Origin of the sequence: Muricoccus harenae, from assembly GCF_009848505.1 — a bacterium.
Classification (GTDB): domain Bacteria; phylum Pseudomonadota; class Alphaproteobacteria; order Acetobacterales; family Acetobacteraceae; genus Roseomonas; species Roseomonas harenae.
In genome coordinates this window covers 1-50,291 of sequence record NZ_WWDL01000037.1, presented here as the reverse complement: position 1 = coordinate 50,291, position 50,291 = coordinate 1, and the positions used below count along the sequence as shown (strand labels likewise).

Annotated in this window: 41 protein-coding genes; 28 read left to right on the top strand and 13 right to left on the bottom strand. The window is 64.5% G+C overall.

Going from position 1 to position 50,291, the window contains the following annotated elements:
- The first annotated feature begins 134 nt into the window (after positions 1-134).
- Positions 135-761 (top strand): winged helix-turn-helix domain-containing protein, encoded by a 627-nt coding sequence (locus GSE44_RS21580; protein ID WP_268893682.1) that lies wholly within the window; start codon positions 135-137, stop codon positions 759-761.
- 354 nt (positions 762-1,115) lie between these two features.
- Here GSE44_RS21580 and solA read toward each other — a convergent pair whose 3' ends face one another.
- The gene (gene solA / locus GSE44_RS21575) at positions 1,116-2,294 is read right to left on the bottom strand and encodes an N-methyl-L-tryptophan oxidase (protein WP_159350909.1); all 1,179 of its coding nucleotides are present in this window, start codon (positions 2,292-2,294) and stop codon (positions 1,116-1,118) included.
- Positions 2,295-2,411: 117 nt separating this feature from the next.
- The gene (locus GSE44_RS21570) at positions 2,412-3,173 is read right to left on the bottom strand and encodes an MBL fold metallo-hydrolase (protein WP_159350905.1); all 762 of its coding nucleotides are present in this window, start codon (positions 3,171-3,173) and stop codon (positions 2,412-2,414) included.
- A 783-nt stretch (positions 3,174-3,956) separates the two neighbouring features.
- Between GSE44_RS21570 and GSE44_RS21565 the strand changes: the two genes are divergently transcribed.
- From GSE44_RS21565 to GSE44_RS21550, 4 genes are all read left to right on the top strand, one after another.
- Entirely contained in the window at positions 3,957-4,997 is a 1,041-nt protein-coding gene (locus tag GSE44_RS21565) for an Ldh family oxidoreductase (protein ID WP_159350904.1), read from the top strand.
- Between the two features lie 65 nt (positions 4,998-5,062).
- Positions 5,063-6,055, top strand: a complete 993-nt coding sequence (locus GSE44_RS21560) for a Bug family tripartite tricarboxylate transporter substrate binding protein (protein ID WP_159350903.1) — start codon at positions 5,063-5,065, stop codon at positions 6,053-6,055.
- Complete coding sequence (locus GSE44_RS21555; protein WP_235925043.1) at positions 6,048-6,905, top strand: NAD-dependent epimerase/dehydratase family protein; 858 nt, start codon at positions 6,048-6,050, stop codon at positions 6,903-6,905. The genes GSE44_RS21560 and GSE44_RS21555 overlap by 8 nt, the downstream gene beginning before the upstream one ends.
- Before the next feature lie 180 nt (positions 6,906-7,085).
- Entirely contained in the window at positions 7,086-8,048 is a 963-nt protein-coding gene (locus tag GSE44_RS21550) for a Bug family tripartite tricarboxylate transporter substrate binding protein (RefSeq protein ID WP_159350902.1), read from the top strand.
- Positions 8,049-8,167: 119 nt separating this feature from the next.
- On the opposite strand, the gene GSE44_RS21545 is transcribed toward GSE44_RS21550, so the two are convergent.
- From GSE44_RS21545 to GSE44_RS21530, 4 genes are all read right to left on the bottom strand, one after another.
- Positions 8,168-9,148 (bottom strand): Bug family tripartite tricarboxylate transporter substrate binding protein, encoded by a 981-nt coding sequence (locus GSE44_RS21545; RefSeq protein ID WP_159350901.1) that lies wholly within the window; start codon positions 9,146-9,148, stop codon positions 8,168-8,170.
- A gap of 11 nt (positions 9,149-9,159) precedes the next feature.
- A complete protein-coding gene (locus GSE44_RS21540) occupies positions 9,160-10,158 on the bottom strand; it encodes a Bug family tripartite tricarboxylate transporter substrate binding protein (RefSeq protein WP_159350900.1) in 999 nt (332 codons plus the stop codon).
- A 68-nt stretch (positions 10,159-10,226) separates the two neighbouring features.
- A complete protein-coding gene (locus GSE44_RS21535) occupies positions 10,227-11,030 on the bottom strand; it encodes a class II aldolase/adducin family protein (protein ID WP_201306174.1) in 804 nt (267 codons plus the stop codon).
- Between the two features lie 43 nt (positions 11,031-11,073).
- Complete coding sequence (locus GSE44_RS21530) at positions 11,074-12,084, bottom strand: LysR family transcriptional regulator (RefSeq protein ID WP_159350898.1); 1,011 nt, start codon at positions 12,082-12,084, stop codon at positions 11,074-11,076.
- A 122-nt stretch (positions 12,085-12,206) separates the two neighbouring features.
- Between GSE44_RS21530 and GSE44_RS21525 the strand changes: the two genes are divergently transcribed.
- Both GSE44_RS21525 and GSE44_RS21520 read left to right on the top strand, forming a co-directional pair.
- The gene (locus GSE44_RS21525; RefSeq protein ID WP_159350897.1) at positions 12,207-13,094 is read left to right on the top strand and encodes an amidohydrolase family protein; all 888 of its coding nucleotides are present in this window, start codon (positions 12,207-12,209) and stop codon (positions 13,092-13,094) included.
- Positions 13,095-13,144: 50 nt separating this feature from the next.
- On the top strand, positions 13,145-14,332 hold the full coding sequence (locus GSE44_RS21520) for an amidohydrolase (RefSeq protein WP_159350896.1): 1,188 nt from the start codon (positions 13,145-13,147) through the stop codon (positions 14,330-14,332).
- 120 nt (positions 14,333-14,452) lie between these two features.
- Here the strand turns inward: GSE44_RS21520 and GSE44_RS21515 are convergent, their stop codons facing one another.
- From GSE44_RS21515 to GSE44_RS21495, 5 genes are all read right to left on the bottom strand, one after another.
- Positions 14,453-15,382: a beta-keto acid cleavage family enzyme gene (locus GSE44_RS21515; RefSeq protein WP_159350895.1), complete on the bottom strand. Its 930-nt coding sequence runs from the start codon at positions 15,380-15,382 to the stop codon at positions 14,453-14,455.
- Complete coding sequence (locus GSE44_RS21510; RefSeq protein WP_201306173.1) at positions 15,382-16,377, bottom strand: 3-hydroxyacyl-CoA dehydrogenase; 996 nt, start codon at positions 16,375-16,377, stop codon at positions 15,382-15,384. The genes GSE44_RS21515 and GSE44_RS21510 overlap by 1 nt, the downstream gene beginning before the upstream one ends.
- Entirely contained in the window at positions 16,311-18,839 is a 2,529-nt protein-coding gene (locus tag GSE44_RS21505; RefSeq protein ID WP_201306172.1) for a branched-chain amino acid ABC transporter ATP-binding protein/permease, read from the bottom strand. The genes GSE44_RS21510 and GSE44_RS21505 overlap by 67 nt, the downstream gene beginning before the upstream one ends.
- Before the next feature lie 5 nt (positions 18,840-18,844).
- Positions 18,845-19,720 carry a branched-chain amino acid ABC transporter permease gene (locus tag GSE44_RS21500; protein ID WP_159350893.1) on the bottom strand — a complete coding sequence of 292 codons (876 nt, stop codon included), beginning with the start codon at positions 19,718-19,720 and terminating at the stop codon, positions 18,845-18,847.
- Between the two features lie 65 nt (positions 19,721-19,785).
- On the bottom strand, positions 19,786-21,021 hold the full coding sequence (locus GSE44_RS21495) for an ABC transporter substrate-binding protein (protein WP_159350892.1): 1,236 nt from the start codon (positions 21,019-21,021) through the stop codon (positions 19,786-19,788).
- A gap of 82 nt (positions 21,022-21,103) precedes the next feature.
- Here GSE44_RS21495 and GSE44_RS21490 point away from each other — a divergent pair, with 82 nt between their 5' ends.
- The 18 genes from GSE44_RS21490 (at position 21,104) to GSE44_RS21405 (ending at position 44,751) form a co-directional block, all read left to right on the top strand.
- Entirely contained in the window at positions 21,104-21,826 is a 723-nt protein-coding gene (locus tag GSE44_RS21490; protein WP_159350891.1) for a GntR family transcriptional regulator, read from the top strand.
- Positions 21,827-21,879: 53 nt separating this feature from the next.
- Positions 21,880-22,614 carry an SDR family oxidoreductase gene (locus tag GSE44_RS21485; protein WP_235925041.1) on the top strand — a complete coding sequence of 245 codons (735 nt, stop codon included), beginning with the start codon at positions 21,880-21,882 and terminating at the stop codon, positions 22,612-22,614.
- 988 nt (positions 22,615-23,602) lie between these two features.
- Positions 23,603-24,868, top strand: coding sequence for an ABC transporter substrate-binding protein (locus GSE44_RS21480; protein ID WP_159350889.1), 1,266 nt, complete (start codon positions 23,603-23,605; stop codon positions 24,866-24,868).
- A 63-nt stretch (positions 24,869-24,931) separates the two neighbouring features.
- Positions 24,932-25,834: a branched-chain amino acid ABC transporter permease gene (locus GSE44_RS21475; protein WP_159350888.1), complete on the top strand. Its 903-nt coding sequence runs from the start codon at positions 24,932-24,934 to the stop codon at positions 25,832-25,834.
- Positions 25,831-26,799 carry a branched-chain amino acid ABC transporter permease gene (locus GSE44_RS21470; RefSeq protein WP_159350887.1) on the top strand — a complete coding sequence of 323 codons (969 nt, stop codon included), beginning with the start codon at positions 25,831-25,833 and terminating at the stop codon, positions 26,797-26,799. The genes GSE44_RS21475 and GSE44_RS21470 overlap by 4 nt, the downstream gene beginning before the upstream one ends.
- Positions 26,796-27,611: an SDR family NAD(P)-dependent oxidoreductase gene (locus GSE44_RS21465; protein ID WP_159350886.1), complete on the top strand. Its 816-nt coding sequence runs from the start codon at positions 26,796-26,798 to the stop codon at positions 27,609-27,611. The genes GSE44_RS21470 and GSE44_RS21465 overlap by 4 nt, the downstream gene beginning before the upstream one ends.
- Positions 27,608-28,378 (top strand): ABC transporter ATP-binding protein, encoded by a 771-nt coding sequence (locus GSE44_RS21460; protein WP_159350885.1) that lies wholly within the window; start codon positions 27,608-27,610, stop codon positions 28,376-28,378. The genes GSE44_RS21465 and GSE44_RS21460 overlap by 4 nt, the downstream gene beginning before the upstream one ends.
- Positions 28,375-29,088 (top strand): ABC transporter ATP-binding protein, encoded by a 714-nt coding sequence (locus GSE44_RS21455; protein WP_159350884.1) that lies wholly within the window; start codon positions 28,375-28,377, stop codon positions 29,086-29,088. Before GSE44_RS21460 ends, GSE44_RS21455 begins: the two co-directional genes overlap by 4 nt.
- A 1,442-nt stretch (positions 29,089-30,530) precedes the next feature.
- On the top strand, positions 30,531-31,910 hold the full coding sequence (locus GSE44_RS21450; RefSeq protein ID WP_159350883.1) for an exopolysaccharide biosynthesis polyprenyl glycosylphosphotransferase: 1,380 nt from the start codon (positions 30,531-30,533) through the stop codon (positions 31,908-31,910).
- 221 nt (positions 31,911-32,131) lie between these two features.
- A complete protein-coding gene (locus GSE44_RS21445; protein WP_159350882.1) occupies positions 32,132-33,364 on the top strand; it encodes a glycosyltransferase in 1,233 nt (410 codons plus the stop codon).
- Between the two features lie 8 nt (positions 33,365-33,372).
- Complete coding sequence (locus tag GSE44_RS21440) at positions 33,373-34,611, top strand: glycosyltransferase family 4 protein (RefSeq protein WP_159350881.1); 1,239 nt, start codon at positions 33,373-33,375, stop codon at positions 34,609-34,611.
- A gap of 22 nt (positions 34,612-34,633) precedes the next feature.
- Complete coding sequence (locus GSE44_RS21435) at positions 34,634-36,811, top strand: GumC family protein (protein ID WP_159350880.1); 2,178 nt, start codon at positions 34,634-34,636, stop codon at positions 36,809-36,811.
- A gap of 3 nt (positions 36,812-36,814) precedes the next feature.
- Positions 36,815-38,260 (top strand): lipopolysaccharide biosynthesis protein, encoded by a 1,446-nt coding sequence (locus tag GSE44_RS21430; protein ID WP_328799097.1) that lies wholly within the window; start codon positions 36,815-36,817, stop codon positions 38,258-38,260.
- 28 nt (positions 38,261-38,288) lie between these two features.
- Complete coding sequence (locus GSE44_RS21425; RefSeq protein ID WP_159350878.1) at positions 38,289-39,785, top strand: hypothetical protein; 1,497 nt, start codon at positions 38,289-38,291, stop codon at positions 39,783-39,785.
- Positions 39,782-41,137 carry a glycosyltransferase gene (locus GSE44_RS21420; RefSeq protein WP_159350877.1) on the top strand — a complete coding sequence of 452 codons (1,356 nt, stop codon included), beginning with the start codon at positions 39,782-39,784 and terminating at the stop codon, positions 41,135-41,137. The genes GSE44_RS21425 and GSE44_RS21420 overlap by 4 nt, the downstream gene beginning before the upstream one ends.
- Entirely contained in the window at positions 41,134-42,345 is a 1,212-nt protein-coding gene (locus tag GSE44_RS21415; protein ID WP_159350876.1) for a glycosyltransferase family 4 protein, read from the top strand. The genes GSE44_RS21420 and GSE44_RS21415 overlap by 4 nt, the downstream gene beginning before the upstream one ends.
- Positions 42,342-43,463 carry an acyltransferase family protein gene (locus tag GSE44_RS21410; protein WP_159350875.1) on the top strand — a complete coding sequence of 374 codons (1,122 nt, stop codon included), beginning with the start codon at positions 42,342-42,344 and terminating at the stop codon, positions 43,461-43,463. The genes GSE44_RS21415 and GSE44_RS21410 overlap by 4 nt, the downstream gene beginning before the upstream one ends.
- Positions 43,450-44,751: a hypothetical protein gene (locus GSE44_RS21405; protein ID WP_159350874.1), complete on the top strand. Its 1,302-nt coding sequence runs from the start codon at positions 43,450-43,452 to the stop codon at positions 44,749-44,751. The genes GSE44_RS21410 and GSE44_RS21405 overlap by 14 nt, the downstream gene beginning before the upstream one ends.
- Before the next feature lie 302 nt (positions 44,752-45,053).
- On the opposite strand, the gene GSE44_RS21400 is transcribed toward GSE44_RS21405, so the two are convergent.
- Positions 45,054-46,271 (bottom strand): IS110 family RNA-guided transposase, encoded by a 1,218-nt coding sequence (locus GSE44_RS21400; protein ID WP_159350873.1) that lies wholly within the window; start codon positions 46,269-46,271, stop codon positions 45,054-45,056.
- A gap of 267 nt (positions 46,272-46,538) precedes the next feature.
- Between GSE44_RS21400 and GSE44_RS21395 the strand changes: the two genes are divergently transcribed.
- Together GSE44_RS21395 and GSE44_RS21390 are read left to right on the top strand one after the other, a co-directional pair.
- Positions 46,539-47,618 (top strand): polysaccharide pyruvyl transferase family protein, encoded by a 1,080-nt coding sequence (locus tag GSE44_RS21395; RefSeq protein WP_159350872.1) that lies wholly within the window; start codon positions 46,539-46,541, stop codon positions 47,616-47,618.
- 17 nt (positions 47,619-47,635) lie between these two features.
- Positions 47,636-48,634, top strand: a complete 999-nt coding sequence (locus GSE44_RS21390; RefSeq protein WP_268893680.1) for a glycosyltransferase family 2 protein — start codon at positions 47,636-47,638, stop codon at positions 48,632-48,634.
- Between the two features lie 237 nt (positions 48,635-48,871).
- Here GSE44_RS21390 and GSE44_RS21385 read toward each other — a convergent pair whose 3' ends face one another.
- Complete coding sequence (locus GSE44_RS21385; RefSeq protein ID WP_159350870.1) at positions 48,872-49,711, bottom strand: DUF707 domain-containing protein; 840 nt, start codon at positions 49,709-49,711, stop codon at positions 48,872-48,874.
- A 231-nt stretch (positions 49,712-49,942) separates the two neighbouring features.
- Here GSE44_RS21385 and GSE44_RS21380 point away from each other — a divergent pair, with 231 nt between their 5' ends.
- Positions 49,943-50,083, top strand: coding sequence for a hypothetical protein (locus GSE44_RS21380; RefSeq protein WP_159350869.1), 141 nt, complete (start codon positions 49,943-49,945; stop codon positions 50,081-50,083).
- Positions 50,084-50,291: the final 208 nt, after the last annotated feature.

The following is a 50,291-nucleotide window of genomic DNA, read 5'->3' as shown; positions in this document are numbered from 1 at the left end:
GCGCTCCTCCTCCGTCAGCACTACCGCTGCCGCTTTCGGGCCACATGACATGGGCGCCTCCCATCAGAGACGCCCGACCTTACACCCCGCCCAGCATGTCAGAACACTTCTAACTCAAACCACTAGGCCCTGCCCTGACAGCCTCCGGCTACGATCCCATGCGCGCGGAGAATGCCGTGGAGGGTCTGCGTTTGGCTGCCTCGCATTCTCCTGCGGCCATCCTCCTCGATCTCGGCTTGCCGGATATGGACGGCCAGCGGGTCATCCCACGGCTGCGTGCCTTCACCGCCAGCCCGATCATCGTGCTCTCGGCGCGTGACCGGGAGGATGGGAAGGTCGCCGCCCTCGATGCAGGGGCCGATGACTACGTCGAAAAGCCCTTCGCCTTGGGCGAGTTGCTGGCGCGGCTGCGGGCCGCCCTGCGTCGGGCGGCCGCGGCGGAAGGGCGCAGCTCCACTGAGGCGGTGGTCCGGACCGGTCCGCTCGAGATTGACCTCGCCAGACGGGTTGCGAGGCTGGATGGCTCGGCTCTCCGCCTGACGCCGCGGGAGTGGAACCTGCTGGCGGCGCTCGCCCGCGGGGGGACCGGCCGGGTGGTGACGCAGCGCCAGCTGCTCTCGGCCGTCTGGGGCCCTGGTCACGCCGAGGATGCGCAGTACCTGCGCGTGTATGTCGGGCACCTGCGGCAGAAGCTCGGTGAGGCCGCGGCGCTCATCCACACGGAGCCGGGCGTCGGCTACCGCCTCGGAAGTGCCGAGTGAGAACCGACCCCATATTGGAATCTCAGAGTCTGCCCGGCAACCCACATTGAGCCTTCACGTCTGCCTCGCCGGAGGTTCGGCCTAGACGAACCCATGCGAGCGATGATGGAGCGGGAGGAGGCGATCGCAATGAAGGCACCGGGTCGTTGCTACGTCGGGCTGATGGCCTGAGATGCCTCGGGAGACGGATTTGGACAGCCGAACTCCGTTCCGGCCGAGCGGTTCCCCGGTCGTGCTCGACACGCTTTTCTCGTCCGGGTAGCGCGCCGTCGTTCCAGATGCCCGGTTACGCGCGTGTGTCGGCGCAGGATGCCTCCAGGCTTGAGCCAATCTAAATGAGCTCCGACACGCGAGTCAGGCGGCTGTTCCCACACTGAACCGGTCGAACCGGAAGGGTCGAAGGTTGAGCGTGCTGCGGCCGTCGCAGGTCAGCTCCGCCACAGCCTCGCCAATAGCCGCGGAATGCTTGAACCCGTGTCCCGAGCAGGCTGACACGACGATGATCCGTTCGCTGTCCAAATGATGGTCGATCACAAAGTCAGAGTCCGGCGTAACCGTATACATGCAGGCGGCGGCTCGCGCCGGGCCCGCCGATACGCCCTTCAGACGCCCGGCCACATGCTCCTCGAACATGGCCCGGCTATCCTCCGGCTCCACCTTGCGCTCCAGTCGGTCAGGATCGCATTCATCCACGTATTGCTCGCTGGCGACCTTCACCACGCCAGAGCCACTCAGTGCCGGGAAACCGTAGAAATAGTCTTCCGAGGTGGCTCCATGCATCCAGATGTAGGCGGGGAAAACAGAGGGTGCGAAACGCGACTCATCCACAACGGGAAACCAGTGCAGCAATTGCCGACGGGGCACGAGCCTAGGTCGGAACGGGCCACCGAGCAACCTTCCGCTCCATGCCCCTGCGGAGACGACGACACGATCTGCCGTCACCGGCCCGTCACTCGTCTCCAGCAGCACGCCACTTGTTCCCGGCGTCAACGCCTTCACCTCGCATCCTGTCCGGATCCGGGCGCCGAGTTCCGCCGCGCGGCTTAGCTGCGCTGCGACACAGGCCTCTGGGCGGACAAACCCACCGCCCGGCTCGAAGTAGCCCTCCTCGTTACCCTTCAGCCCAAAGCTGGAGAAGCGCGCGCCGATCTGCGCGGAATCGAGCACCTCGTGCCGAATGCCGTTGCGGCGTGCCACTGCGATTGTCCGGTTGAGGAAGTTGGTCTTCCCATGGTGCCCGGTTTCTACCCCGCGCGGCGCCATCATCAACAGTCCGCAGGTTTCCAGCAGCGGCTGTCCTGTCTCAGCCTCCAACTCGCGCCAGATTTCGTGCGACCGCTGGACCAAGGGCACGTAGCAATCGCCCTCCCCCACTGCGCAGCGCGTGATGCGCGTCTCCCCATGGGTTGATCCCATGGCGTGCGGCGGCGCGTAACGGTCGATCCCAAGCGCTGCCACGCCCCGCCGGGCAAGCTGGTAGAGGGTGGCTGAGCCCATGGCTCCTAGCCCCAACACCGCGACATCCGTGCGCATTGGCGTCATCCGTATCACATCCCTTGGGCTTGGCTCAGACAGCGCCGTTACCCTTGGCGCGATGCATTGCGTTCTGTTCAGATCGCGGCTTTGCCCTTATTCGCGATCCCCGTCTTCTTAGGTGCGTGCCCGTTCCGTGAGGTCGAAATGCGTGACCTCCTCCAGGGAGCCGCCAAACCAGGCATAGATCGAACAGGCACGCTCACCCTGCGCGACCATCTCGCCCGCCCCGTCCAGTATGAGAGCCAGGTCGTGGCCCGGCAGCAGCACCGTACCCGGAACCTCGCGCCAGATGGCATTCAGCCGCGCGATGGATGCCGCATGTGCCGTCGCATCCAGCGTCATATCCGCGCGGCCTGTCACCAGCTCGGAACGGTTCTTCGCAAGATCGGCGGAAAAGATCGTCCGTGGCTCTCCCTCCAGCACGAAGACGAGGTGGTGCATCGTGTGCCCGGGCCCCGTGAAGCAGGAAATCCCCGGAAGCCCTGTCTCGCCATCCTCCAGCCGGTGCAGGTGCGGATGCCGCGCCAACTCGCGCACCGTAAATTCCGGATAGAGCGGATCGCCATCGGGCAGGCTCAGCGCCATGTCCAACTCAGCCGCGCCGACATGGATGGTGGCACGGGGAAACATTGGCCAGTTGATGCAATGGTCGTAGTGCAGATGTGTCAGCAGCAGGTCTGTGATGTCCTCCGGAGCCACGCCCAGCGCCGCGAGCCGCTTCAGGAGCAGGCGCCGGGCGCCGAAGCCGGCAGTGTCCAGCAGGGCCAGGCGGCCGCCGGGCCCGCGCGCGAGCGCGACGGTGCTCCAACCCAGCCCGCCATGGAATTCGGACTTTCCGGGATAGCCCTGCAGCACCGTTTCGACCTCCCAGGACATCGTCTCGCTTTTCCTTCTTCCTCATAGGTGCCACGGACTTGGTGAGCGATTTGCCCTGGGCCCCGTATCGCCCGTCGCCGGGAGTCGGGCAGGGTGCACCACTGCGAGCAACTGTCCAACATGCTGGACCTACGTCAACAGCCGCATCCTCACCGCATGTCCGGCCAGGCGCCGCCGTCAATCGGCGGCGGGAAGCGCCGGGCACCGCGGGGCGGCGGTCAATCCGGCACTCCCGGAGCATCAGCGATGCCAACCAGTCCGAAAGACCACCGCGTATCTTATCATCCCGTCAGAGCGGCCTTGCAGGAGATCCGGCAGCTCTTTTCCGAGGCGGTCGGCTGCGCTCTTGCTCTCCCGGTGCCGTGCTGGCTCCGGCCACCGGAGCGGCATGAGCCGCCTCTCCTCCATGCGCTCAGCGACACCCGCGAGCAGCCCCAGCTTGCCGCCAAGCCGGGAGCGCGAGGTCCCAAGCGCCCCACCAGCACCTCCTCGCCGAACGCGCAACCCGGTGCCGCTCTGCTGGCCCGGAGATGCTTCATGCCGGAGGTGGCGGAGGTGCTGGCATTCGAGCCCTGCGACCAGGCTCAGCTTGAGGCTGACAGCCCCGTCCGGTATGGGCGGTGCCTTCGCTCTGTACGTGGTTGCGGGCGGCCCGCTCCCTGGCAAACCTCTGTACGAAGATGTGTTGCGGGAGATTGAGTGGCCCGCCCAGGACCTGTAGGCGCTGGACCCGGGCATGGAATCGGCGCAGTTGCCCAGAAGCGACAGACCGGTGGGGGAACGATGAGCGAAGCGATCATACCGGAGCCGAGGCTCCTCGACCTGGCGACCCGCGCCCTCGCGGCTGGCGGCATGCGCCTGAATGAGGCGGGGCAGGTCGCGCGCATTCTCGTACTGGCGGACCTTTTTGGCGTGCGCACCCATGGCATCAGCCGCGTTCCGCAGTATCTGAACCGCGTAAAGGTCGGGGGCATCGATGCCCAGGCCGATGTATCCATTCTACGCCTTGCGGCTGGCGTCGCTACGGTGGACGGACGAAACGGCATCGGTCCGCTGGTCGGCATGCGCGCGCTGGAGGCAGCGATGGACGGGGCACGCGCGGCCGGCATCGGCGCCGCCTTCGCGCGCGGCAGCAATCATTTCGGCCCGATCATGCCCTATGCCCTGCTGGCGGCGCAGCAGGGCTTCGCCTCGATCATCGCCAGCAACGCGACCACCACCATTGCCCCCTGGGGCGGCAAGGACACGCGCGTCGGCAACAACCCGATCGGCATCGGCGTGCCCAATCCGGGCGGCGATCCCGTGATCCTGGATATGGCGCTGAGCGTCGCCGCGCGGGCCAAGATCCGCGCGCTCGCCGAGCGCGGCGAGCCGCTGCCGGAGGGCTGGGCCGCGGATGCGGAAGGCCGGCCCACCACCGACGCCAGGGCAGCCCTTGCCGGCTTCCTGCTGCCAGTCGGCGGCCACAAGGGCTATGGGCTGGCCGTCATGGTGGACATGCTGGCGGGCCTTCTTTCCGGCGCCTCCTACCTCACCCATGTGCAGGCCTGGGACAAGAACCCGGGCGCCGCGCAGGATCTGGGCCATGTTTTCATCCTGATCGACACATCGAAGCTGGGCAGTGCGGACTGGCTGCGAGAGCGTATGGCGGATTTCGCTGCCATCCTGCACGACACCCCCGCCGCCGATCCGGGCGCGCCCGTGATGCTGCCGGGCGAGCGCGAGATGGCATCCTATGCGCGCAGCCAGCGTGAAGGCGTGCGCGTCGCGGCAGCCGACCTGCAGAAGCTCGAGGAACTGGCCGGCACCGCCAAGACGAGCTGAAGCGTTCCGGCTGCACGCTGCATCGCGGCCATAAAAAACGAAGCAACAACGGGAAAATTTAAGAGATGACGCTTTCTTACCCCATAACGCGCCGCGGCCTCGCCGCCGGCGCCGCCCTGGCCCTGGCCCGCCCTGCCCTGGCGCAGGGCGATTACCCCAGCCGGCCGATCCGCATCATCGCACCCTATGCCGCCGGCGGCGGGCAGGACATCACCGCCCGCCTCCTGGCTGATCCGCTGCGCCTGGCGCTCGGCCAGCCTGTTGTCGTCGAGAACCGCACGGGGGCGAGCGGCATGATCGGCGCCCAGGCTGTCGCGACCGCAGCGCCCGATGGCTACACCTTCCTCCTCGGCGGTGCCGGCGAGACGGCGGTGAACCACCATCTTTACCGGGAGAAGATGAGCTACGATCCGATGCGGGACCTGAAGCCGGTCTCACTGGTGGTGAAGGTGCCGAATATTCTGATGGGCAGCATGACCGCGCCCTTCAGGACGGTCGCGGAGCTGGTGGAATACGCCCGCGCCAACCCGGGCAAGCTCAGCTACTCCTCCTCCGGCATCGGCAACCCGCAGCACCTGGCCGGCGAGCTCTTCAACAGCATGGCCGGTATCCAGACGGTGCATGTGCCCTATCGCGGCTCCGGACCGGCGGTCACCGACATCGCCGCGGGCCGCGTCCAGTTCGGCTATAACAGCCTCGCCTCCGGCCTGTCGCTGATCCGTGACGGCCGCATCCGCGCCGTCGCCGTCACCTCGCGCGAGCGCCTGCCGCAGATGCCGGACGTGCCCTCCGTCTCGGAATATCCGCCGCTGGCCAATTACGAGCTGATAAACTGGTTCGGCCTCTTCGCCCCAGGCGGAACACCAGATCCCATTGCGCAGCGCGTCTATGAAGCCATTGCGACGGCGCTGCGGGAGCCGGAACTACGCGGAAAGTTCGAGACCCAGGGCCTGCTGCCGCAGCCCATGAGTCCCGCCGAGTACCGCGGCTTCGTCACGGGCGAGTCCGAGAAGTTCGGCCGCATCGTCCGCGACGCCAATGTCACTGTCGATGGCTGAGGCGAGGATGGTGGACGCGGCGGCCACGCCGGCATGGCGGCGCATCCTGCTCACCGGCGCGGCAGGCGAGATCGGACAGGTGCTGCGCCCTGCCCTCCGTGGAGCGGCAGGGCGGCTCCGCTTACTCGACCGCCAGCCCATGGCGCCTGCGGCCGAGGATGAGGAGCTGATGGAAGGAGACCTCTCCGATCCCAGCGTCACGGAGACCGCAACACGTGATGTGGATTGCGTCATCCATCTCGCAGGCATCCCGCGCGAGACCGGCGGCACGCCCGAGGAGATCCTGCAGACCAATGTCGTGGCCTGCCACAGCCTGTTCGAAGCCGCGCGGCGCAACGGCACGCGGCGCCTGATCTTCGCCAGCAGCAACCATGTCATCGGCTTCTACCGTGCCCACCGCCCGGTGGGCACGGAGGAGCCCGTGCGTCCCGATGGCTATTACGGCGTGAGCAAGGTCTTCGGCGAAGCGCTTGGCCGCCTCTATGCCGACAAATACGGGCTCGACGTTGCCTGCCTGCGCATTGGCGCCTTCCGCTCCCGCCCCCGCAATGCGCGCGAGCTGGGCGCCTGGATCAGCCATCGCGACATGGCCCATCTCGCCCGCCGCTGTGTCGAAGCGCCGCCCTTCGGCTTCCAGATTCTATACGGCGTTTCCGCCAACCGCCGCGCCCTCTGGGGCGGCGATGCGGCCGCGCGGGCGATCATCGGCTATGCGCCGCAGGATGACGCGGAAGCCTATGCCGTCGAGGTCGAAGGCGTGGCGCCGCCGGGCGGCAGGATTGGCGCTCTGTTCCATGGCGGCTCCGTCTGCGCCCTGGGCTTCCAGGGCGATCCGGGCCGCGTCGTGTGAAATCTGGTAGCGGGAGACGTCGCAGGCCGAGAGGAGCAAGGGCTGTCGGATATGCCTGGTTCCAGTCAGGGTCATAGACGAGGTGAATGAGGGGCGTCCTTCTTTCAATTGGCTCCTCTAGTCGCACTCCCGCAGCATCCAGTTCCACAGCCGGGTCGCCAGAGCCGGCGGGAGGAACGAATGCGACGCAGAATCCTCGGCTTGGCAGCGTTTGGCCTTTCGACTCCGTCCCTTGCCCGGGCGCAGGAAGTCTGGCCCGTTCGCACCGTCCGGCTGATCGTGCCGCAGGCGCCCGGCAGCCCCATCGAAATTCCCACCCGTATCATCGCCGACCATCTGACGCGCAGCATGGGTGCGAACTTCATCGTCGAGAGCCGCCCCGGCGCGGGCGGCGGCATTGGCTCGCAGTACGTGGCGCAGCAGCCGCCGGATGGCGCCACCTTCCTCGCCACCTCCGCTGGCATCTCCATTATCCCGACCCTCCAGCCCGCACTTGGCTTCGACCCGATCCGGGATCTCGATCCGGTCTGCCTGATGTGTGATGTGCCATCCGGCCTGCTGGTTCGGCGCGAATCCCCCTTCTCATCCCTGCCGCAACTGCTGGCCCATGCGAAGTCGCGTCCTGGGGATCTGACCTACGCATCGGGTGGCGTCGGCTCCGCCAATCACTTGGCAGGCGCGCTCTTCAGCGCCATGGCCGGAGTGGAGATGACGCATGTTCCCTATCGCGGCGTCAGCCAAGCTGTCACTGCTGTCTATTCGGGCGACATCGCCCTGATCTTCGGCTCCACGCTCGAACTTCTGCAGCATGTTCGCCAGAACCGGGCGCGCATCCTTGGGGTCACCATGCCCGCGCGGGTGCCGGCCCTGCCCGATGTGCCCGCCATCGCCGAATACGTGCCGGGCTACGCCGCGCCGAACTGGTTCTGCCTGATGGCACCCAAGGGCTTGCCGCCGCCACTGATGGCGCGGCTGACCACGGCCCTCGCCCAGATCCGCAGCGCACCCGAATTGCAGGCGCGCATGGCCGAGGGCGCCGCCACCGCGCGGCTGGACGGACCCGCCCCTCTGGCGGAGCGCATTGCGGAGGAAGTGCCCAAGTGGCGCAACCTCGTGGTGCAAGCCGGGATCCGTCCTGAGTGAAACATCCAGGAGGAACAGTCATGCAGGCCAGGTGGATGATCGGAACACCCGGCTTCCACGCGCGGTTGCGGGAAGCCCAGCGCATGTTCTTCCGCGCGTAAAAAGGGCGGACCGCGCCGTCATTCGATGGTGATGCTCGCCTCCTTCACCAGCCGTCCCATAGCCTCCCGCCGCTCCGTCACGAAAGCTGCGAAGCTGTCGGGATCGGTGCCCAGCGTCACGGCTCCGATCGCCGCGAAACGCTCCCGCACCACGGGCGCAGCCAGAGCGTGGCGCACCCCGGCATGCAAGCGCTCCACGATGCGCCGCGGCGTGCCTGGTGGAGCGAACATGCCATTCCATTCATCCACCACCACTCCAGGCAAGCCCGCCTCGGCCATGGTCGGCACGTCCGGCAGCGAAGTGACGCGCCGGTCCGAAGCCACCGTCAGGGCACGCAGGCGCCCATCAAGGATGAGCTGCGTTGCCGAATTCACGGTCGCCATGGCGAAGAGAACATTTCCCGCCAGCACATCCTGCATGGCCGCCGATCCGCCGCGATAGGGCACATGCGCCAAATCCAGGCCCGCCCGGCGGAGAAACAGCACGCTCGCCAGATGCGACCCGGTGGCGTTCCCCGAGGAACCGTAGGAGAGTTGCCCCTGGCGCGCCTTCGAATAGGCGATGAACTGGGCCATGTCCTTCGCAGGCACCCGCGGATTGATGATCATCACCTGCGGCAGCATGGTGATCTGCGTCACCGGCACGAAGGCCGCGTAGTCGAAGGCGAGCCCGCGCAGCACATGCGGGTTCACCACATGGCCCAGCGCATCCACCAGCACCGTATGGCCGTCCGGTGCGGAGCGCGCGACTTCGGCCGCACCAATGGACCCGCCGGCCCCGCCGCGGTTCTCCACCAGGATGGGCTGGCCCATGAACTCGCCCATCGCAGGGCCGATTACCCGCGCCGTGGTGTCCGTGCCGCCCCCCGGCGCATAGGGGGAGACGATCCGCACCGGCTGGCTTGGAAAGCTCCGCTCCTGGGCGCGGGCCCTGCTGGTTGCAAGAACGGCGCCTGCAACCGCGAGCAGGGCGCGGCGGCCAGGAGAAGCATGCATCATGGTTTCCGACTTCATTCCGGTTTCAGGCCGGCGATCTCGATCGCCCGGCGTGCTTTCATTACTTCGCCTTCCAGGAATCTGGCCACACCAGCTGTGGTCAACTCCGGCCCCTTCGGCGGATCCGCGCCAAAGGAGGCGAGGCGGGCCAGCACCTCTGGATCGGCCGCAGCCTCTGCGATGGCTGCCTGAAGGCTCTTCAGCACCGGCTCTGGCGTGCCTGCTGGCGCGAAGAGCCCGACGAAGGAGGCCGCCAGAAAGTCCTTTAGCCCCTGCTCGATGAAGGTTGCTACCTCTGGCACCTGCGGGGAGCGCTGCGGCGCGGCCAGGCCGAGAATGCGCCCGCGCCCGTCCCTGTGCAGGTCCAGCACGCTCGGCAGCTCGATCAAGATGCCGTCAACACTGCCCGAAACAAAATCCGGCAGGGTCGAACCACCGCCGCGATAGGGCACGTGCACGAGGTTAGCGCCCGTCGCAGCCTTGAACAGTTCCAGCGGCAGATGGTTAGCGCCGCCTACGCCGGAGGTTCCGATCGTCACGCCGTTTGGGCGCATCCTGGAATAGGTGACGAGCTCCGTCAGGTCCCGCACCGGGACGCCTGGCTTCACGATAATCACCATCGGCACCTGCCCGAGCAGCGCCACGGGCACGAGATCCTTCATCGGGTCGTATCGGAGCGCTGGCATCAGCAGCGGCCCGTTCACGATGGAGCCGGGGCTGCCGATCAGCAGCGTATAGCCATCCGGCCGGGAACGGACCACCGCCTCGGTCCCGATTGCGCCGGTCGCGCCGCTGCGGTTCTCCACCACGATGGGCTGGCCGAGCCGCCCGGTGATCCGCGCCGCGAAAAGCCGCGCGGTGACATCGCTGTTCCCGCCGGCGGCAAAGGGAACGATGAAGCGGATCGGCCGTTCCGGCCAGCCGCCCGCCGGAACGGCCTGCGCCCATGTCTGTGCCGGAAGCACCGCCGCAAGCGCGAGCAGGCCGCGCCGGCCCATCCTGGATCGGTCCATGCCCATCCCTCCTCCTTCGCGGCGCCCGCTCTCGCGGCGGGCTCTGCCGAATTCAATGCCTGTAGCCCCTAAACCGAGTAGGGCGGGAAACCCGATCCCTTCTGCTGCGCCTCAAGCAGCCGCAGCATGGCGTGCCACTCCAGCACGCCATAAGGTCGCCGCGCGCCGGGCTGGTAGAGATGCGCCGTGCGCTCGAGGACCTCGTCGGAAGGGAGCGTCAACTCGGTTCGCGCCGCCATGGCATCCACCTGCGCGCGGCAGGACATCTCGAGTTGGTAGAGCGTGTTGAAGGCCTGCTGGAGCGTCGCGCCACAGGTCAGCAGCCCGTGGTTCCGCATGATCATCGCATCATGCGGGCCGAGGTCGCTCACGATGCGTTCCCGCTCCGAAAGGTCGATCGCAGGTCCTTCATAGTCGTGGTATCCGATATGGCCGACGAAGCGGATGGCCGTCTGGTTCAGCGGCAGCAGCCCGCATTTCATCGCCGCCACCGCCATGCCGGCGCGCGTATGGGTATGGATCACCGCCGCCACATCCGGCCGCGCCTTGTGGATCGCTCCATGGATCACGTAGCCGGACTTGTTGATCCCGTAATCGGTATTCGGCTTCCAGATGATGTTTCCTTCGACATCAATCTTCGCGAGGCTGGTGGCCGTAATCTCCTTGTAGAGCAGCCCATAGAGGTTGATCAGCAGGTGATCCGTGCCCGGGATGCGCAGGGTGATGTGGTTGTAGATCATGTCGGTCATGCCGTAGGCATCGACCAGCCTGTAGCAGGCTGCGAGGTCCAGCCTCGCCTGCCACTCTTCGGCACTCACCTGGTCCCGGATCGAGGGCCAATCAGTGCCGTAGTATGGTGCCACATTGTCCATCGCGGTCATCCTCCCCGGCGGCCGGAGCGATGCCACGCCGCATTCATGCGCCGCGCAGCCTGGCCTCCGGTCCAGACCGATTCCTTCCAGGGGCGGACCCAGCGCGTCCAATACCAAGCTTTGGGCGATCCATTGACGGCGCCAATGGCGGCGCAGCGTGGATCCCGATCCCCTCCTCCACCAGCGTGCCGCGCAGATGGGCGACGAAGCGCTGCAGCAGCGTCGAATCCGGCGTGCCGCGCGGCCGCACCAGCACTGTCTCGAAAGCGATCGGCGGGTCCAGCGGACGCGCGACGAGATCCGGAAAGGGCATGGTCCGCAGCATCAGCGGCTCGACCAGCGCCACGCCGCAACCATGCTGCGCCAGCATGATCCCCGTCAGCGAGACACTGATTTGCGCGACGATTGGCGGCGCGATCCCCGCATGGGACAGAGCCTTGTCCACATAGCTGCGGAACAGGTTCTGCGGCAGGTAGGTGATCAGCGGTAGCGTCGCCAGGGCGCCGACGGGAACGGAGGCCTGACGGGCCAACGGGTGATCACACCGCATCACGCATTCGAGCGAGGCGCAGACCAGCAACTCGGTCTCCACCTCGCTGTTCACCACCGGCTCATGCACCACGCCCAACTCCACCTCCCGGCTGGCAACGCGATCCACCACCTGCGGGGAGGTCAGCGACTGCAGCGCCACTCGCGTTCGCGGCCGGTCGGCCAGGAAGGTCGCCACCGCCTTGGCCAGGTATCCATTGGCGATGGGAAAGGCGGCGGCGACGGAAAGCGTGCCAAGTCGCCCGCCCGCCAGGTCCTGGGCCAGCCGCTCCACCGCAGCGAGGCGGCTGAAAACGGCCTCGATGTCCGGCAGAAGCGCCTGCGCCTCGGGCGTCGGCTGCAACCGTCCGCCGACGCGGTTGAATAGCCGGAAGCGAAGCTGCGTCTCGCAATGCTTCAACACGGTGCTGACCGAGGGCTGGGTAACGTTCAGCAGCCGCGCCGCGCCCGTCACCGAGCCGGTGCGCATGATGGCGTGGAACACCTCGAACTGCCGCAGATTCATTCGCCGTCCGTTTCACATCCCTGATCGCGACCATAAACCGCGTCGATGGAAGGTGCCAGGAATCCTGCTGGACGACGGGTGCGACCCCGGCGAGCCTCGGCCTCCAACCGGAAGCAAGGCCCATGTCATCTCCCCCTTCACGACCGCCCGGTGCCTGCGACTGCCACACGCATGTCTTTGGTCCGCCCGGGCGCTTTCCCTTCTCTCCCGACCGCAGCTATACGCCCGGCGTCGCGACGCCGGACGAGTTGCTCGCGATGCAGCAATCCCTTGCGCTCGATCGCGTGGTGCTGGTGCAGCCCAGCCCCTATGGCACCGACAACGCCTGCCTGCTCGACGGTCTGCGCCAGCTGGGGCCGGTCCGGGCAAGGGGCGTGGCGGTGATCAATGGCGCCACGGCCGATTCCACCCTGCGGGAACTGCACGAAGCCGGCGTCAGGGGTGTCCGGCTGAACCTCCACACGGCTGGGCGGAGCGATCCTTCATTTGCCCGTGCGCAGCTACGGGAAGCGGCGGAGCGGGTGGCACCGCTCGGCTGGCATGTGCAGACCTATACGGAGCTGTCGGTCATTGAGGCGCTCCATGACGAGATCCTGGCCCTGCCGACTGGATTGGTGGTGGACCACTTTGGACGTGCCCAGGGCCGACTTGGCCCCTCCCAGCCCGGCTTTGGCGCCCTTCTCTCCCTGCTGCGCGCCGGCGCCGCGCATGTGAAGCTCTCGGCAGCACATCGCATGTCGGAGGAAGCGGATTGCGCGGACATGGCGCCGCTGGCGCAGGCCCTGATCAAAGCCAATCCGGACCGCATCCTCTGGGGATCGGACTGGCCGCATTCGGGCCCGTCTGAGCATCTGCCCGCGAAGGGCGCCATCCACCCGTTCCACCCGGCGGATGACCGCCACGCTCTCGCCCGGCTGGCCGAGTGGGCGGGCGGCGGCGGCGATATGCTGCGGCGAATCCTCGTCACCAATCCCGCCCGCGTCTACGACTTTCCGCCTGAGGTGCCCTAGGAGGGCACCCTAGCCTGCCGCATGCTGTGGCTAGCACGGGAGCGAACCATATGCACGACCTTGTACTGACCGGCGCCCGGCTCGGCGACGGCCGGCAGAACGCATGGCTTTCGATCGCCAACGGCCGCATCGCGGCAATTGGCGATGACTCCCCGCCTGCCGCCAGGACACAGATCTCCCTTGAAGGCGACCTGGTCCTGCCTGCACTGACCGATGCGCATCTGCATCTCGATAAGACACTGTTCGGAACGCCGTGGCTTCCGCATGCGGCGGGCCCCACCCGGATGAGCCGCATCGAGACCGACGCAACCGTTCTTCCCTCCCTTCCCCGCAGCACCTGCGATCGCGCCGGTGCCCTGATCCGGCGCTGCGTTGCCCATGGCACCGGCCATCTTCGGACCCATGTCGACATCACGACCGCCTTCGGCCTGAAGGCCCTTGAAGGCGTGCTGGAGGCTAAGGCGGCGCATGCCGGTGCCTGCACCGTACAGACCGTGGCGTTCCCGCAGGCCGGGGTGATGCGCTCCCGCGGTGCCGTCGAACTGCTAGATGCGGCCATGCGGGCCGGAGCCGACCTGGTCGGCGGGATCGATCCCTGCGAAGTGGACCGCGATCCGAAAGGGCAGCTCGACGCGGTCTTCGCCATCGCCTCCAGGCATGGTGTTGGCATTGACATCCATCTCCATGAGCCGGGGGAGATGGGCCTCTTCAGCCTTCAGGAGATCTGCGCCCGCACCCGAGCCATTGGACTGCAAGGGCGCGTTGCAGTCAGCCACGGCTTCTGCCTGGGGGGCGTGGCCGAGAGCAAGCAAAAGTCCGCCGCCGAGATGATGGCAGAGGCAGGCGTTACCCTCGTCACGCATGGAGCAGGAGGATCGACCCTCCCGCCGATTGCCCTGCTTCGTGGGGAAGGCGTCTCCGTCATCTGCGGGAACGACGACATCCGTGACACCTGGAGCCCCTATGGCACTGCGGACATGCTCGAACGCGCAGCCGTCATCGGCTGGCGTGCGGACTTTCGGACGGATGAGACACTCGAGGCCCTGTTCGAAATGATCAGCATCGACGGCGCCCGGGCGCTGGGGATCGCCGAGCACGGGGTTGCGCCCGGCCTGCCGGCCAATCTTTTCACCCTGCCGGCGGAAGGCGTGCCGGAGGCAATCGGCCAGCACCCGCAGCGGCGGATGGTGATCTTCGGCGGGCGCATTGTGGCGCGGGACGGTATCTATCTCGGCTGATGGCTCCCCGGCGGACGTCCGCCGCACAGGCCAAATCGCTCACTCAAAAGGTACAGCAGCCGCTCTTTCCCGGGCGGGGCCGGGCCGGCGCCGTCATGCGGCGGCACCGGCCCTCCGGCGTCAGAAGGCGACCGTGTCGGCCCCCTTCAGCGCCAGGATCTCCCGCGCCTCATCGGGCGTTGCAACGGCAAGACCGAGCCCCTCGATGATCTGGCGGGCCGAGTGAACCTGCTCCGCATTGGTCTTCGCCAGCCGGCCAGGACCAGCCCAGAGGCTGTCCTCCAGCCCCACCCGTACATTGCCGCCCATTGCCGCGGCGATCGCCGCGATGTTGAGTTGGTTGCGGCCGGCACCAAGCACCGACCAGCGGTACTGGTCCCCGAACAGCCGGTCGGCCGTGCGCTTCATGTGCAGCACATCCTCGGGATGGTTGCCGATGCCGCCCTGCAGACCGAACACCGTCTGGATGAACAGCGGGGCTTGAATCAGGCCACGATCAAAGAAGTACTTCAGGTTGTAGAGATGTGCCGTGTCGTAGCACTCGAACTCGAAACGCGTGCCATTTCCCGCGCAGGTGTTCAGGATATACTCGATCTGGCCGAAGGTGTTGCGGAAGATGATATCCTTGTTGGCGAGATAGCTCCGTTCCCACTCGTGCTTGAGATCTTTGAACCGGTCAAGCATGCCGAACAAACCGAAGTTCATAGAGCCTAAATTCAGCGAAGCCACTTCAGGCTTGAAGGTCGCAGCTGGCCTCACCCGCTCCTCGATACTCATGGTGGGCGCGCCACCGGTAGTGATGTTCACCACGCACCCCGAGCGCTGCTTGATGATGGGCAGGAACTTCGCGAAAGCCTCCGGCGTCTGGTCCGGCTCGCCGTTCTCGGGGTTGCGCGCATGCAGATGCACGATGGCTGCACCCGCCTCCGCCGCGCCCACCGCCGCATCGGCGATCTCCTCGGGCGTGACGGGCAGGTAGGGCGACATGCTGGGCGTGTGGATCGCGCCCGTCACGGCGCAGGTGATGATGACCTTACGTTGGGTGGCCATTACTCCTCCGATTCCTCCTGAGACAGCTTGTGGACGCGCAGGGCGGCGAGGCGGCGGTTCCGCCAGCGCATCCTCGCCGGTAGATCGGCCGGTGCCGTCCACTGCGAAAGGATACTCTCCGTCGCTGCCTTCCCGTAGACCTCCGGTCCTGGCGGGTCTGCAGCGAGGCGCTTGTAGAAGCCGGCGTAGCGCTCGCAGTAATCCGCGATACCGCCGGGCGCGTTCAGCTCGATCGTCGCGAATGGCCCGAGAAAGGACCACCGCAGTCCCAGCCCGTCGGCGACGGTGCGGTCCAGATCCTGCGGCGAGACATAGCCTTCGGAAACCAGCCGGAACGCCTCGGCCAGCAGGGCGCCCTGCAGACGGTTGAGGATGAAGCCCTCGACTTCCTTCACCACCGTGATCGGGGCTTGGCCAATCGCCGCGTAGATTTCTCGCGCGCGGGCGATGGTCTCGGACGCCGTCCATTCGGCGCCCGAAAGCTCCACCAGGGGGATCAGGTGCGGTGGATTGACGGGGTGGCCAACGAGGCAGCGTGCCCGGCCTGGCAGGCCCTCGGTGAAGAGGGAGCAGCGTATGGCGGAGGATGAGGAGGCGAGAATGGCGCCCGCCGGTGCAGCCGCATCCATCTCGGCGAAGAGCGCCCGCTTCACGTCCAAGGTCTCGGGACCGTTCTCCTGCACGAAATCGGCCCCGTCGAGGCACTGCGCCAGTGATTCGGCCACGCCGATGCGCTCAGCGCTACCCGCGGGGTCCGCGCATAATCCTTGAGCCGCCAGATCACGCAAGCCATCCGCGCAGAGGCTCACCGCGGCCGCCGCAACCCCCGAAACCGGGTCCCAAAGCCGCACTTGCCAGCCCGCGCGAGCGAAGATCATGCCCCAGGATCGACCGATCAGGCCGGAACCGACAACGGCGACAATTGCATTCACAGCCACAGCACTCTCCGGCGAAGCTCCTCGTCCTCCCGCAGCAGGCGGGACGCCCCCGTCCATTGCACGATGCCGCGCTCCAGCGCGACCGTGCGGTCGGAGATTGACAGCGCAAGATCGAGGTGATGATCGACGATGATGATAGCGACCTCCTGCCGGAGCTTATCGAAGGTCTCGAACAACTCCTCCGTCACTGCGGGTGACAGCCCCTCGAAAGGCTCGTCAAGCAACAGCAGGCGCGTGTCGCCTGACAACGCACGGGCAACGGCCACCATCTGCTGCTCTCCGCCGGACAAACGATCGGCCGCGATCTTCCAGCGCTCGCGCAGGCGTGGAAAGAACGCCAGGATACGCTCCTCCTCCCAGTGCACCCCGGCGCCCGTCCGCCGCTTGAGGCGGCCTAGTCCGAGATTTTCCTCCACCGTCATCCCGGCGAAGAGGGCGCGCCCCTGCGGCACAAACCCTATTCCGAGGCGTGCCACCTGGTCTGGCGGCAAGCCGGCGATCTCGTTGCCGCCCAAGGCGATGCGTCCGGAGGCCGGGGGGACCGTACCGATCAGCGTCTTGAGCAGCGTGGACTTGCCCGCACCGTTTCGCCCGAGGAGGGCAACAATCTCCCCATGGCGCACCGTCAGGGTCACGTCGTTCAGGATGTGCGACTTGCCGTAGAAAGTGTTGACCTTCTCCATCACCAGAAGATCGCGGTCCGTAGCAGCGCTGGGACGGGGCCGTGCTGCCAGCGCCTCGGAGCCAGTTCCGAGATACACCGCCTGAACCCGCGCGTCGTCGCGCGCGTCCGCCACATTCCCGTCCACCAGCACCTCGCCATCGGCCATCACGGTGACGCGGTCCGCCATGCGGAAGACGCGGTCGATGTCATGCTCGACCAAAAGCACTGGGATCTCGGCCGAAAGCGCCTTGATCAGCTCGCCCACCCGCTCGCGCTCCGCCGCGGCCAAGCCGGCCAGTGGCTCATCCAGAAGCAGGATGCGTGGCCGTGTCGCCAGGGCCAGTCCCATATCGAGCAGCCTCTGACCGCCATAGGAGAGGCTCCCCGCCTCGGCCCGTTCCACCCCGGCCATGCCTGCCCAGCGAAGAAGCTCGGAGGTGTCTGCCTGAAGATCCGCGATCTTGCGCGCATCCCGCAGCACGCTGAAGGCAGACGGGTGCCGCGCCTGAACCGCCAGGCGAATGTTCTCCTCGACCGTGAGGCCCGGGAAGAGGTTGGTAATCTGGAAGGAGCGCCCCAGGCCTGAACGCGTGATCTCGTGCGGCTCAAGCCCGTCTACGCGGCGACCGTCCAGCAGTACCTGCCCGGCGTCGAGCGGGAACATTCCGGACAACAGGTTGAAGGCAGTGGTCTTACCCGCCCCGTTCGGGCCAATCAGGGCATGAAGCCGACGGTCCTCCACGGCGAAAGAGACATTCTTGACCGCCCGGACACGGCCGAACGACTTGCTCATTCCCGTCGCCACCAGGACCAGCCCCTCAACGCGCCCTTCGCGTACAAAACGCGGAGGAATGCGGCCGCTCTCACCAGCGCGCCGGGCTGCCATGGCAGCAGCCTCAGCGGGATCCTTCCGGCGGAGGGGCGTGAGGAGACGCGCGCCGAGGCCGACCAGACCATCAGGCGAGACAACGATGAAAGCCACAAAGAGCAGACCGAACACCAGGAGCCAGTCCGCCGTGTAGATTGACAGGAACTCCCGGAACAGAATGTAGAACAGCGCTCCCAGTGCCGGTCCCAGAAAGGAACGCATCCCGCCGATCACGACCATGGCAAGCAGTTCGCCGGAGAATGCGATGGAGATAGGATCTGCTGAGGCAAAGCGGTGGTTGAAGACACTCAGCACGCCCGCGAATCCCGTCAGTGTCGCCGAGACGACAAAGGCCAGCAGCTTGTATCGATTGGTGTCGTAACCGAGGAAGCCGGTCCGTCCCTCATTCTCACGGATCGCCACAAGCACAGTGCCAACGGGCGAGCGGTGGAACCGCCACAGCGCGAGCAGCAGCAGCAAGTAGGCCAGCACCGCAACCACGGCGTAATAGAGGCGCGGGTCCTGCAAGGACGGCCAGCGCTGCACGTTGCCCAGGCCATTCTCGCCGCCGGTCACCTCTGTCCAGCGATAGGCGATGGAGAAGAGCATCGCGGTAAAGGCGAGAGTCAGAAGGGAGAAGTAGACCCCGCGGCGACGGAGGATCAACATTCCCGCCACGAGAGAGAACACGCCGACGACCAGCACGGCGCCAAGAGCTGGCAAGACCATGCCGCCGGGAAGCAACTGCCGCTGCAGGATCGCGGCGGCATAGGCGCCGATGCCGAACCAAGCGCCGTGTCCGAAGGAGACCAGCCCGGTCCAGCCGACCAGGATGTTCAGGCCCATGACTGCCAAGGCGAACACCACCACATCCGTGGCCGTCGTCATCGTCAGGCCGAGAAGGTCGAGGACGAAGGGAAGAAGCACAAGTCCCGCTAAGCCGACGAGCAGCGGGCGCAACTCGCGCTGGCTTCTACCGGTGGGCATGCCGGTCATTCGAAGCGCTGGATGCGCTCGCCGAACAGGCCGCGCGGACGGAGGAGAAGAACGAGGACCATCAGGAAGTAGACTGCCGCCTCGGTTGCCGGCGGGAAGGCATAGGCGGCGAGGCCCCGCACGATACCGACGATAATGGCCGCCACCACCACGCCCCAGAAGGAGCCAAGCCCCCCAATCACCACGACCACGAAAGCGAAGGTCAGGATCTCGGCGCCCATTGTCGGCGTGACGCCGGTCACCGGTGCCATCATCGAGCCGGCCAATGCAGCGAGGGCCACCGCGATCATCACGACAGCCATCATGTAGGGCCGGAGCGAGATACCGAGTGCCGCGACCATGTCAGGGTTCTGCACGCCCGCTCGAACCACGCGGCCGAAGGCCGTACGCTTCAACAGCAACCATAGCCCGACGACGCAGAGCACGGCGACCGCGAGGATGATGAGGCGGTACTTCGAGTAGATGAAGTCGCCCACGAAGACCTGCCCGCGCAACCAGAGCGGGATGGAGAAGGGCACCGGCGCCGCACCAAACAGCATCCGCAGCGTTTGCTCCGCCACCATGGCGAGACCGAAAGTCAGGAGCAGGCTCAGGATCGGGTCTGCTCGATAGAAGCGGCGTAGCAGGAAGCGTTCGATCATCAATCCGAGCAACGCGACGGTCGCCGGAGCTGCGATCAGGGCGCCGCCGAATCCGATCGTGGGTGACAGCGCGACGGTAAGGTAGGCGCCGATGGCGTAAAAGGCGCCATGGGCGAGGTTCACGATCCCTCCGAGGCTGAAGATCAGCGACAGCCCCAGGGCGATCAACAGGTAGTTGGCTCCGACGAGCAGGCCATTGACGACCTGCTCCAGAATGAAGGCGAATTCCAATGCTTGGCCCCCTCACCACCTCTCCGTCCCGCCATCGCATCGGTGACGGGCAGCCTCCAACCGGGTCAGGCAGGGAAGGTGCACGCATTCTCCTCGGATGTCGGTGCGATGGCTTCGAGGTCCTCGCCTGGACCGGGGATTCCGGCGGATGAGGAAAAGATGTTCCAGCGGTTCCGCACCTTGTCTGCAGGAAGCGCGGTAATCGCGTACATCTCCATCATGATCTGGTGGTCCCGCGCCCGGAAATAGCCCTCACGCGCTTTCAGGACGTCGAATTTCGCCCCCTTCTCGAGGTGCTCGACAATCCGCGGCGCCTCGACGCTCTTCAACTCGTTCATGGACTGGGCGATGATCTTGAGAGCGCAGTAATCGCCCCAGGCCTGGTTCTCAGGTGGCCGGTTGAACTTGCGCTGATACGCCGCAACGAAGGCCTTGGTGGAAGGTGTATCCACAAGGTGGTGCCAAACGGTCGGCCAGGTTCCGAGGAAGTTGCCCTGCCCCGCGCCCCAGGCCAGAGCAGTATCGAAGCCGAAGCCTGCGACCGGGAAGGTTAGCCCGAACTCGCTGTACTGCTTCAGGAAGTTGGTGATCTGCGCGCCTGCGAGGTTGAGGATGACGACGTCCGGCCGCGCCTGCCGCAGCTTCAACATGAAGGGCGAGAAATCCGTTAGCTCGGTCGGGATCAGGTCCTCGCCGGCCGGGCGGGCATTGTTGGCCCCCAGGAAGTTCTTGGCCACCCGTAGAAGGTCGTGGCCAAAGGCGTAATCCGCTGTCAGGGCGTAGTACCTCTTCCCGTTGATCTTTCCTTCAGCCAGGAGCGCCCGCCCGACGGACTTTACATACATCGAGTTCGCGCCCTCGATGTGGAACATGAAGCGCCGGCAGTCCGAGCCACGCAGCGCATCCGAATTGGCGCCGGTGTTGATGAACAACGCCTTCTCCCGCTGCACCACCTGACCGATCGCCAGGGCGGAGGCGGAATTGATCTCCCCCACGATGCAGGACACGCGGTCGCGCTGGACGAAGCGCTCGGCCTTCGCCGAGGCGGTCTGCGGGTTCACGCTATCCTCCAGCAGGAGGTCAAGGCGCCGCCCGACGACGCCGCCGGCCGCGTTGATCTCCTCGGCTGCCAGTTGAACCCCCTGGACGGCGTATTCTCCGAGCGGGCCGAGGAAGCCCGTTCGGGGGGTCAGGTGCCCGATCCGCACAACGTCAGGTTGGCCCTGCGAAAGTGCGGGCGCCGCCAGGAGCGCGGTGCTGCCGCCGAGAAGCGCCCGGCGGGAAAGAGCGGGATGCGGCATGGTGATCAGTTTCCTCCGGAACGGCCTATGCGGCTCTTATCGTGATCTGTGATCACAGCTAGGCTGCCGAGCATGAGGCCTTATGTCTAGTGTTTCCTTGATGATCCCCGCCCGCGCACTTGCCGAGTTGCTGCCCCTGGAACGCCGCACACTCGGCGATACGGTCTATGGCCATCTGGCTGAGCTTCTCGTCAGCGGCCGGCTTACACCGGGCGAACGCCTGTCCCTTCGCGAGAGCGCGGCCGCCCTCGGGGTCTCCGTCATGCCAGTGCGGGAGGCCGTGAGCCGCTTGGTGGCCGACAGGGCTCTGGAGATCGCGCCGAACCGTGCCATCCGCGTTCCAAGGATGACCGTGGCCCAGTTCCGCGCCCTTGTGGAAACCCGCAAGGCGATCGAGGGGCTGGCCGCCACCCGGACGGCGGCACACCGGACGTCGGAGCAGCTCGATGCGATCCGCCGGGCCGAGGCAGCCTTCCGGGCGATGGCCGGAAGGGCCCGGCCCGACAAGGTCCAGGCCGTAACGCTGAATCGCGATATGCACTTCACGATCTACGATGCTTGCGGCCTGGATCCGTTGCGCGAGATCATCGTGGGGCTATGGCTGAAGGCCGGCCCCGTCATCAACCTGGACCTGCGCGAGCACCCGGAGCGGCTTCGCAGCGGCAGCGCTGTTCAAAACCATGCCCGGGCGCTCGCGGCGATCGAGGCGGGTGATGGGCAGGAAGCTGCACGAGCCGTCGCAGCCGATATCCAAGATGCGGCGGAGTTCATCATCGCGCGTGGCAGTCTGGCCGAGCATCACTGACAACGGCAGAGGAGCGGAACATGGATCTGGGAATTGCGGGCCTTCGGGTCCTAGTGACTGCCGGCGCCAGTGGGATCGGCCGAGAGACCGTAGAGGCTTTCCTCGAGGAGGGGGCGCAAGTCTTCACCTGCGATGTGGATGGCGCAGCCCTGGCAACCCTGCCGGATACGGTGGGGCGGGTCGTCGCCGATGTCACGGACCGGGCAGCGGTGTCTTCCCTGTTTGAGGCAGCCACGCAAGCCATGGGTGGGCTGGATGTGCTGGTGAACAATGCAGGTATCGCTGGACCGACAGGTCCCGTCGAGGAAATCAACCCGGAAGATTGGGATCGTTGCCTGCAAGTTTGCCTGACCAGCCAGTTCAACTGCGCCCGGCTGGCCGTGCCGCATCTGCGGCGAAGCGATAACCCGTCGATCATCAACATGTCTTCTGCGGCCGGGCAATTCGGCTTTGCCCTGCGTAGTCCCTATGCGGCCGCCAAATGGGGAGTAATCGGCTTTACAAAGTCTCTTTCTATCGAGTTAGGCGAGGCAGACATTCGGGTGAACGCCATCCTGCCGGGCCTTGTGGCCGGGGACCGGCAGCGGCGGGTGCTAGAGGCAAAGGCGCAGCGGAGGGGACTGCCCTTCGCCGAAGTGGAGAAGGCCGCGTTCTCCTACACCTCCATCAAGTCCTATGTTTCGGCGCGGCAGCTTGCCGACCAGATTCTGTTCCTCTGTAGCCCTCGCGGCCGGTCAATTTCCGGCCAGGCAATTGCCGTTGACAACGACATGCGGATGCTGGCCTGAGACGCAGCTGACCGACGCTCTCAGCGGACTGACACCTCAAGTTGCCGATGGCAGCCGCGCGGAAGATGGTGCGACAGTTCCTTGGTACTACCGCTTTATTCCGTCAGCGCCGGGAGGGAGAGTAGCTAGCGGTCATGTCGTTCGAAGTTATTCCGGGCTGCATGTCGTTCACAGTGATGCGCCGCGAGGCGAGGTCACCGCTACGCCGTGGGCAGGCACCGCTACGGCTGCGTTGGTGGCTGGGTAGGCGCTGGCACCGGTGAACCCGGTGCGCAAGGATCGGTCGCCCCGATCTCGCTGACTGACCCTGCACCCATGCAGCGGCGTTCTCTCAGGTCCTCCGCCTCGGAGATGAGGTCGAGCGGAAGGGCCTCTATACCGGCATGCGGAGACGCCGCCGAACGAAGCTTCTTCATATGGCCGCCTACACTCCCACATTGATACCGCTCGGGTGCATCGAGCTAGAGCGGCCGAGTGTCCTCGGAGGCCGCATACATGCTCTCGCACTCTCGTGGCAGATCCCCATCATCTGGACCAGATACTCAGTGGAAGACGCGGCTAAGCCCTTCTCCCAAAAGAGGACCATAGCCAACTCCATAGCGTCATCACGATCGGAATGTCTTGATTGTGCAATGACTCTGCATGGTCATTTCGGACCGGTGTGTCAATAATACCGCTCGCAGGCCGGTGCCCATTTGATACCTGCCTATGCGTCATCCGTTTCGACATCGGAACGAATCGGCACTTCGTTCTACTTCGCGTCACAAGATGCGTCAGCGAGCGCTGGTGCCCAGGCTAACTTTCAACAACCGCGGGAAGCCCTGTCCGCTGCGCGCGTTTCAGCGATCTGCGGGTGAAGGAGGAATGAACCGTGGGTCATCTCCGCAATTGACGTCCGCTCAAACTGCGACCTAGCCTCAACAACAACACAGGCGCCACCGAAGCGCAGCCGCTGCACCGGTCAGGTCCGGGCACGAGGGAGAGAATGATGCTCAAGACCCACCCGGGCGGGCCTAGCCGCCGCGGCATCCTCATGGCGTCTGCAGGGCTTGGCGCCGTCGCGGTCACCGGCTTCCCCATGATTGCAAGCGGCCAGGGAAGACGCCCCATCCGCATCGGTATGCCAACCATTCTCTCGGGTCGGGTTGCACAGCTCGGCATTTCCTCGCGCGACGCGGTGCTGATGGAAGTGGATAAGTTTAACGCGGAGGGTGGGCTCGATGGACGCCCGATCGAGATGATCATCCGCGATAGCCGCGGCGTCCCCGCAGAAGCGGCCCGTCTGGCCCGTGAGATGATAAGCGACGGTGTCGACATTCTCTTCGATGGCGAACCCTCCTCAGGGGGCTTCGCCGTGCACGAGGTGGTGCGCGAGACAGGTACGCTCACCCTGCACATCAACACCGAGACGTCGGCCATGTCCGCCGACCCGCGCCAGCGCTTCTGGAACGCCTTTCGCGTCGCACGCCAAGGCATCCATGACTCCGTCGCAGGCGGGGTATACGCTGCAGAAATCGTCAAGGCGCGGAACTTGCGCCGCTGGATGACGATATCCCCTGACTACGCCTACGGACGCGACACCACCGCCGAGTTCGTCGAATACCTCAGATACTTCACCCCGGACGTGCAGGTGGTCGGCGAGACTTGGCCCAAGCTCTTCCAGCCGGACTACACGGAGAACGTAACGCGGCTCGCCCAGGGACGGCCGCAGGCGGTCTATTCCTGCCTCTGGGCCGGCGACCTCGTGGCCTTTGTCGAGCAGGCCGCGCTCTATGGCCTGTTCAGTCAGTCACAGTATTTCGCGGTCAACATGGCCGATTACACGACCCTGAAGCAGATCAAGCAGCTTCCGCGGGGCGTCCATTCCGGCAATCGGTACCTGTCCAGCTATCCGCCACAACCAGCCAATGCGGCTTTCGCACGGGACTATAACCGCCGCTTCAATAATTACCCGACCAATTGGGCTTGGCAGGCCGCGACCGCCGTTCACCTGACCACTGCGGCGCTGAAGAAGGTTGGTGGAACCGACCCACGCCAGCTCGCGGCAGCGCTCAAGGGCCTGACCATCGATAGTCCCTTCGGTGCGGATGGCAAGGTGACGATGCGAGCCGAGGACCAGACACTCGTCGGCTACGCGATCGGCTGGGGCACGACCATTCCCACCGAGCCTTATGTGGAAGGGATCCAAACTGCGAACTGGAGCCAGATCTTCCAGCTCGAGCAGGAATGGAAGAAGGGCAAGGGCTGGGCCTGATGCATTCGCGTGGGGGTTGCGGCCATCGCAGCCGTCATCCCTCCTCTCAGCCGGAGCGTCAACATGGATCTTGGTGAACTCGTCTCCTGCGTTGGCTCCCTTTCATGCCTGGTCACACAGGTTTCGGCAGGCCTCACGATTGGTCTCCTGCTGTTCCTTGTCGCTTCCGGCCTCACGCTGATCTTCGGAGTGCTGGGTCTGGTGAATTTCGCGCATGGCACACTCTACATGCTCGGCGCGTATTTCGCCCTCTCCGCCTATGCCGCGACGGGCAGCTTTCTTGTTTCCACCCTGGCCGGAACGCTCGGCGTCGCGACGTTCGGCCTGCTGATCGAGCGAACGCTATTCCGCCGCATCTATGGTGCGGACGTGCTGATGCAGCTTCTCGTCTGTTACGCGCTCATCCTGATCATGGACGACGTGGTCAAGATCATATGGGGCGGTGACTTCCTGAAGATGGACATGCCCGACACTTTCCGGCGCCCGCCCTTTATCATCGGCGGCGGCATCGTCCCGCTTTTCTACCTCGTGCTCTTCGGCGTAACTCTTGCCGTGGCCTTGCTCCTGGCACTCTGCATGGGCCGGACGCGCTTTGGCCGCACCGTCCGGGCGGCTGCGGTCAATTCCACCATGGTCGCTTCGCTGGGTGTGAACACCAACATGGTCTTCGCCGCCGTCTTTGCGATCGGCGCGGCACTCGCCGGGTTGGCAGGGGCGCTCTCCGCTCCGATCCGCTCAGTGGTTCCGGGTGCCGGCGTCTCCATCCTGATCGAGAGCTTCATCGTCACCGTCATCGGCGGCATGGGTTCTATCGGCGGGGCCCTGGTCGCCGCTCTGCTGATCGGGCTCACCCGCTCCTTCGGCTCAATCGGCTTCCCACTCTTTACCGAAGGGCTGATGTTCCTGATGATGGCTGTGGTCTTGCTGCTGAAGCCGAGCGGCCTCGCCGGGAAGCACCCGGCATGAGCCGGTTCTCCGGTTGGCGCGGCGATGTCCTCGTGGCACTCATCGCCTTCAGCTTGGTCGCTGCCCTCTCGCTTGGCGTCGGCTCTCATGCGCTGATCGACTTCATCATCCGCCTCGGCATATTCGGTCTGCTGGCTTTGTCGCTGAACCTGCTGATCGGGACCGCTGGCCTTGTCTCCTTCGGCCATGCGGCCTTCTTCGGCAGCGGGGCTTATGCCTTCGGCTTGCTGATGCAATCTGGCGGCTGGTCTGTCCCCGCGGCGGTGCTTGCCGCCCTCACTGGAAGCGCCCTGCTCGCCCTCGTCATCGGCGTGCTGTGCGTGCGCCTGTCTGAGATCTACTTCGCCTTCCTCACCCTCGCGTTCCAGATGCTCATCCACTCGATGGTTATATCCTGGGTATCACTCACCGGCGGCGACCAGGGCCTCATGGGCGGCATTCCCAAACCGCCGTTCCTCGGCGTCGAACTCGCGCGCCCCGCGCATCTCGCCCTCTTCTCCGCCTTCTGCCTAGCGCTGTCTGCGGTGCTGCTGCGGCAGGTGATCCGCTCGCCCTTCGGCGTCGCGCTGCGCATGCTACGAGACAATCCCCAGCGCGCAGCCTTCCTGGGCCTTTCAGTCTTCCGCTACCGGCTCGGCGCGTTTGTCATCGCCGGCACCTTCGCTGGCCTCGCGGGCGTGCTGATGGCGCTCTACGTGTCCGGCGCATTCCCGACCTTCCTCTACTGGACCACCTCGGGCGAGGCGTTGTTCATGATCATGCTAGGCGGCATCGGGACCTTCCTCGGTCCCATTCTCGGCGCTGCGGTCTTCCTGTTCCTCAGCGACCGCATTTCCGGCTTCACGGAGCACCACGGGCTGTTCTTTGGCGCTATCCTGCTCCTGCTCGTCCTCGGGCTTCGCAAAGGCATGCTAGATTGGGCGGTCGATGCCTGGCGCGCCCGCGGAAAAGGGAGAGGTGTATGAGCACAGGGCCTTTCACCGGCCGGATTGCAGCCGTAACCGGCGGCGGCAGCGGCATCGGCGCCGCATGCTGCCGCATGCTTGCTTCACGCGGTGCGAAGGTGGCGGTGCTGGACGTTGACAGGGCTGCCGCCAAGGCCGTGGCAGCTGAGGTGGGGGGCGCCGCCTTCACGCTCGACGTCGGGCGCATGGATGCCAATGAGGCGACAGCCGCAGCCGTGCAGGCGGAGCTCGGCCCAGCCGATATCCTCGTTACCTGCGCCGGCGTCCTCCAGCGCCCCCTCCGCGCGGAGGAGATCACTGAGGCGGAAGTCGCGCGTGTCATCCGGATCGACCAGATCGGCACCTGGAACTCCGCGATGGCATTCGGACGCCGCATGGCCATGCGAGCTTATGGCTCGATCATCACCATCGCTTCCATTGCGGGTGTTCGCTCGATGCCCCTGCACGCCTATTCCCCGGCCAAGGCGGCGGTGATCGAGATGACGCGCTGCCTCGCAGCGGAATGGGGGCGGTCAGGCGTCCGGGTCAATGCAGTCTCGCCCGGCTTCACGCGAACCCCTGGCCTGCAGGCCGAGATCGAGCGTGGCGAACGTGACGTCACGCGCCTCGAGGACGCCAGCGCACTTGGGCAGATGATCATGCCCGAGGACGTCGCCGAGGCGGTGTGTTTCCTGGCCTCGGACGCGGCCCGCGCGATCACGGGCATCAACCTGCCGGTGGATGCCGGCTGGCTCGTGGCCGGCTCATGGGCAGCCTATGGCGGCCTCCCTGCGGCGCGCGGGAATGCTGCGACAAGAGGCCGAGGCGCATGAGGGGCGGCCGGCTCGAACTGCAGGGGCTCCGCCGAAGCTTCGGCGGCATTGTCGCCACCAATGACGTCTCTCTGGATTTCGCCGCAGGCTCACTCTCAGCCATCATCGGCCCGAACGGGGCCGGCAAGACAACATTGTTCCATCTGATTACCGGCCTCCTTGCCCCCACAGCCGGACGCGTGCTGCTCGACGGCGAGGACATTACTGGCCGCAACCAGCAAGTCATCGTCCGCCGAGGCATCGGTCGCGCCTTTCAGGTGGCGAACCTCTTCCCAAGCTTTACTGTGGCCGAGAGCCTCGCGGCCGCCATCCTCACGCATGAGGGCCGTACCGCGAACCTGTTCCGCGCCTTCCCGCCCACCGATATCGTCGGACGGGCGGGCGAGGTGATGGAGCTCTGTGGCCTTCAGCACCTGGCCGGTGCACCGGCGCGGCAGCTGTCACATGGCGACCAGAAACTGCTGGACATCGCCCTCGCCCTGGCGCTGGACCCAAAAGTGCTGCTGCTTGACGAGCCGACCGCCGGCATGGGCCCTGATGAACGCTGGCGGATGATTGGGTGCGTGCACCGGCTTTGGCAGGCGCGGCGGATGACTCTGATCTTCATCGAGCACGACATGGACATCGTCTTCCGCATCGCCGAGACAGTGCGCGTGCTGCGCTACGGCACCGTCTTAGCCCAGGGCACGCCGGAGCAGATCCGCCAGGATCCTGCCGTCATCGAGGCGTATCTCGGTAGCGAGCACGCGCTCCAGGCGGCGCCGTGAGCGAGCCGGAACTGTCCGTGCAGGGGCTCGACGCCGCCTATGGCGCAAGCCAGGTGCTGTTCGGCGTCTCATTCGACGTCGGCCGCGGCGAGACCCTTGCCCTTATGGGCCGGAACGGCGCGGGCAAGAGCACGACCCTCAAGGCCATCGCCGGCGTTCTGCCACCACGTGCCGGACAGGTCATTCTACGCGGGAAGGATATGGCCGGACGCAAGCCCTATCGCGTGGCGCATAGCGGCATTGCCTACGTACCGGAGGACCGCCAAGTCTTTCCGGAGCACACGGTCGAGGAGAACCTCGAGATTGCGCAGAAGCGCGGGCTCGATGGCACTGCTGGATGGACCATCCCCCGCGCCTTCGAGAGCTTCCCTCTACTCCTGCCGTTGCGCCGACGCATGGCCGGGCGTCTCTCGGGCGGCGAACAGCAGATGCTAACCATCGCCCGTGCGCTGATGGGCAACCCTGCCGTGCTGCTCCTCGACGAACCTTCGGAGGGCTTGGCGCCGCTGATCGTTGCGGAGATCGGCCGCCTCATCCGCAAGCTCCGCTCTGCTGGAACCACCATTGTCCTGGCCGAGCAGAACAGCCGCTTCTGCCTCGCCGTCGCGACCCGCGTCGCTGTGATCGACAAGGGCGGCATTGTCTGGCACGGCGACGTGGAGCAGTTCCACACAGATCCGACGGTGCAGAGCCGATATCTGCAGGTTTAGTCCAGCATCAATGATGTGACCGGTTCCGCGTTTATGCTGCAGGCTACCTGCTATCTCGTAGTGCCTGATGGGGCAGCCTTGGGGAGTCAATACAACGGAACCTAATGGCGAGTGCTGAAGGCTGTGCGGACCGGGCTAGTAAGCGTGCGGGGCGCGGTGGACCGCTATCGCGCCGTTAGCCGGCTAGGTAGAGGGTACTCCCTTGAAGCCGAGCCCATCGAGCAGGCGCGCCAGCGTTAAGGCGCGCGTCTGATCGGCACGTCCGGGTCACCCGGGGCCTCGCGCGATGCTCTGCCCCTCTTGGATTTCGGGACAGAACCTGGCCTCAGACGTTGACGAGGGACGGCGCTCCGCGGTCCTGACGACCGCTGGGCGGGGTCAAGCCGCTGCTGCCACGGGGGTTAGTGCAGCAAGCGCCGTCGGCCCGGGAACGGGCTCGCGCGGCCCAGGGGGGCATCTAGTTTGTGTTTTGGGCGGACCGTCAGTGGCACAACGTGCCAACCCGGTCGGGCGGCTACGGCGAGCCAGCTTGCTGTGGCCCGGCGGGTGGCATGCAGTCGATCTGGCGGAGGCTTCACCGGGTGCCGCTGGAGAGGCCGCAGGATCCTGGTGCCCTGAACTGAGGCCGAGCGGCGCTCGGCGACGTGAGCCTGCCTGCCGAAGGACGACGGAAGTCGGACCCAAGCCGGCGGACCGCGGCGGGCCGGGCGCGAAGCGCCACCTCGCCGCCGACGTCCAAAGGACGCCGTTAAACCTGACGCTCAGCGTGACCAATCGCCACGACAGCCGCGAGTTCGTGCCCACCCCGGACGCGGTGCCGGGGCTGCGGGCCAGACATCAAAGCCGGCTGACCGGCGACCTGCCAAGCTCCACACCGGCAAATCTTGATGATCGCCGGCGCTGTCACCGCGAGTGCCGCACCCGCGGCAATGTCCCGCGTATCGCCCGCAGCATTGAAAGCGGCAACCAGGCGATGGTTCCGCCTCCGTCGGTCCTGGAACGCCACGGAAGCGCCCTGCTGCGCTTGCTGTACTCGCGGTGCCCCGTTTCCCGCACGGCCTCCCCCACGAGATTGTGTGGCCGCCTGCCGCAGATCGCTGAGCCCAGCGCGCCGCAACATAACTTGGAATCGTCCATAAAATTGGCGCGCAGTCACAACCCACACGGTAGTCGGAGCAATCCCCGTCCTGCATCCTTAAACATTAGGAACCCAGTCGCATGATCTTTGTTCCTATTCTACCGGGGATTGACCCGAACCTTCCAAGTTGAAGCTCAATAAAAGTCTCCCGGCCTCAAGTGCAAGCGTCTACATTCCGCTTCGCTGCACTGCACCGCGCTTAGGCGCCGCGACCTAACAGTCGGACGGCGGGAGATGGACGTTGGACAGGCAACCCGAAGACACACAGCTCCTCGTGGATCACCCCGGACCTTCCCGGAACGTCATGTGGGACGTTGCGAAGGATGCCTGCGGGAAGCTCCGCTTCACCGCCCACCCAACCGTCCAGCGGGCGGCGCGGAACATTAACATCCGCCAAACCGTCTACATTATCTCTTGGGTCGTCGAGCTCGCCGCTATCCTCGGCTTCGCTGCAGCCTGCCAGCAGATCGCTGTGCGAGACGCAGATGCTCTGGAAGAAGTCGTGCCAACGACCATGGCTGTCCTCGGAGCCGCCATCATCATCCGTCAAGCGCTGGCGCTGGTGGACGCTCATCCACTTGCCACCAAGCTTTGCTCGCCAAGCCTCGGCGCTCTGGGCCTCGCTGCCGCCTTCCTATTGCTAATTCTCGTCCAGGCTTGTGTGGACGCAAACGAGGTCTGGTGGATGGTCGTCTGGGCGGCGCTATCAGTTGCATCGACCTTCCTGATCAGGACTGCTGTTTGGCGTTCCCCATGGGGGCTTCACGGTGGTGGTGTCGCCGTACTCGGCCAGAAAGACGCGGCACAGGAGTTAACCTCCGCGCTGTCCGGGCACGGGCGGCGCCCCGTGGTCACCTGCCTTCCCCACGATGCGCCCGCAAGCCTCACCACCCTGCGTGCCATGGTCGAAGACGGCCATGTGGAAGCTGTGGTCCTCACTGCTATTCCGCCGCAGGAGCTCGCTCCCATGCTAAACCGCCTGGCAGACCTGCCCATCGGCATATACATGGTGCCGAACTTCGGCCTTACACAAGCACCGCTTCCCGACGTCATCGAGCTTCTGCCCAATCTCCTGACAGGGCCACGCGGGCTAGCGAAGCGCGCAGTGGATCTTGCCGGGGCCTCTGCCGCACTCCTGATATTCGCCCCCCTTCTTATTCTGGCGGGCCTTCTTATCCGCCTCGAAACCCCTGGACCGATCCTGTTTCGGCAGGTTCGTTTCGGCCTCGGCGGCCGCGCGACTGAGGTGTGGAAGTTTCGCACCATGCATAACGACAAGCAGGATATTGCCGGTGAGGCGCGAACCCTTGCACGTGACCCGCGTGTCACACGTGTCGGTCGCTGGTTACGCCGCCTGAGCATCGATGAGCTTCCGCAAATCTTTAATGTGCTGCGCGGTGATTTGTCGCTCGTCGGTCCGCGCCCGCATGCGACCAAGATGAAGATCGAGGGCGAGTACTACGCCGATGCTGTGTCACAGTATCCAATACGGCACCGCGTCAAGCCCGGCATTACAGGTTGGGCGCAGGTGAACGGCTCCCGCGGCGAAGTGGACACGCTGGAGAAGGCCAGACGGCGCGTCGATCTGGACCTCTGGTACATCACGAACTGGAGCTTGGCCCTCGACATCTGGATCATCCTCCTCACAGCAGCAGGTGGCTTTGCCACCCTGAAAGCCGACTGAGGCATGATGTTGAATTGCCACAACAGGGCAGCAGGTCGCACGCCGCGGCCAGCAACTGAGGCTCTCGTAACACGGCTTGAGCGCCAGGGAACGGCCCGGAGTAACTCCCAGCGGCAGCGCACCCTACAATGCGGTGGAACCCCCACCTACGGTCTCCTTCAGCCCCTGCCATTCACCGGCCGCGGCTCGTTCTGTCGTGGGCACGTGCGCGGGTATCGGAAATGAGGATCGCCCTTGTTTGTGACTCCATGTCCGCCTACGGCGGCGCCGAGCGAGTGATAGAGCAAATCCTGACTGTTTTTCCCTCGGCCGATGTCTTCGCGGTTGTCGATCTCGTACCGGACGCACAACGCGCCTTCCTCGGCGGCAGGACAGTCCAGACCTCATTCTTGCAGAAGGTGCCGGCGATCCGGCGTGTCTACCGCAAGCTGTTCCCATTGTGGCCGCTGGCGGTTGAGCAGATTGACGTCACGGAATACGACCTTGTCATTTCGAGCCATCACAGCGTTGCCTACGGCGTGCTGACGCGGCCTGGGCAGGTTCATGTCTCCTACGTTCATTCGCCCATGCGTTACGCATGGGACCTCCAGCACCAGTACCTTAAAGATTCGCGGCTCGACCGCGGGCTGCTGACCTTCCCCGTGCGTGGTGCTCTGCACCGGGCGAGGGTTTGGGATTACGTGGCCGCACAGCGGCCCGAGGCCCTCGCCACCAACTCGGCCTTTGTTGCGGAGCGGCTCTGGCACACGCACCGCCGACGGTCCTCCGTTATCTATCCTCCCGTGGCCGTCAAGCCGCATCCGCCCACGACGAAAGGTGACTACTATATCTCACTGGGCCGACTAGCGCCCTACAAGCGTGTCGACCTGCTGGCGAAGGCCTTTGCAGCGATGCCGCATCGCCACCTCAAGATCATAGGTGACGGCCAGGACTTGCAGCGGATCAAGGCGCTCCGCGCACCCAATGTCGAGGTACTCGGCTTCCAACCGGATGAGGTTGCAGCTGAACTCCTGGCAGGCGCCAAGGCCTTTCTCTTCGCTGGCATCGAGGACTTCGGAATTTCGGCGGTCGAGGCGCAGGCGGCGGGCACGCCCGTGATAGCCTACCGCGCGGGCGGGTTGATGGAGACGGTGCGCGGACTCGATCAGAGTACACCGACCGGCGTCTTCTTCGATGAGCAGACGGTTCCATCCATCGTGGCCGCCGTGGAGAGGTTCGAGCAAAGGCAGCATCTCGTTACAATTGGCGCCTGCATGGCCAACGCGGCCCGCTTCAGTGAGCAACAGTTCCGGCAGGCGTTCGGCAGCTTTGTGGAGAATGCCCTTGCTGGTGGAGGGCGCCAACAGTGGCTGCCCCGGCACGAAGTCGCGTCCGAGATCAAGGCGGAGCTTGCCATGCGTGACGCTGCTGTCGCGCCGGCCGACCTCGCCTCCTTCTCAAGTGCAGCAACATGAGTCACCAAATGCGGCAGCTCACCGGCCGGAACGGATCTGGAGAGATACAGAGCGCCGATGCCGGGCGTCCAAGGGTCCTCTATGTCTCGGCCGTAGCCGAGATGAAGGGCGGCGCCGAAGCTGTCTTGCTCGACATGGTCCGCAGTCCATTTGTTCAGGCTGCACTCGCAGTCCCCGGCCCCGGCGCCCTGGCGGATTGCGCGACCGCCGCGGGAGTTCCCGTGCACTTCTATTCGCTTGGTCACGTCAGTGCCGTCCAACGGCCCCTCCAACTCGGGCAGGTGTTGCGGGTCGGCCGCGATACATTGCTGCTGGCACGACAGCTCGCTGACCTCGCGCGGGGCACGAAAGCCGACCTAGTCCATGCAAACGGCTTGAAGGTCCATGTCGGCGCATGCTTGGCGCGGTTGCTACACGGCACCCGGTCCGTGATCCACATGCATGATGTTCCGTTCTCACGCTCTGAACAGGTCATCTGGTCGGTTCTGCACTCGCTCGCCGGGCATACCATCGCGGCATCCTCAATTTGCTTCCCGCAGCATGACGGGCGATCTTCACGCATCTCACTCCTGCGGCAAGGGGTGAACATGGAGGCAGCCCTGCAGCGGAGGACCCTCCCCGCTCGACCCGTCATCGGATTCCTCGGCCGGTTCCATCGCTTCAAGGGCACGCATCTCCTCCTCGACTGGTTCGAGGCAGCTGCAGAAGAGTTTCCCGCAGCCAAACTGCTCCTGAGGGGGCGGGTTGACCCAGAAGGCGAGGCGTATTGGGCGGCCCTGCAGCCTCAGATCGAGCGGCTTGTTTCGGCCGGTCGGTGCCGGGTCGAGGAATGGCGAGGAGCGGAGGCCGATCCCTTCCACGAGATCGACATCCTCGTCGCTCCATCCGTTCACCCGGAGGTCGGGCCGCGTGTCATCATGGAGGCAATGCTGCGGGGGATCCCGGCAATCGGCTATCCCGCGGGTGGTGCCCTCGAGATGATCCCCGATCCAAGCCTTGGGGCACATGCAGCGGGGGCTGAGCAGTTTCGTGACGCCCTCCGGCGGCTGCTTTGTCCAACGGCTTATGAGGCGGTAAGTGCCGCAGCGCTGGAACACGCGCGCCGCCACTTCGGAATTGACCGCTTCTGGAAGGATCTGGCGCAGGCGCACGCCACCGCCCTAGCGGGCCCGCGGCCGGCGCACAGCATCACGACTGACGAGCGGCGGCGCTCCCCCATTCTCCACCACTGGCGGAGCGGCGCATGACGATTGGCGAGGAGGTTGCATCATGAGGGCTGCTCTGGTTTCCAGCTCGGCAGCATCCCGTGACATGGCTCCAGCGTCGGAGATGTCGCTTGGAGCGTTGTGGAGCGTCCTTTGGCGGCATCGCTGGTTTTTGGCGACGTGGATGCTGCTTCTGGTGGCCGTCTCGACGGTGCTCATTTTCAGCCTACAGCCGCGTTACCGCGCAACAGCGCTGGTCACGCTCGACACGCGACAGATCCGGTTTGCCGAGGTGAGCACACCTGTCTCGCAGCTGAGCACACCGATGGACTCCAGCTACGTCAGGACCGAGGTGGAGGTGCTGGCTAGCGACAGCATTGCGCGGCAGGTCGTCACGGAGCTGAATCTCGCCGAGAATGAGGAGTTTGCTTCCAGGCCCTCGTTGATGCACCGGGCGATGGCTGCCCTTGGGCTTCGTCGTGCGGACTCCGATGAGCCGCCCAGCCCGGAGCAGCTGATCCATCAGACGGTCGCCGCCTACCGGTCGCGGCTGACCGTCTTTAGTGATGCCCGGTCCTACGTAATCACCGTTTCCTTCGACGCGGCCGACCGAGACTTTGCTGCCTTCATCGCCAATCGCCATGTGGAGACATATATCGCGCGTCAACGCGCCACGAAGGACCAGGCACTTGCCAGTGCAACTTCATGGTTGGACCGCGAAGTCGCGGCGCTGTCCGAGCGGGTTCGTCAATGGGAGCAGGCAGTGCAGGCCTATCGTGAACGTCATGGCCTCTTCATGATTGATTCCGGGCGTGGAGCTAACTCCGTTGCTCAGCAGCAGCTAGCGGAGGCGCTGGTTGAGCTGACCCGAGCCAGGGCCGATCTTGCGATCAAGCAGGCCCGCCTCCAGCAGGCGCGGGACCCGTCCAGGAGCTCGAGCATACCGGAGATCGTGGGCTCTTCCGTGATCGCGAGAATGCGCGAGCAGGAGATGTCGGCGCGTCAGCGCCTCGCCGAGCTCGCAGGCATGTCGGGTCCGAATCATCCTTTTGCCGTGCCGCTGCGGGAGCAGATTGCCGAGAGCAGGCGACAGATTGAGGCCGAACGCACAGCCATCCTCGGTAGCATCGCGGCTGAGGCGGCTATTGCGCAGACCCGCGAGGCTGAGTTGAGGCAAATCATATCCAGGCTGGAGCTGCGTTTGGCGGAGTCGGAGCGTGACGCCGCCGGGCTTCGGGACATCGAGCGTGAGGCCGCCGCGACCCGGTCCCTCTACGAGAGCCTCCTGGCACGCCAGAAGCAGGTGGCAACCCAGGTCGGCATTCAGCAGGCTGATGCGCAGCTCAGTTCGCGTGCGGTACCGCCGCTGGTTCCGGCCTTTCCGAACAAGAAGCTCTTCCTGGCCGTGGCCATCGTCGTCTCTGGTGTCACCGGAGGGGTGCTTTCCCTCCTGCTTGATCGGCGCCGAAAGGGGTTCGGTACCATTGAGGAGACGGAGATGGAGATGGGGCTGCCAGTCCTCGCAGCGCTGCCAAGAGCCCCACGCGGCCCTCTCGCCCTTGCTGGCCAAGTGGTATCCGACCCGAGATCCCTTGCGGCGGAGGCTGTCCACAGACTGCGCAGCATGCTTGGGACGCGGCAGGGTGGCATGCCGGCGGTGCTGTCGGTTACCTCCGCCCTTCCCGGCGAGGGCAAGACAAGCGTTGCACTGGCGCTCGGCCGCAGCCTTGCCGGATCGGGTTTTCGCGTTCTGTTGATCGACGCCGATCTGCGCCAGGGAAGGCTTGCGCAAGTTCTATTTCGGGAGCCGCCTGAGTTCAGCACATCCGATGTTTTAGAGGGTGAGGTGCCGCTGGCGCTTGCCGTGATGCGTGACCCGGCCTCGTCACTTCGGATCTTGGCGGCAAAGGGCGATGCTGTCGCACCGCAGGATCTGCTCGTGCCGGCGCGGCTGGAATCCCTGCTGGCCGAGGCCCGCATGAAGTACGACCACATCATCCTCGACACGGCACCGTTCAGCGCGGTGGCTGATGCGATGGTGGTCGGCCGCGTCGCGGACGAGACACTGCTGGTGTTGAAGGCGGAGACGACGCCCGCAAGCGCCGCTGCATCTGTAATCAAGGCCTTCCGGACGGCGCGGCTCCCCTTGGCAGGTTTGGTTCTCAACGCCGCCGATCCGCGGAACGCGGGACTGATCGGTTACCCGCGGACAGTCCTCAAGATCAGCCAATCAAGAGCGTAGTGCATGGAGAGAGAGGCCATGCCGCCACGCACGCGCTCTATCTTCCTGAAGATAGTCCGGCAGCCGGAAGGCATTCGGGCTGCCCGGACGGTCATGGCTGCGGTTGCGCTCCAACTCGGAGGGCGGTTTGCGCGCCTCGGCCGAGGTATTCTCCGCGGTCAGGGGACTGGCTTCGCCTTCGCACAGACATTGACGACGCAGGTCTTCGTGTTGGTCCTCAACTTGGCGACGGGTGTTCTGACGGCGCGGCTGCTTGGGCCGGAAGGGCGCGGCCAGCTTGCGGCTCTCTCCATCTGGCCGCCTTTCGTGGCCGCGCTCGTGGCTTCCGGGCTTTCCGCTGCGCTTGTGCACCAGATACGGAGTGCGAAGAGCGAGGATCGGGGCGCGGTTCTCGGCGCCGCTTTGACCGTCGGGCTACTGCTGGGCGGAGTGGGTGCAGCCACGACCTTCACGCTGATGCCACTCGTGTTGGGGGAGCGCTACTCGGACGATCTGGTCAGTCTGGCGCCCGTTGCCGCCGCGGTGACCATCCTTTGCCTGCTCATCCTCTTGATAAGGAGCGCCCTCACCGCCTTTGGCCGCTTCAGCAGCTTCAACCTGGCCGCGTGGGCGGATCCGGCGCTGTACTGCGCCGGACTTATTCTCGCGACGCTCTGGGCTCCGCTTGACGCAACACGAGCCGTGTTCTGCCTGTGGCTTGCAACGGCGATCTGTTTCATCGGGGTTGCCATTTACCTCTTCTCTTTCGGCCAAGTGACCCTCCGCGGAGCAACGCGCTTCTTCCGACCGCTCGGCTCCTTCATGGCGCGTGCCGCAGGCGGAAGCATCCTGGGTACGATGGTCGCGCATATGGACCGGCTCGTGCTGCTCGTCCTGCTGCCCGCCGAGGCGTTCGGCCTTTACGTCGTGGCGTTCAGCCTTTCCCGCATGCTGGTTGTGGTGCAGACGGCGGTCAGCGCCGTGGCGCTTCCTGCACTGGCGGGGCAGTCGCCCGCAGCTGCCAGTGCCCTCTACCAGCGGATGTTTCGCCTAGTCCTCTGCCTCCTCACTGTCGCGGGCATTGCCGCATGGGCGCTGGGCGGTTTCGTTCTGTCGGTCCTTTACGGGAAGGACTTTTCCGCGGCGCAGCCCATCTTCATGATTCTGGTTCTGGAGGCTGCGGTCGCCTGCCTCTCCCAGGTAACGGCGCAGCTTTACATGGCCATGGGAAGGCCGGGCTTCACCTCCCTCGCGCAGCTCGTCTCCTTCGTGGTCCTCTGCACCGCCCTCCTGACGCTCGTTCCACTCCTCGGCGCCCCCGGAGCGGCGCTGGCGATTCTGCTGTCATCATCACTGCGGCTGGCTATGCTTCTCGTTGCCCTCCCTGGCGCACTCCAGCTTCCCAGGCCAACCCTCTCGCCCATCAGGGCCGAGCTCTTAGGCTATGTTCGTGGAGTGGCGCGGCTGTGAGCTCCGTAGATCAGCGAAGTGGACGTGGATGATGCGGAACGCTGGCCCTCCACCGTCGCGAAGTTGGACCCTGCCCTGGGAAAGCCCGGCCCTCCTGAGTCCGGGCGCCATCCTTTCGGCCTTCGCCGCGCTCGGCATACCGCTTCTCCTCAGCGCAGCGGGTTTCGCGGCCGCCAATCGCCTGCTGTATCCAGCGCTGGCCCTTTTCGTTGGGAGTTTGCTCTACATCAAGCGGTCGCCCTGGTATGTCGGCTACTGCCTGTGGCTATTCTGCGCCTGCGCACTCGTGCGGCGGCTGACCGATTATCAAGCCGGATTCCAGGTCTCCAGCACCGTACTTCTTGCGCCTTACGTCGCCTGCCTGCTCGCGGGAGGCTCGGCGCTGCGGTATCTCGGCACGGGCCGGAATCCTTGCTCTGTTTCCCTTCTCTTCGTGCTTGGGACCATCTTCTACGGGGCCGTCCTCGCGGTGCTGCAGGGTCGGCTGGGCCTGGGTATCACCGACTTGCTGAAGTGGTCGGTCGGACCGCTGATCGCCGTCCACTTCCTTGCATTGCGCCGGGAGGCGGCCGCCGAGACGCGCAAGGTGATACTGACCGCGCTGGTGGTGGCGGGCCCGCTGATGGCCTTGTACGGGGTCTGGCAGTTTATGAGCCCGCTACCCTGGGACGCCGAATGGGTCATCAACGTTCGGCAGCTCGGTTTCGACTCCATTGGAGTGCCGCAGCCGTTCGGGCTGCGAGTCTTCGGCCCGATGCAGTCACCGGGATCCCTGGCCGCGTTCCTCATGGCGAGCGTGCTGGTCAGCGTCGGGCGGAGAGCGCAACTTTCGTGGGCCTTGCTCCTCCCGTGCGTGTTGTGCCTGGCCCTATGCCAATACAGGACGCTCTGGGCCGCGACATGCGTCGGCCTCTTTCTCATCTTCCTGTGGGGCACACCGGGCACGCAGTTCAAGATCGCAGTGAGCGCGGGGATTGCGGTGGTAGGGCTCAGCGCTCTCGCACTCGTTCCGGAGATCCAGTACGTGCTAATGCGCCGCTTCAACTCCCTCGGTGAGCTTGAAGCCGATGCGAGTGGCGCGGAGCGGCTGACACAGTATGTCCGCTTCTTCACCGAAGCGGACGAGCCGCTCCTCGGCACCGGCTTCGGGGTAAACTATCTGTCGGCGATCGCCGGGCAGAAAGCCGCTGCGCTGGACAGCGGCATCCTTGATATCGCGCGCTCCTTCGGTCTCTTCGGCGGGCTACTCTATCTCGTCGGTCTAGGATCACTCATCGTGACCATGATCCTGCGCCGGTCCGGGGGGGGCATCAGCAGCACCATCTTTCCCGCGGCCGCTGTCGCATGCTTCATCCAGCTGCCTCTGGGGTCGATTCATGTGGCCGAAGCAGGCTTCCTCGGATGGCTTTTGCTGGGAGCCGCTTTGTCCACCAGCCTCAGCCACGGCAGGACATCCCGCTCCCGGCAAATGTTGCGGCCTGCGGGATCACGAATGCTGCCTGAGAACCGGGAACTCTCCGCATGACGCGCAATCCGGCCGATACTGTAGAGCATCATTGCCCAGGCCAGGATCGTGACGGGCCCCTGACTGATGTCCGGATGGACAGCCAAGCCCTGCACGATCCCCGAGACGCCCTGGGGAAAGAGGCGTCTCATGCTGATTGGGTAGACACCCCGCAGAACCTGCGGACGCGACCACAGCGCATCCGGGTTCTCCATAGCGTCGGGCATTTGCTCCGTGGTGGAATTGAGACCTGGCTCTATCAGACGATCCGTCACCTCGACCCGGAAGTGTACGAGCATCATGTGCTTGTCTGGACGGAGGATGAGCAGGCCTTCACTGAAGAGTTCCGTGCGGCAGGCGCGACGGTCCTGGCCTGCCCCGGACACAGCAATCCTGTGCGCTTCGCATACAACCTCCGCCGATTGATCCGGGCGCATGGGCCGTATGACCTGCTGCATACACATGGGACGCATTTTCACGGCTTCGTCATGCTGCTCGCGCGGGCTCTTGGAGTGAAGAAGGTGCTGGCGCACAGCCACACCGATATACAGCCTGTCTTAGCCTCGGCCGGCATCGCGTATAGGGCATATGCTGCCGTCGGAAACTGGGCAATCCGCAGTTGCGCCGACGCCGGCTTTGCGGTGAGCGATAGAGCCGCCGTCTCGATGTTCGGTCCCACCTGGGCGGGGGAGGGCCGATGGAGGATGCTCTATTGCGGCATCGACTTCAGCGCCTTCGACCGTACGGCTGACCCGGCACTGAGGCAGCGTCTCGGAATTCCTGGGTGTCGCAGAGTTGTCGGCCACATAGGGCGCTTCCACGCGCAGAAGAATCAGCACTTCCTGCTCGAAGTGGCGGAGCGAGTGATCGCGATGCGGCCTGATGTTCATTTTCTCCTTATCGGGGACGGTCCCGACCTCGCGTCTGTAACGCAGCGGGCGGAACGGCTTGGCCTCGCGTCCCACATCACCATCGTTCGGGACTGCAGGACCGTGCCGCTCCATCTTCTCAGCGCGATGGACAGCTTCATCCTTCCGTCTCTTTACGAGGGGCTTGCCCTGGCGGCCGTTGAGGCACAGGCGGCGGGACTGAGTTGTCTCATCTCCGACAGCGTGACAGCGGAAGTTATTGTGAAGAGGGATGCAGTGCGAAGATTGCCACTGAGCCTCGGAGCCGAGGCTTGGGCTTCTGCCCTCCTTGATCTGCCCCCTCGAAGTAAAAATCAGTTTGAGAACTTGCGGCACTGGTTCCTTGGCGGACCCTTCGATATCGTTGAGTCGGCAAGGCTATTAGATGCCGCCTACCGGGAATTAAGAATGGGCGTGTTGCCTTCGGCGCGCTGGAATGTGCAGCTTGAGAAGCTGACGTCATGATGGATGGCATGTCATTGAATGCCGCGGCGAGTGCGTTGCAGAAGCCGGTGGTGTTTATTCTTCATCCGTCGGATCTTCTCACCGACCACCGCCTGAACGGTGATGGCCTTGTGGCGTGCGATTTCCTGCGGGAACTTGTGAGACGCGGCTACCGGTTGCATGTCGCTTGCCGCGAAGTTGACCTCCTGTGCCCGTTCCCCGACAGCTTGACCCTCTATCCAATCGCGCGATCGGGCCTGCCTGAGATTCTTGGCCGTGTGGAGTACATGATCAGGGCGCGGCTGCTCCTCACGCGGCTGCGGCGATCAAACTCCATTCACATTGTTCACCAAATGAACCCGGTTTACGCTGGACTGTCACTCGGCCTTGCAGGCTGTGGCCTTCCTACGCTGTTAGGGACCTATGTTGCCCGCTGGCCCGAGGAGGACGGCGGCTCCTTCGCAAGCCGTGCCAAGCGCCAAGCACGCCGGTTTGTAGCATTTCTTCAGCAGGTGCAGGCGAGCAAGATCTTGCTCACGACGCCGGCCGCTATGGATCAGATCGCGTCGCCCCGGCGAGTTCAGCACAAGATCGTCCAAATGAACCACGGCGTTGACGCGGTGATGTTTTCACCGTCCGGGCAGCCATCCGCATATGGACCGGCGAGCATCCTCTTCTACACCAGCGTCACGCGGAAGAAGGGCATCTTCACGTTGCTGGCGGCCTTTGAGAAGGTTGCTCGGGCCTGTCCGGATGCCTCTCTTAGCGTCGTGGGGAGAGGGGAAGACTGGGATGAGGTACGGCGTGTCGTTGCCGGCATGGCGTGCCGCGACCGAATCGCAATGCGGGGCTTCATACCGCGTTACGAGGCACCTGATCTCTTCCGAAGGCACGCAATCTACTGCCTGCCATCGCACGGAGAGCCGCTGGGCGGCACGGCTTTGGAAGGAATGGCCTGCGGGAAGCCGTTGGTGGTCACCAACACTGGCGGATTGCCTTACGTTCTGGCGGAGGATGGTGGCATCAAGGTGCCGGAAAATGACCCGGATGCGCTTGCAGAGGCCCTGCTCCAACTCATCTCCGCGCCCGACATGCAGAAGCGGATGGGAGCTGCGAACCGAGCGCGGATCGAGGCCGAGTTCACCTGGCAGAAAGTGGTGGATAAACTCGAGCGTGTATACGCGGATCTTGTCCGGTCAGACGGTCGGAAAGGTGAAGCAGAAAGATGACGCTCAGTCGCCTCGCCACGCCTCCGGCTTCGGGTGCGCCGAGGCTAGACTACCTCGACACACTTCGCGGTGTAGCTGCGCTTTCGGTCGTATGGTTTCACTACGTGCTCGCCGGCAGGGGGAGTCATGGAACGTTTGGCGATGCGGTCGTTTTCGCACTGACGGAGGTATTGGACGTCGGCAAGATTGGCGTCGTGCTCTTCTTCGCTATCAGCGGGTTCATCATCCCGGCGAGTATCCGCAGCGACACTGCGTCGCCCGTTCGGCAGTTCGTGATCGGCCGCTTCTTCCGGCTCTATCCAGCGTACTGGATTAGCATCCTGCTCTGTCTTGCCTTCATGGAGGCGGAGGATCGGCCTGGCCTTTACCCCATCCTGTTCAATGCCTCGATGGTTCAAGGCTTCCTTGGCGCACGGGACATCAACGGGGTGGCTTGGACTCTCCAGATCGAGCTTGTGTTCTACACGGTTTGTCTGGGGCTCTTCATCGCCGGCATTCTAAGCTCTCGGCGAGCCCAGTTCGTTGCCCTCGTCAGTTCGATGGCGCTGGCGTTGTGTCTGGCGGGCATGCGCTATAGCCTCGCTCTCAAATTGCCGGTCGCACTTCCGCTGGCGATTTCGGTTATGTTTCTAGGCTGCCTCTGGCGGGGAGCGGTGTTAGAAGCCGACCCAGTCGCACGCCGCTTCTCGGCCTACGCGGCACTCACCATGCTTCTGCTCCTTCCGCCGGTCTGCGTGCTCGCCTACTCGCTCGACCTCGGCTTCAAGGAGACCTGGTACAGGTATCTGCTGTCGTACATCGTCGGCCTCGTGACCTTCCTGCTGTTCACGACAAGGCTCCGGCTCCGAGGCCGTGTTCTCGTTCATCTCGGTACCATCAGCTACTCAGTCTACCTTCTCCACACGCCCATTCATCTGGGCGTCGAGCGGCTCGGCCTGATGCCTACCGCGGACAGTTCGCCGCTCATCCACTGGTTCTCAGTGGGGATGATGATGATGCTCGTGGTCTGCGTCAGCCATGTTTCCTACATAGCGGTCGAGAAGCCTTGCGTCGCTCTTGGCAGGAGCCTGGCTCGGCGCGGAACGGTCCGGGGAGCTGCTGCCTATGCTAGGCACTGAACGGGCTGCAACACGGCGGCAGATCGTCTCATCCCTGCTTGCGGCACCGATGGTTGCTGCTGCGCAAGCGCCCGGGATCCGCGCGCACCAGGCCGACGCCCTGGTAGAGAGCATCGGAATCAACATTCATGCCTGGCCACGAAGCTCCTACGTGTCTGGCGACCGATGGCGGAAGGTGATCTTGCCGGCGCTCCGCGAACTCGGCGTCCGCCATCTGCGCGATGGCATAGCGGGTCCCGTTGAGGTCGCCGAGCGTCATGCGGCGCTCGCAAGTGAAGGCTTCCGCCTGACGCTGATCACGGATCCGCTGCTTACCCCCGCTCTTCAACTCGGCCCCGTGCTTAAACGCGTCGGCCTGCGCGGCATCGCCATGTTGGAAGGTGTTAACGAGCCGGATGGAGCCTGGGTCCGCAAAGTCGGGGCATCGCCGGCTCTAGCGGTGGCCCATCAACGAGATCTCCATGCGGTCGGAAGTTCGCTCGGCATCCCCGTCGCGGCTTCGGCCCTGATCAATGCCGGGGCAGCTCGGGAATACGCCGGGCAGGCGCCTTACGCTGACTACGGCAATTGCCATCCCTATCCCGGCGGCCGGATCCCGGAGACGTCGGGCTGGGGCGCGAACGGCTACGGAAGTGTCGAGCACGGCCGTGACAAGCTGGCCCTGGCGGTCGCGGGAAGCGGCAAGCCCTTTGTTGCGACCGAGGCGGGATACAACAACGCTGTTTCGGCAAAGGCGAAGGCCGCTGCCGGCCATCATGGCTGCAGCGAAGCTGCGGCTGCGGCATATGAGCCCCGCCTCTTTCTTCACTACCTGAATCTCGGCGTGGCTCGCAGCTTCCACTATGAGCTGTACGATCAGCGCGCCAATCCCGACGATGTCGAGGCCAACTTCGGATGGGTGCGGAATGATGGAAGTCGCAAGCCGTCCTACGTGACGATGCGGAATCTCATCTCGATCCTCTCTGATCCTGGTCCGCCGTTTGTGCCGGGCCGCCTTTCCTTCACGCTAGCAGGCGCCACCAGTGGCGTGATGTCTTGCCTGTTGAAGAAGCGGGACGGGACATGGTTTCTTGCCCTGTGGCTTGCCCGCTCGGTTTGGGACATTAGGACTTACTCTGATGTGGATCTGCCAGGGCAAACCGTGTCACTCACCTTCGGTGATTCAGTGCGACAGGTCTCCGGTAATCACCCCAGCGAGAGTACCACCTTCGAGGAAATCCCGTGCTCTGATCGCAGAGTCGAACTTGTCGTGTCCGGGCGCATCTACCTTCTCCGGGTGACCACATAGTGGCGGCGCGGATGCCTCTGACCTCGCCGAATTCAGTGGGAGCCACCTTGGTCGGGTCAGAACGCCAAAGGCTCTTTCGCTCGTACTGGAGCGTCCCCCTCCACGTCGGTTCAAATCGGCGCCTTCGGCCTGCTCCGTCTCCTCACTGCGAAATGGAATGGAGGCAGGAAAGGCATTTTGGGCACAGGAGACGACGGATGAGATCGACAAGCTTTTCCGTCGTGATCTGCTATCCTGGCCCGGCACGGGTGACCGCGTGGCAAAGAGCCGGGCCCGAGGATGTGAGCCCGGCCGCGCAGCCTTCACCGTCGCTCCTCATTGGCGGCACCCGTGCGCCGCTTTCCCGGGCCGCGTGGTTGCCAGTGCCCGACGAATTGCGCGTAGGCCTGCTCGGCCTGCCGCGCGACCTCGATCTCCCGGTCACGCAATTCCTTGACGTTGTAGGCATAGGCCGGCCCGCGCTGATTGCCCTTCCTCGCCGGCTGCCCCGCCTGCAGCTCCATCGCGCGGACCTTGTTGGCCACCAGTGCCGGGCGCGCCCACTGGTAATCGGTGTCGCGGGTCAGCAGGCACCAGCAGAGCACGGCGAGCTTCCTGGCCACCGCCACGGCGGCGACCTGGTGCCCCCGCTTGGCCCGGACGCGCAGAAAGAACGCCCGCAGCGGCCCCGGTGCCTTGGACGCGGCCCAGGCTGCCTCGACCAGCAGGGCGCGGGCGTGCGAGCGGCCGTGCTTGCTGATCCGGCCATGCTGCGCCAGCCCCAGGCCGGACTGACGCACCCGTGGGTTCAGCCCCACATAGCTCACCAGCTTCTCGGAGCTGGGGAAACGGCGCACATCGCCGATCGCCGCCACCAGCCCGGCTGCCACGATCAGGTTGACGCCGGTGATGGTCAGCAGCCGCTTGACCGCGGGATCGTCGATGGCGGCCTGGGCGATGTTCCGGTCCAGCACCTCCAGGTCCTCGCCCAGGCGGTCGAGCTCGCGCAGGTGCCGCTCGATGGCAGAGCGCTCGTCATCCGGCAGCACCTGCTGGCCAAGCCAGCTCCGGCCCAGCCGGCCGAACAGGTCGGCATGCGGGCAGGGCGGCACCAGATGCGCCTGCAGGATGGCGTGCACCTCGTTCTTGACCCGGGTCCGGTGCCGCACGACCTGGTTGCGCCGCGCCACCAGCCGGCGCCGCCGCTCGGTGCCGGCATCGGGCACCCAGACCTCGGGCAGGAAGCCCGCCGCGCGGAGCGAGGCCAGCACGCCGGCGTCGATCTTGTCGGTCTTGACCTGGGCGTGCGCGATCGCCTTGACCTGCAGCGGGTTGGCCACGACCACCCGGGCCACATAGGGGCTGAGCACCCGCACCACGGCCATGGCGTTGCCGGTCGCCTCTACCACGACCTCGTCCTCCCGGCTCAGGGTCCGCCCGAACCCCTCCAGGCCCGAGCGGGTCATGTCCACCCGTCCCGCCGGTCTGAGGCGTCCGGCCTCCCAGAACACCACCTCCGCGAAGGTGCGGTGGATGTCCATGCCAATCACACGTCCCATCTCCTGCTCCTCTCCAGTGGTTCGACGGGAGCAGTGGGCAACACGACAACTACGGATCCGCGCTCTCGGCGCAACCGGGTCGGTCGCAGGGGCGGCCAGCTACTAATGCGAGCTCTCGGCTCATCGTATACATCGGCCTGCCCACTACGTGCTCCCGGTGCCCCTCGTCCCGGATGGTCTCACCATACGCCAGGACTGAAGCTGTCCCAGCCGGATAAGCAGGCACCGCCATCCTCATACCGGTTACGAATGAACGGCAGTTCCCGTGCACACATGGCTGGCCGGACCGGGACACCTCAAGCCGCACTCCTAGCAGAAATGCAGGAGGGCATTAAATGTGCACTCTCACCTGTCGTCCGCCCGAACGAGAATTTCGCGCTTCTCGACTTCCCAGATCATCCTAATGTTGGAGATAGTGCGATCTATCTGGGGGCGCTCTCCTACTTCGAAGCGAGAGGAATGTCCCCGGATTACGTTTCCACCCTTTGGGATTGTAACTGGAAGGTTGCAGGCCGGATCGCGGATCGTGGCACCATCTACCTGAATGGTGGCGGTAATTTTGGTGATCTGTGGCCGCTCCATCACGAGTTCCGAGAGGCCGTTCTGCAACGCTTCAAGGGGCGGCGCGTCATACAACTTCCGCAGACTATCTATTTTTCGTCTCAGAAGAAGCTTGATAGGACTGCCAGAGTTATTAGTGACCACGGCTCATTCACGCTTCTAGTCCGCGATCACCAAAGCTTCGAAATTGCCTCGCGATCCTTTGATTGTACTGTCGGCTTGTGCCCGGACATGGCTTTTTATCTTAAGCTGGTGTCGAACCCGCGCCCGCGCGTCGATCTGCTTCTGCACTTGCGGCGAGACAAGGAGGCCGCGACCACATACGACATTAGGGCCGTTATGGAACAGTATGACTCTGTTTGCCTCGACTGGGGCAGCGAATCGTTTCAATTTTTACTTCAGCGCAAAGCGGCATCTCGCTTGATGCATATTATCAAGAGCGCAGGCGACAAGCGAACTTCTGGTTGGAGGCATGGTTATTACCGGGCCCTTGCGGAGGAGCGTCTACGGAGGGGAAGAAAACTCCTGGAAATTGGGCAGACTTTAGTAACCGACAGGATGCACGGGCATATTATCAGTCTTCTCCTGGGCTTGCCCCACTGCGTTCTGGATAACAGCTACGGGAAGACGAGTTCTTTTATTTCTACCTGGGGAACCTGCGTAGGAAATGCTCACGCCGCAATAAACCTCGGTGGGGCCGTAGAAATGCTAGGTCTTCGGGAGGGACTTAAGGGAAGGCGGCGAAAAGTCGTGCCATCTGTGCTTTAGGATAGAGAGGCCAATCAATGCAGCTAACTTCCGAGGACGCAAGCTCACACAGCGTTAGTCCTCCTAGTATCTCAGTCTGCATGCCCGCTTCGCGGGCCCACGCTTGGTTCCGTGCAGCGTTGGGAAGCGTCCTCGCGCAAACTGAGCGGGACTTCGAGGTTATTGTCATGGATGACAGTGGCGGTAGCCTGCGAGAGGTCGTGGATGCCTTCGGGGACCGGCGCATCCGGTACCACTCCAATTCTGTTGCGCTCGGCTTCGCGCGCAATCATTGCCGGGCCATCGATGAGGCACGGGGCGAGTACATCACCTTCCTCCATGATGACGACATTTGGGAGCCTGAGTTCCTAGCGGAGACAAGGGCAGTGATGGACCGGCATCCTGAGGTGGGATACGTGCTGGCCGCCGCAATAGAGATCGACGAGAACGACAGGGAACTCTGCCGGCGTCCGATGCCAATGAGGAATGGGATACAGGAGGATCCCCTCTCCCATATCCTCGCCCCTCATTTCATGATGCTTTTGCCGTCCTTAAGTATGTTCCGTCGGACAGCCCTGGCAGATAATGCCCGCCCGTGGCCCGATGTTATCGCGGCCGACGTGACGATGTATTTAGACCTCTTGTGCGCTGGCTGGAAGATTTACCATCTTGATCGGACCCTGGTCAGGTACCGTGTGCATAAAAGCCAGATCGGGAATGACGCACTTGCGCATCGGCATGCTGTGGTAACCGTTTGGGAAAGGTACTCGTTTTCGCAGCCTCAGCATGAGACCAAAAGGCGCGAAAGGCTTTCGTACGGCTTGGTGGCAAGGGCCGGTGCCCATCTACGGCGTTATGAGGTACAGGAAGCCAGGCAGGATCTACTTCGCGCGCGACAGATCACGCCGTCAGTTGTGGATAGTCGCTGGCTACTGATGAGAGGCCTCAGTTCTCTGCCAGGCGCGATTAACATAGCGCAGAAGGTGTGGGCGCTATTCCACGATCCCTTCAAGAACCGGCACCGGCACAACGGCTAAATTATCGCTGCATTCGCAAAGACTCTCGGGTTTCCGTCAACACTTAGTTGCAGAATTTCCATTCTCGGGGCCTGACTCGGCAGGAATTTTGCTGGGCTACATTCACTCTCGCTTTCTCCTGCCGATCGGGCAGCTGACATCGGCGGTAGCTGCAACAACCCCTCAATCCAAAACGGCTGCTGAGATCAGAAGGCAAAACCGCCGCAGCCGGGACGAGGCAGTGGCGCTCTTGTGGCGTCAGGCGACGTAACACGCAAGGCGGCGTATGATCTTCTGAACGAGGTTTGGCTGCGGGACAGGCATAGAGGACTCTGCGACCTCGGCATCGGATAGATATGTCACCCGAGCGATTCCTCTAGGCGTGATTTCTGGTATCTGGAGCCGGGCTCGAACACTTTGCCAGTGGTCGCGACGCTTGTGCCATTCCTGAAGCGTGTCAATTTCGCGAGGCCCCCTCTTGGTCCTGTCATGAGGGTTCAGAACCTCAACCGCGTCTATGATCGCGAATTTTCGGTATCGGTCACTTTGCAAAACATGCGCCATCCAAAAATCAATACCCCACCCAACAAGACTGCCATCATAGCAGTCCAAGAACTCGATCAACTTATCCTTTCGAAAGAGCGGACAAGTGACCTCGACAAAATTTACAAAGCGCAGCAGACTATCCCCTGAGAACTTCTGATTTGGCCGAACGGTTACTTTATGCGAGTACTTACCATTCTTATCAAAGGCCGGCTGGCATACCCATAGGTCCCAGGACTCTGCAATATCGAAAACTCGCTCAATTTGCGAAGGGGTCATTTGGACGTCATCATCAACAACCCAGACATAGTCGTACTGACTGAGGAGATGAGGATTGCCCAAGTTAATCGCATGGAGATTCTGGAACTTACTGCCTTTCCTTGGAATGTAGACGCTGCTGACAGTCTCCAGCTTGCGGCCAATTTCTGCATCATCGCCGTAATAGGCAACGACGAGGTCCCATGATCGATCGGGCTCGGTCAACCAAGCGGCGATGTTGTTCTTCTGACCAGCACTTGTAAAAATACACCGGCGCTTTACCGTGTTATCGGCCATATCACATGGCTCCCTCTCGGGCGATGATCTTCAGCTCTGAGCATAAGGAGCCGCCCCCGTAAAGAAAGCCCTTCCGCGGCTCTCTGTTGGACTTGCAAGTGTTTATCTCAATGGCGGCAACCGTTGGTTGTTCGTCAGCTAGCAAGCTCGCTTCCAGAGCCTTATCCGGTGATCCTCCCCCACTGAATTGGCCCATTTCAAGGTATGGGTTTGAGGCGGAGGAGGACGGAGATGGCAAGCAAGAGGCACAAGCCGGAGGAGGTCGTGAAGGAGTTGCGACAGGTGGGTGTCCCGATTCCGCAGGGGCAGGCGGTGGCGGACCTGACGTTGGGCAATCAGATCCTGGCCGAGGCTGCGCGGGGAAGCTTCTGAGCTCCGCGCGCCGGCATGCCTGTGTGAGCGCGTGGTGCAGACGATGGGGGCTCCGAGTGCCGCGCCTGCACGGTGCTCGGGCAGCACTGCTCGATACGGCGCAAGGCGCCGCGGGCATAGACGCGGAGGGGCTGACGGCCGATGTCGTCACGGGCGCTCGCGAGTATGGGCGCTATGGCTACCGCAAGGTCACGGCCCTGCTCCACCA

Coding starts and splice junctions, on each gene's coding strand:
- GSE44_RS21415 (WP_159350876.1), top strand. CDS start 41,134: ATGATGGATGGCATGTCATTGAATGCCGCGGCGAGTGCGTTGCAGAAG.
- GSE44_RS21555 (WP_235925043.1), top strand. CDS start 6,048: ATGGCTGAGGCGAGGATGGTGGACGCGGCGGCCACGCCGGCATGGCGG.
- GSE44_RS21440 (WP_159350881.1), top strand. CDS start 33,373: ATGCGGCAGCTCACCGGCCGGAACGGATCTGGAGAGATACAGAGCGCC.
- GSE44_RS21460 (WP_159350885.1), top strand. CDS start 27,608: ATGAGGGGCGGCCGGCTCGAACTGCAGGGGCTCCGCCGAAGCTTCGGC.
- GSE44_RS21390 (WP_268893680.1), top strand. CDS start 47,636: ATGCAGCTAACTTCCGAGGACGCAAGCTCACACAGCGTTAGTCCTCCT.
- GSE44_RS21560 (WP_159350903.1), top strand. CDS start 5,063: ATGACGCTTTCTTACCCCATAACGCGCCGCGGCCTCGCCGCCGGCGCC.
- GSE44_RS21505 (WP_201306172.1), bottom strand. CDS start 18,839: ATGCCCACCGGTAGAAGCCAGCGCGAGTTGCGCCCGCTGCTCGTCGGC.
- GSE44_RS21495 (WP_159350892.1), bottom strand. CDS start 21,021: ATGCCGCATCCCGCTCTTTCCCGCCGGGCGCTTCTCGGCGGCAGCACC.
- GSE44_RS21510 (WP_201306173.1), bottom strand. CDS start 16,377: ATGGACGGGGGCGTCCCGCCTGCTGCGGGAGGACGAGGAGCTTCGCCG.
- GSE44_RS21515 (WP_159350895.1), bottom strand. CDS start 15,382: ATGGCCACCCAACGTAAGGTCATCATCACCTGCGCCGTGACGGGCGCG.
- GSE44_RS21380 (WP_159350869.1), top strand. CDS start 49,943: ATGGCAAGCAAGAGGCACAAGCCGGAGGAGGTCGTGAAGGAGTTGCGA.
- GSE44_RS21430 (WP_328799097.1), top strand. CDS start 36,815: ATGGAGAGAGAGGCCATGCCGCCACGCACGCGCTCTATCTTCCTGAAG.
- GSE44_RS21395 (WP_159350872.1), top strand. CDS start 46,539: ATGAACGGCAGTTCCCGTGCACACATGGCTGGCCGGACCGGGACACCT.
- GSE44_RS21480 (WP_159350889.1), top strand. CDS start 23,603: ATGCTCAAGACCCACCCGGGCGGGCCTAGCCGCCGCGGCATCCTCATG.
- GSE44_RS21425 (WP_159350878.1), top strand. CDS start 38,289: ATGATGCGGAACGCTGGCCCTCCACCGTCGCGAAGTTGGACCCTGCCC.
- GSE44_RS21550 (WP_159350902.1), top strand. CDS start 7,086: ATGCGACGCAGAATCCTCGGCTTGGCAGCGTTTGGCCTTTCGACTCCG.
- GSE44_RS21565 (WP_159350904.1), top strand. CDS start 3,957: ATGAGCGAAGCGATCATACCGGAGCCGAGGCTCCTCGACCTGGCGACC.
- GSE44_RS21465 (WP_159350886.1), top strand. CDS start 26,796: ATGAGCACAGGGCCTTTCACCGGCCGGATTGCAGCCGTAACCGGCGGC.
- GSE44_RS21540 (WP_159350900.1), bottom strand. CDS start 10,158: ATGGACCGATCCAGGATGGGCCGGCGCGGCCTGCTCGCGCTTGCGGCG.
- GSE44_RS21400 (WP_159350873.1), bottom strand. CDS start 46,271: ATGGACATCCACCGCACCTTCGCGGAGGTGGTGTTCTGGGAGGCCGGA.
- GSE44_RS21405 (WP_159350874.1), top strand. CDS start 43,450: ATGCTAGGCACTGAACGGGCTGCAACACGGCGGCAGATCGTCTCATCC.
- GSE44_RS21420 (WP_159350877.1), top strand. CDS start 39,782: ATGACGCGCAATCCGGCCGATACTGTAGAGCATCATTGCCCAGGCCAG.
- GSE44_RS21525 (WP_159350897.1), top strand. CDS start 12,207: ATGTCATCTCCCCCTTCACGACCGCCCGGTGCCTGCGACTGCCACACG.
- GSE44_RS21490 (WP_159350891.1), top strand. CDS start 21,104: ATGTCTAGTGTTTCCTTGATGATCCCCGCCCGCGCACTTGCCGAGTTG.
- solA (WP_159350909.1), bottom strand. CDS start 2,294: ATGCGCACGGATGTCGCGGTGTTGGGGCTAGGAGCCATGGGCTCAGCC.
- GSE44_RS21470 (WP_159350887.1), top strand. CDS start 25,831: ATGAGCCGGTTCTCCGGTTGGCGCGGCGATGTCCTCGTGGCACTCATC.
- GSE44_RS21450 (WP_159350883.1), top strand. CDS start 30,531: ATGTGGGACGTTGCGAAGGATGCCTGCGGGAAGCTCCGCTTCACCGCC.
- GSE44_RS21545 (WP_159350901.1), bottom strand. CDS start 9,148: ATGATGCATGCTTCTCCTGGCCGCCGCGCCCTGCTCGCGGTTGCAGGC.
- GSE44_RS21435 (WP_159350880.1), top strand. CDS start 34,634: ATGAGGGCTGCTCTGGTTTCCAGCTCGGCAGCATCCCGTGACATGGCT.
- GSE44_RS21445 (WP_159350882.1), top strand. CDS start 32,132: ATGAGGATCGCCCTTGTTTGTGACTCCATGTCCGCCTACGGCGGCGCC.
- GSE44_RS21520 (WP_159350896.1), top strand. CDS start 13,145: ATGCACGACCTTGTACTGACCGGCGCCCGGCTCGGCGACGGCCGGCAG.
- GSE44_RS21410 (WP_159350875.1), top strand. CDS start 42,342: ATGACGCTCAGTCGCCTCGCCACGCCTCCGGCTTCGGGTGCGCCGAGG.
- GSE44_RS21475 (WP_159350888.1), top strand. CDS start 24,932: ATGGATCTTGGTGAACTCGTCTCCTGCGTTGGCTCCCTTTCATGCCTG.
- GSE44_RS21535 (WP_201306174.1), bottom strand. CDS start 11,030: ATGGACAATGTGGCACCATACTACGGCACTGATTGGCCCTCGATCCGG.
- GSE44_RS21530 (WP_159350898.1), bottom strand. CDS start 12,084: ATGAATCTGCGGCAGTTCGAGGTGTTCCACGCCATCATGCGCACCGGC.
- GSE44_RS21385 (WP_159350870.1), bottom strand. CDS start 49,711: ATGGCCGATAACACGGTAAAGCGCCGGTGTATTTTTACAAGTGCTGGT.
- GSE44_RS21570 (WP_159350905.1), bottom strand. CDS start 3,173: ATGTCCTGGGAGGTCGAAACGGTGCTGCAGGGCTATCCCGGAAAGTCC.